This is a genomic window from Streptomyces sp. NPDC002676 (assembly GCF_053592455.1).
Genome location: NZ_JBSFVT010000003.1, coordinates 226,483 through 283,168 on the forward strand (window position 1 = coordinate 226,483; position 56,686 = coordinate 283,168).

Sequence of the window (56,686 nt, forward strand, 5' to 3'; positions counted from 1 at the left end):
GGCGAGTTCGGGTCGTCCAGGACGAGTTCCGTGGTGCCGGCGGACTGTGCGGTGGCCGCGCGGGCGGGCTCACCGCCCCCGGAGACCACGGTGAAGGTCGCGACCGCGACCGTGAGTGCGGAGACGGCGGCGGTCAGACCGCCCCGTCGCAGGGCGTGTCTGCCCACGTGAGAGTCCCTCCCGGCGAGGGCCTCCGCCCTCGCACAAGTGAGCGGACTTTACCAGTCCCTTTCCGGCTCTTTACTCGGGGCCTGGGGGCTTTACTCCTCCGGCGGCAACTCGCCTTCCTCCATCAACCGCTCGGCGATGTCGTCGGACCAGTGCTGGGCCCAGGCACGCAGGGCTGTGATCGCGGGCTCGCTCAGGCCGTACCGCGTGAAGTCCGCGTCGGAGTAGAAGTCGCTGCCGGTGAGGCGGGACTGGAGCGTGGGCAGGGCGAAGGGGTCGTGGGCGTGGCGGCGGCCCAGCTCTTCCAGGTCGGGGAGGGAGAAGCGGGCGGCGGCGGCCTGCGCGTCGATCAGGTCGACGGCCGCGCCCCGGTCGTACAGCGCACGGATCTTGGTGCCGACGGCGTCCTCCAGCGAGAGGGCGGGGCCGTACTCGGTCAGCTCCGGCGGCTGCCAGAAGGCCTCCTTGTGCAGGGCCAGTTCGCACGGCCGGCCGGTCGGCGGGTCCATGACCGTCAGCTGCGCCGTGAGCGCGGTGACGGCCGCGGCCCGCACCTGCCGGCCCCGCGCCTCCAGCGCCGCGCCGACGGCACGCGCCATCCGCTCCATGGGTTCGGTGCTCTCGCTGGCGAAATCGAGGTTGGCGTGCGGACGCCGGAGCAGCCCGTGCGCCTGGAGGGCGTAACCGCCGGCGAGCACGAACACGTACGGGCTGCCGACCGAGACGAGCTCCTCAAGGAGCCGCCGGTGGGAATCGGGGAGGTTCACGGCTCCCGTACTCTGCCAGAACGGGAGCGGGGCGTCTGCGCACCCCGCTCCGCCGTTCACTCAGGCCGAGGATGATTCCTGGGGCCCGGCGAACACGTCTTCCGCACCAAGGGTCATTCCCCGGCCTGGTCCGTGGTGCCCCCTGTGTCCTCCGCGAAGAGGTCGTGGATGCACTCCACGTGGGGCGTCCGGTCCAGCCAGCGGCTGAGGAGGTCCCTCCATGTCTGTCGGGCCGGAGTGTCCCCCAGGCCGTCGGACGGTTCGACGCGCAGGACGGTGTCCACCCGCAAGTTATGGGCAGTCAGGTGTGAGCTGTCCGGGTGATGGGGATGCGTTCCCTCTTTCGAGGGGCGAGGGAACGTTCAGCCCTTGCGCTGCCACCAGCGGCGGCGGGCGGGTGTGGACGGTTCGAGGACGGGGAGGGCCGCGAGGGCCTCGCGGATCCGGTCGAACGTGGCTACCGGGTGGTGGCCGAAGCCCTTGTCGTCGGCGGGCAGCAGGACGCCCGCGCAGACCAGCATGAAGCTGTCGGGGCCGTCCTCCTCATGGGGCGCGGAGTAGAAGACCGGCGCACCCACACAGCCCGCCGGGAGTTCGGTGCTCCAGCGGATCGAGCCGTCCTTCATGCGCGCCAGGGCGCCCACCACGACAGCCTGGTCCCGGGCCCCGGTACGCGGCGCCACATCGTGGACCAGAGCGTACGCCGTGACCGGCTTGGCGGTGATCCGTGCGATGTCCTCGGCCCGGGCCGCGGCGCCGTCGGTGATCTCGTCCGTCTTCCACTGCCAGCCCTTGTCGGCGGCGTACGCACGCAGGAACGCCGCGGACTGGACGGCCACGCCGAGCCCGGGCAACTCGGTCCAGCCCTGCGCGAACTGCGTGAGCAGCAGCCGCTCGTCGCTCGGCGCCGGGTCGCACAGCTCCGGCCGCATGGCCACCTCGGCGACGTCGTAGCGGGTCTGTTCGACGGCGGTCACCAGCAGCGGGCGGACCGTGTCCGCCTCTTCCGTCGACTCCAGCAGCTCGTTGAACCAGAAAAGAGTGCCGTACGGGCCAGGGCGGTTCGCCCGCTCGAAGGCGAGCGTGGCGCGGCCCGCGTAGGAGTGGATGGCGTCGATGGTGGCCTGGTGGAGGCTCGGGGGCTCTTGGCTGGGTGGCTCTTGCGTGGACATGAAGTCAGACATTAGATGAGGCCGACGCCAGGCGCGGCGGGCGGTCCATGGGAAAGGCGTGACCCGGCCACCCCGCCCAGAGGCCGAGCCGGAACGGGTTCCCGCCCCTCCGGTCGGGCGCGGTCTGTGCCTGGTCCGTGTGTCAGAAGCCCAGATACGACCTGGTATGTGAGCTCACTCCGGCCTGGACGGTCGGATCGAGCTGCTGAAGTTTCCGGACGGTACGGCCGTGGGGCGCTCGGATGGCGCGTTCAACGGCCGACCCATCTCCGAACCCAAACACCTGCGCATTCTTGAGTTGCGGTATGGCGCCATCCGGGCTCAGGCGCTCTCGTCAGGGGAGTCGCTGGCCCTCGTCGAGCAACTGCTGGGAGAAACATGATCCGCAAGACCGTTGCCGGGGACGCCTCCGAGCTGGCGTGGTTCAAGAGCAGCTACAGCGGCGGCAACGACGGCAACTCCTGCGTTGAGCTTGCCGTTACCCCCGGCACCGTCCACGTCCGTGACTCCAAGACCGTCGGAGGCCCCCAGCTTGCGCTCGCGCCCGGCGCCTGGGCGGACTTCGTGGCGCACGCCTCGGGGATCTGATCGCTCGGTGGTCTGCGTCCGGCCGATGGGGGAGCGCGTACCCCTACTGACGCCGTCTCGGCGCGGCCCGGGCGGGGCCTGATCGGAGCCTGGTCCCCGGCAAGGGTGTTTGGAGTAAAAGGGCCACTCGCATCGAGCATGTGCTCAGGTCGAAGGGCTGAAGCGTGGCCCAAATCCTCCAATCACGGGTCGCACCCGGATGCGGCCACAGCGGGTGCCCCCGGGACTCCGGTATGCGGCCAGACGACTCGTGGTCCATTCAGTGACAAACTTCTCAAATCGACGCAAGATCCAGCGAAACCGACCCCGCTATGACTGGTTGTGCAAGAAAGTGCCGCTGATATTGCAGAAACAAGCGTTCGGCGGGCACTGTAGCTCCCGGCACGTCACCCCGAACGCGTTTCGTAGACGGGAGACCCCTTGTCCGAGAGAGCTCGCACAGCGCCGAGATCCCCCCTTCGCCGCGCCCTGTCCGCCGCGGCCGCAGCGACAGCCCTCGCGCTCGCCGGTCTTGCAGCACCCTCCGTCGCGTCGGCCGCTGCCGCCGACGCCCCCTACCCCAACCTCACCCCGACCCCGCCCATGGGCTGGAACAACTGGTCGTACTACGGCTGCGACATCAGCGAGCCCACTGTCCTGTCCAACGCCCGCGCGCTGGTCTCCTCCGGCCTGGCGGCCAAGGGCTACGACACCGTCACCACCGACGACTGCTGGATGACCCACAGCCGGGACGCCGAGGGCAACCTCGTCCCCGACCCTGTCCGCTTCCCGTACGGCATGGGGTACGTCGGTGAGCAACTCCATGCCATGGGGCTGAAGTTCGGCATCTACGAGGACGCGGGCACGGCGACCTGCGGCGGCTACCCCGGTTCGTACGGTCATCTGCGCCAGGACGCCGACCTCTTCGCCAAGTGGAAGGTCGACTATCTGAAGCTGGACGGCTGCAATGTGCCGGTCCCCTCCGGTCAGAGCGCCGACGACGTCTACCACAAGGTGTACGGCGACATGAGCAAGGCGCTGCTCGCCACCGGACGTCCCATCGTCTACTCCGTCTCCGCGCCCGCCTACTTCGAGGGCGAGAGCGACTGGCACCACGTCATCGGCTGGTCGGCCCAGGTCGGAAATCTGTGGCGGGAGGGCGCCGACATCGCCATGGAGCCCGCCTCCGCGCGCGGCAAGTGGGCGTCCATCAAGTACAACTACGGCTACAACGTCGCGCTGGCCGACCTGCAGAGCCCGGGCCGCTGGAACGACCCCGACTTCCTGCTCGCCGGCCAGTCCAGGCTCACCGGCGACGAGATCCGCAGCCAGATGTCGCTGTGGTCGGTCATGGCGGCCCCGCTCATCTCCAGTACCGACCTGACGAAGATCTCCCCCGAGGCGCTCGCTGCGCTTGGCAACGAGGACGTCATCGCAGTCGACCAGGACGCCAAGGGGCTGCAGGGGCGCATTGTCCAGCAGGGCGACGGCTACGACGTCCTCGCCAAGTCCCTCGCGAACGGCGACCGTGCCGTGGCCCTGTTCAACTCCTCGGACCGGGCGCAGACCATCACGACCACGGCTGCCGAGGCCGGGCTGCCCGCGGGGTCCTCGTATCTGCTCAAGGACCTCTGGTCGAAGAGGACCACACAGACCACCGGCACGATCGCCGCGAACGTCCCCGCCCACGCGACCGTGCTGTACCGGGTGCGCACGGCGACGGCCCACCGGGTCCAGCCGGCCACCGCGATCACCTGGACCAGGACCGGCGGCACGGATTCCACGTCCACGTGGCGGGTCGGTCTGGCGGACCACGGCCCGACCGGACTCACCGGCGCCACGCTGCGGCTGCGCGCACCCGACGGCTGGACCGTCAGTCCGTCGACCGTGTCTCTCGGCCGCGTCGGGCCCGGCGGGACGGCGAGCGCGACCGTCACGGCCAAGGGCCCCGAGGCCGAACCCGGCACCACCGTCACCTCCCTGACCGCGACCGCCGACTACCGGGCCGGAAGGGCCGGCGAAGGCAGCGTGTCCGCGGATGCCACGGTGGTCATGGATGTGCCCTACCCGAACCTGGCCGCCGCCTTCAACAACGTCGGCGTGACCAATGAGGCGGCTCCCCCGGCCGAGGGCAACTACACCACGGGCGACTTCGACGGCGGCGGCGACACCTACTCGGCACAAGCCCTTGCCGCGGCCGGTGTCACCCCCGGCGCCAGGCTCACCAAGGACGGCGTGACCTGGACGTTCCCCGACGCCAAGCCGGGAATGCCGGACAACGTCGCCCTGGCCGGTCAGTCCATCACGATGTCCGGCAGCGGCTCCGAACTCTGGTTCCTCGGTGCTGAAGCCGGATTCACCACCGGCCAGGTCAAGGTCACCTACACCGACGGCACCACGAGCACCGGCACCCTCGGCTTCCCCAACTGGTGCTGCACGTCGGACACCGCGTACGGCGCGACGACTGTCGTCACGACCGACCACCGCAACACCCCGGCCGGGCCCGCCAACTTCGGCATCGGCTACAAGCTGTTCGGCAACTCCGTGCCGCTGACGGCGGGGAAGACCATCCGCACGATCACCCTGCCCGACGCGGATCCGATCCACGTCTTCGCGATCACCGTGCAGTAGCTCGCGGTACCGGACCGGCCCGGTGGTCCACCCACTGCCGGCCGAGTCCCCGTCGCGGACAGAACCGCGGAGGCGAACCGGGTACGGAGCGAGGACGGTGAAGCCTCCGGGGCTGTCGGCCTCGGAGGCTTCACTGTGTCTGAACTCGACGGTTGCTGCTGCGAGCGGTGGGCGCCCGGGGGGGCAGGGTCAGCCCTCCTGGCCGCCGAAGCGCTCCTTGTACGTCTCCAGGTCCTCGTCCGTCAGCTTGGCGAACAGGACCGGAGGCACGGTGAACGGGGTGCCGGCCGGGACGGCGGTCAGGGCCTTCGCCTCGTCGACGGTGACCCAGGCCGCGGTGTCGTCGGCGAGGGAGAACGCCTGGCGCATCGTCTGCGCCGTCGCCGGGATGAACGGCTCGGAGACCACCGCGTACAGGTGGATCAGGTTCATCGCCGTGCGCAGGGTGAGGGCCGCGCCGTCCTTGTTCGTCTTGATCTCCAGCCAGGGGGCCTTCTCCTCCAGGTAGGAGTTGCCGGCCGACCACAGGGCGCGCAGCGCGGCGGCGGCCTTGCGGAACTGGAGGGACTCCATGTGCGACTCGTACTCCGCGAGGAGCGAGGCGATCTCCTCGCCGAGGCGGGCCTCCGCCTCGCCCGGCTCGCCGCCGGCCGGCACGTCGTCGCCGAAGCGCTTGCGGGAGAAGGACAGGACACGGTTCACGAAGTTGCCGAGGGTGTCGGCGAGGTCCTTGTTGACCGTGGCCGTGAAGTGCTCCCAGGTGAAGGAGGAGTCGTCCGACTCGGGCGCGTTGGCGATCAGGAAGTAACGCCAGTAGTCCGCCGGGAGGATCTCCAGGGCCTGGTCGGTGAAGACGCCCCGCTTCTGCGAGGTGGAGAACTTGCCGCCGTAGTACGTCAGCCAGTTGAAGGCCTTGACGTAGTCGACCTTCTTCCACGGCTCGCGCACGCCCAGCTCGGTGGCCGGGAACATCACCGTGTGGAAGGGGACGTTGTCCTTGGCCATGAACTGCGTGTAGCGGACGTCGGTGTCGGCGTCGTACCACCACGACTTCCAGTCGCGGTTCTCCGGGTCCTGGTCCGCCCACTCGTTGGTCGCGCCGATGTACTCGATCGGGGCGTCGAACCAGACGTAGAAGACCTTGCCCTCGGCGGCCAGCTCCGGCCAGGTGTCGGCCGGGACCGGGACGCCCCAGTCCAGGTCACGGGTGATCGCGCGGTCGTGCAGGCCCTCGGTCAGCCACTTGTGGGCGATGGAGGAGGCCAGCTGCGGCCAGTCCTTGTCGTGCTTGGCGACCCACTCGCGGACCTCGTTCTCCAGCTTGGACTGGAGGAGGAACAGGTGCTTGGTCTCGCGGATCTCCAGGTCCGTGGAGCCGGAGATCGCCGAGCGCGGGTTGATCAGGTCGGTCGGGTCCAGGACGCGGGTGCAGTTCTCGCACTGGTCGCCGCGGGCCTTGTCGTAGCCGCAGTGCGGGCAGGTGCCCTCGACGTAGCGGTCCGGGAGGAAGCGGCCGTCGACGGGCGAGTAGACCTGGCGGATCGCCCGCTCCTCGATGAAGCCGTTCTCGTTCAGCTTCCGGGCGAAGTGCTGGGTGATCTCGCGGTTCTCCGGGGAGGAGCTGCGGCCGAAGTGGTCGAAGGCCAGCGCGAAGCCGTCGTAGACCGCCTTCTGCGCGTCGTGCGCCTGGGCGCAGAACTCGGCGACCGAGAGCCCGGCCTCCTTCGCGGCCAGCTCGGCGGGGGTGCCGTGCTCGTCCGTGGCGCAGATGTAAAGGACGTCGTGGCCGCGCTGGCGGAGGTACCGGGAGTACACGTCCGCCGGGAGCATGGACCCCACCATGTTGCCCAGGTGCTTGATCCCGTTGATGTACGGAAGGGCGCTGGTGATGAGGTGTCGAGCCATCGTGGCTGCTCCCAGGTCGCTGCGTTTTCTGCGGTTTCGAACCTTGAAATCGTAGCTGACAGGGGTGGGCCGCCCGCTTCCCGTTTTGCTGGGTGGGAAGGGGCGGCCGGGGGGTGAGACGGGTGGCTACGGTCGGTTACGGGCGCCAGGCCGCGAGTACGCCCTGGTAGAGCTCGGTGTCCGTCAGCTCGCGGGGGGTCGGGCCCGCGTGGAAGAAGGACGTGTTGCCGGTCTTCAGCTTGCGGAGGTAGTCGAAGGCCTTGTTGTCGTGCTCGCCGAAGGCGACGAAGGAGAAGAACACGGAGGGGTGGTTCTTCGCGGCCTCGGTGAGGGACTGGGTGGCGGGGGTCTTGGCGTCCGGGGCGCCGTCCGTCTGGAAGACGACGAGGACGGGGGTGGCGGGGTCGTCCGTCGTCTTCTCGTGGTGGGCGAGTACGGCCTCCACGGCGGCGTGGTAGCTGGTACGGCCCATGCGGCCGAGGCCGGCGTGGACGTCGTCGATCTTGGTCTCGTGGCCGGTGGCGAGGGTGAGGTCGGTGGTGCCGTCGACCTCCGTGGAGAAGAAGACGGTGTGGACCGTGGCCTCGGGGTCCAGGTGCGCGGCGAGGGCGAGGGTCTGGTCGGCGAGGGCCTGGGCGGAGCCGTCCTTGTAGTACGGGCGCATGCTCGCGGAGCGGTCCAGCACGAGGTAGAGCTTCGCTCGGGTGCCGGTGAGGCCGGCTTCTTCGAGGGTGGTCTGGGCGGCCTTGTAGGCGGTGACCAGGGTGGGGGCGTTGTCGCGCACGTGGGTGAGGGGGGTGGCGGGGGTGGCGATCTCGTTCCCATCCGCACCACCCGTGCCGGTTTCGTCGTCGACTACGGGTGCCCCCTGCGGGGCGCCCTCGCCGTCGGCGTCTGCGGCTGCGTGCGACTCCTCGGCCTCCGCGACAGCCTCCGGCTCGGTGGCCATCGGTTCTGCAGCCAGGGGTTCAGAGGCTTCGGGCTCCTCGGCCTCCGGCTCGATGGGCTCCGGCTTCTCAGCCACGGGCTCCTCAGCGAGGGGCTCAGCAGCCTCCAGCTCCGCAGCCTCGGGCTCCTCGGCCTGCGGCTCCTCAGCCACGAGTTCCGCAGGCTCCGGCTCGACGGCCATGGGCTCGGCTGCTTCCGGCTCGATGGCCATCGGTTCTGCAACCAGGGGCTCAGCAGCGTTGGGCTCTACGGCCTCCGGCTCCGCAGCCAGGGGTTCCTCGGCCTTCAGCTCCGCAGCTTCCGGCTCCTCGGCCAGGGGCTCACCATCCTCAGGCTCCTCGGCCTTCAGTTCTGCGGCCTCCTGCTCCACGGTCACGAGGTCCGCAGGCTCCGGCTCGACGGCCACGGGCTCGACTGCTTCCGGCTCCGCAGCCAGGGGCTCCTCGGCCTTCAGCTCCGCAGCCTCCGGCTCCTCGGCGAGGGGCTCAGCAGCCTCCAGCTCCGCAGCCGCGGGCTCGGCAGCCGCGGGCTGCTCGGCCTCCGCCTCCTCGGCCTCCGCCTCCTCGGCCTTCGCCTCCTCGGTCTCCAGCTCTACGGCCTGCGGCTCCTCGGTCACGAGTTCCGCAGCCTCGGGCTCGACGGCCTCGGGCTCCTCGGCCAGGGGCTCGACGGCCTCGGGCTCGACTGCCTCCGGCTTGACGGCCATCGGCTCCTCGGCCTGCGGCTCCTCGGCCTGCGGCTCCTCAGCCGCGAGTTCCGCAGGCTCCGGCTCGACAGCCTCGGGCTCGACTGCTTCCGGCTCCGCGGCCACCGGCTCCTCAGCCGCAGCCTCCGTAGCCAGGGGTTCCTCGGCCTCGGGCTCGGCAGCCACGGGCTCCGCAGCGAGGGGCTCAGCAGCCTCCAGCTCCGCAGCCAAGGGCTCGGCAGCCTCGGGCTCGACGGCCACGGGCTCGACTGCCTCCGGCTTGACGGCCATCGGCTCTGCGGCCTGCGGCTCCTCAGCCACGCGTTCCGCAGGCTCCGGCTCCGCGGCCACCGGCTCCTCAGCCGCAGCCTCCGCAGCCAGGGGCTCCTCAGCTTCCGGCTCGGCAGCCTCGGGCTCCTCGGCCAGGGGCTCCGCAGCCTCGGGCTCGTCGGTCTCTGCTTGCACCGGCTCCTCGGCCTTCGCCGGCACATCCGTCTGCACCGGCGTCTCCTCCTGCACCGGATCCGTCGGAGACGCCGGGCGGGGGACTCTGACGTTGTCGAAGGCCGCTGCTACGAGGTCGTGGTCCTCGGTGTTCGCGGTGGGCTCGGGTGAGGAGGCCTCGGTGGGCTCGGGGAGGGATTGCGCGGGGACGCGGTCCGCACCCTCTGCTTCGGCTCGTGTTTTGCGGGAGCGGCCGAATGTGTTCCGCAGGAGAGTGAGAATGCCCATGTGCGCAACCCTTCGCATGAGGTGATGCCCGCCAATCCCTGGCCAGGACGGACACGTAAGGTTAGCGGCCCCAGATGACGATCTCAGTGCGGTGACGCGATAGCCCTGGCCGCCGCCACCTCCTGGCGCAAAGGTTCCAGCACACTGCCCGACGGCCCCGTCAGGTCCGTGCGGACCGCGATCAGGGTGTCGGCCTGGCGCACGCCCTCCGAAAGCTCCCTCAATTGCAGGGCCACCTGGGCGATTTCGGACGGGGACGGGGGCGGGGCGCCGTGGATGACGCGGACGCGGGCCGCCGTCGTCGCGTCCACGATGCGTTCCACCGCGACCACCAGCGGCCACCAGGCCGTCGCCCGGCGGCCCATCGGCGGCGGTTCGGTCAGGGCCCGCTGGAACTCCGTGCGGATGACCGACAGGTTGCGGTAGAGGCGGCGGCGCATGCGGGCCCGTGCCGCCGCCGCGTCCGGTCCGGCGTCCCCGGGCGGCTCCGCGAACGCCGTTTCCACATAGCGCGCCATGTCCGCCACCGCGTCCGCCAGACGGTCGCCCACCCGGCTGTGCCAGCTCTCCGGCCAGAGCAGGTAGCCGACGACCAGGGCGATCGCGCAGCCGATCAGGGAGTCGAGCAGGCGGGGGAGCAGCAGGGCCGTTCCCTTGTGGTTCAGGATGTCGGAGAGGACGAGGATCGCCGGGGTGATGGCGGCGGTCTGGTAGCCGTAGCCTCGCGGGGTCAGGGCCGGGATCAGCGGGGCCAGGAGCAGCAGCGCCGGTACGTCCGCCCAGCCGCGCGGCACCTCCGCCAGCACCGCCGCCGCGATCACCAGTCCCGCCACCGTGCCGAGCGCGCGCAGCAGGGCCCGGGAGAAGACCGAGCCGAAGTCGGGCTTGAGGACGAAGGTGATGGTCAGGGCGACCCAGTACGAGCGCGGTACCGGGATCAGGGAGACCAGGGCCTGGGCGATGCCGATGCACAGGGCCAGGCGCAGGCCGTAGCGCCAGGAGTTGGCGGAGAGCATGACGTTGCGGGTGGCCCGAGCCGTACGGATGCTCAGCGTGGCGGGGCGGCCCAGGCGGTCGTCGATGCCCCGGGGGTCCACGTCGGGCACGGCGACGACCTTGGCCGCGTGCCGCAGCGCGTGGTCCACGGCCCTGGCCGTCTCCGTCGTGGGCACGGGGAGGGACGGGAGGGCTGTGGGGGCCTTGTCGCCCGTCTCGATGGCCTGGGCCAGGCGGCGGACCGCCTCGGGTATCTCCGCAGGGAGCGGGCGGCCGTACAGGTGTGCCGCCGGGGCCGCTTCCAGCACCGGGGTGATCGCGTTCAGCTCGGCCAGCAGGCGGGTCAGGTCGGGGCTGCGGCCGTGGTGGCGGGCGCGCCGGGCGAGGATCAGGTCGTACGACTGGTTCAGGGACTGGGTGACGGCCCGGCGGGCCTCGTCGTAATCCCCGCTCTCCCCGGTGCCTGAGGCCGCCAGGAGGGCTGCCGCCGCGCGGTACGTGTCCGCCACCGCCGCGCGTTCGGGGACGCCCGAGCGCAGCGGCCAGGCCAGCAGGGCCAGCAGCAGGACGAGGAGGCCGCCGCCGGTCATCAGGGCCGGGGCGAGCCACCAGGGGCCGGGCAGCGGAAGGCCCGCGCCGATCACGCAGTCGAGCAGGAGCAGCAGCCCGGAGACCGAGGCGACCGCGCCGATCGTCGAGATCATCCCGGAGACGAGGGCCACCCCGGTGACCGCCGCCACCGCGTACCAGCCGTGGCCGAAGACCAGGAAGCCCAGGGTCACGCCCACCGCGCCGAAGAGCTGCGGGACGGCGATGTTGAAGATGCGCATGCGGTAGGCGTCGGCGGTGTCGCCGATGACGCCGGACAGGGCGCCCATGGAGGCGAGCGCGCCGTAACCGGGGCGTCCCGCGGCGAGTCCGATGGCCAGGGGGAGGGCCATGGCCACGGCCGCCCGGGCCACCGCCGGCCAGTTGACCGGCGCCTGCTGCGTTTGGAGGTTCCGGACCAGCCAGTCGGGAGGGGTCAGGCCGATGGGGAACTCGCGGGGCATGTGGCCATTATGGCTGGTGGAGGCGGTTCGGGTTGGTCTACGAGCGGGCGTCCACCCTCGCCAGGAACTTCTCCAGCGCCCCGTTGAACTCCTCCGGGCGCTCCAGATTCGGCATGTGGGCCGCCCCAGCGATGACGCACAGCTCGGAGTCCGGCAGGGCCGCGTGCATCGCCTCGGCGTCCGCGACCGGGGTGTACGTGTCGTCGGTGCCCACCACGACCAGCGCGGGGACCGTCACCCTCGTCAACAGGTCGCGGTAGTCGGGGCGTTCTGCCCGGCCGCGCAGGGACGCCGCGGCGCCCTCTGGGGCGGTGGCCGTCATCATGCGGTGGACGTGGGCCTTGACGGCCGGGTCGGCGTAGGGGGCGACCATCTTCTCCAGGACCTCGTCGGCGTAGCCGCGCATGCCCTTTGCCAGCAGCCGGTCGGCCATCGCGCGCCGGCCGAGCCTGCCCTCGGGGGTCTCCGGGGCGGGGAAGGTGTCCGCGAGGACCAGGCCCCGGACGCGGTCGCCGAAGCGGTCGTAGCACTCCATGACGATCTGGCCGCCCATGGACAGGCCGGCGAGGACGAACGTGTCCACGCCGAGGGTGTCCAGCAGCTCCTCGATGTCCTCGGCGTGGCGGGAGAGCGGGACCGTGCCGGGGGTCACGGGAGAGGCGCCGTAGCCGCGCAGGTCGGGGGCGATCACCCGGCGGGCGGTGGAGAACCCCGCCAGCTGCGGGTCCCACATCGTGCGGTCGAAGGGGTGGCCGTGGATCAGGACCAGGGGGGTCCGGGCGGGAGTGGCAGGGGTTGCGGGGGATTTGTGAGTGTATGTGAGGAACGGGGGCATGTGATCGACCCTAGGGTGCCGCCCTCGCTCGGGGCAATAAAATCTTTGCCCTCGGTGCAATCCAACGCGCCTTGGCAAAGGGGGACTTGTGGGGGACTACCGGCGTATCGCCGACCGGATAGCGGACGACATCAACGGCGGACGGCTGCGGCCGGGGCAACGGCTGCCGCCGCAGCGGGTGTTCGCCCGGCGGCGCGGGATCGCGCCCTCGACGGCGGGGCGGGTGTACGCCGAACTCGTGCGCCGGGGACTGGTGGTGGGCGAGGTCGGGCGCGGCACGTTCGTGCGGGCGACCGAGCCGGACGGGCAGCCGGGGCGCGCGCTGACCGAGGCGGCCGGTGTCGCCCCCGTGAACCTGGAGCTGAACTACCCGTCCGCGCCCGGTCAGTCGGAGCTGCTGGCCCCGGCCCTCGCCCCGCTGCTGCGGCCGGACGCGCTCGGGTCGGCGCTGCGCCCGGCCGCGGCCACCGGCACCGGGGCGGCCCGGGAGGCGGTCGCCGGGCTGCTCGACGGCGGAAGGCCCATCGGAGGGCCGCGGACCGACCCGGCTTGCGTCCTCTTCACCGGCAACACCCGCCAGGCCATCGCCGCCACGCTCGCCTCGCTGGTCCGGCCTGGCGGCCGGGTCGGTGTCGAACCGCTGACGTATCCGCTGGTCAAGGAGATCGCGGCCCGGCTCGGCCTTGTCCTGGTCCCGCTCGCCACGGACGCGGACGGGCCGCTGCCCGAGTCCGTCGTTGCCGCTCACCGCAGCGCTCCCCTGTCCGCCCTCTACCTCCAGCCGACCCTGCACAATCCGACCTCCCTCACCATCGGCCCGGAGCGGCGCGCTCAACTGGCCGAGGTCACAAGTCGATTGGAGATACCGGTCGTGGAGGACCGGATCTGGTCCTTTCTGCGGCCCGGCGGCGAGCCGTCGTTCAGCACTCTGGTACCCGAACTCGGGCATGCCGTGGACGGGTTGTCGAAGAGGGTCGCGCCGGGGCTCACGGTCGGGTTCGTCGTCGTACCGGCCGGGCGGGTCGAGGCGGTGGAGCGGGCCATCCGGTCCGGTGGGTGGAGCGCGGGCTCGTTCGCGCTGGAGGCCGCCGTGCGGTGGATCGGAGACGGCACCGTGCACCGGCTGACGGCCGCCAAGCGGCGGCAGGCGGAGCGGCGGCAGCGGCTGGCCGCCCAGGAGCTGGCCGGGTTCGCCGTACGGTCCGATCCGGGCGGCTACTTCGCCTGGTGGGAACTGCCCGCGCCGTGGCGGGCGGACACCTTCACGGCCGCCGCGCGGGCGCACGGGATCGCGGTCACGCCGGGTACGGCCTTCTCGGTCGACCCCAGCCGGACCCCGGACGCGGTCAGACTCGGGCTCGGGTCGGCGCCTGAGCCGGAGCTGGTTCGGGCGCTGCGGACTCTGGCCCGCGTCGCGCGGGGCGGCCCGGCCGGAGGTACCGCAGGTACCGGGTGAGCCAGGCCGTCAGGGCCACCGCGAGGCCGAGGGCGAGCAGGAGCCAGGAGACCGTGCGCAGGGTGTCGGTGAGAGCGTCGTAGACGGCGCCCGCGGCCGGGTGGGACACGTCGGCGGGCAGGCCGGAGAGGGTCAGGGCGCGGCCGGCGGCGAGGCCGAGGCCGAGCAGGGCGCCGCCCAGGGCCGTGCCCAGCGCGGTCGCCGCGATGGCGCGACGGCGGTGGACGGCGAGCGCGATGCCGGCGACGGCGAACGCCACGGCGGCCACCGGTAGCCAGAATCCGGCGACTTCGAGCACGTGGAACCCCTTTCGGAGCGGGGCCAGCCGGTCCGCCGAGAGCACGGCGACCGCGGTGTGTTGCACCGGGATCCGTGCGGCGAGCGGCACATGGTCGTGGGTGAGCTGGCTCTTGACCTGCGCGGTGACGGGGGCGAGGTCGACGGTGACGGGCCGGTCGCCGTCGTCGCCCTCCGTGCGGTCCTCGCGCAGGGCGCGCAGCACGGCGTCGTGCGTGACCCGGTTCCCGGTGTCCCAGGCCAGCCGGAAGGCGCGGGTCTGGGTGAAGGAGCGCACCGCCTCGCGCACGAACGGGCGGACGGAGCCGCGCAGCGGGCGCGCGTCCAGGTGCAGGTCCACCTCACGCAGGATGCCGTCACCGAGTGCGTCCGCGACGGCTTCCCGCACGTCCGGGTCGGCGGCGAGGGGCGCCATCGTGGTGACGTAGCGGCCCGTGTCGGTGAGCCCGTACGACGCCCAGGCCGCCAGCACGCCGAGCGGGGCGAGGAGGCAGGACAGGGCGAGCAGTACGGCCGACAGGGCGCTCCTGAGGCGTGGGGGCACTCTTCCAGGCAAGTGCGCCGCAGGCCGCCGCGCGAGCGGTACGACTGCAATCGGGCGGCGCTCCGGTGGAGGGTTCACCCGAACGGGTGTTTCCTGGTGTTGGTGGACGTCGCCGAGTGCCGGGGGTTGGCTCGGCGGCTGGTGAGGAGGGAAACACAGGGGAGTGCGTGGGCCCCGGCCTTCCCCGGCCGGGGCCCACGCGCAGGCCGTCGTCCGCTTCTTTGCTGCGTACGCCTCAGCGGACGCGGTGTCCTTCGGCGTCCTCGTGCGTGTAGTACCAGTAGAAGAACGCCGTGACGGTGACCGCGGAGACCGCCAGTGCCATGCCCGCGGACCTGAGGACCGAGCCGCCGCCCATGTTGTACATGAACCCGAACGCGCAGCCGATGAACGCCGTCCACGCCAGTGCGTGCACCTCCCGCTTCAGCCGCGGGGCCACGAACAGCAGGCCCATGCACACCACCGCGAACACGAGTGCGCTGATGAACCCGAGCAGCAGGTTCCCGCCGGTGATGGGGCCGCCGGCACGGTGGTTGGCCGCCACCCAGTAGCCGTAGAGCAGTCCCAGTGCGACCGGCACGGTCACCCGGGCGATCGCGTGGGTGCGCTCGTCGAAGATGTCCGGCGATCGGGCTCCGCCGGGCGCGGGTGCCGTTGTCCCGCGGGGTGCGGGTGCCGCTTGAGCCATGAGAGCACTCCTCTCTCCTCGCCCCCGCCTTCCAGGGCACACCTGGGTGCACGGCCCGGCAACTCGGCCAGGACGGGAGCCCGGATGCGGGCGGTACCGTCCCGTGCTTGGCTGAGGACATGGAGGGCCTGGTTGGCGCGCCCGACGACGAGGTCCTGCCGCAGCGCCGGCTGCCGCGCGTGAGGGGCCGCGGTGTCGCCTGGGCGCCACTGCTGCTGCTCGCCGGGGTCACGGTGCTCGACCTCTTCACCAGCGAGCGGTTCCGGTTCATCTCCTGGGCCGTCCTCGTGCCCGGCACGGCCGCCGCGATCTGCGGGGTGTGGACGACCGCCGCGTACGCGGTGCTGGCGACGGTGGCCTACTTCGTGGTGGACACCGTCTCGCCCGACCGGTACCACGCAGGGCTGCCCGACTTCCTCCTGGTCGCCCTCGGCGGCGTCCTCGCCACCTTCGCCTGCGCGGTCCGGATCCGCGACCAGCAGCGGATGCTGCACATGCGGGACATCGTCGAGACCACCCGCCGTACGGTGCTGCGCCTGCTGCCGCCGGTGTGGGCGGGCCTGGAGCACGCGGCCGTCTATCTCTCCGCCGACACCGAAGCCCGGGTCGGCGGCGACTTCTACGACATCCAGCCCAGCCCGCACGGCACCCGCGTGCTCATCGGTGACGTGCAGGGCAAGGGGCTCGGCGCGGTGGAGACGGCCGCCGCGCTGCTCGGCACCTTCCGGGAGGCCGGCTACCACGAGGCGGACCTGGCGACCGTCGCCGAGCGGCTCGAAGTGCGGATGCTGCGGCACCGGTTGCACAGCGCTGCGCTCGGGCGCGACGACGGGGACCGGTTCGCCACGGCCGTCCTGATCGGCTTTCCCCGGCGGTGGGAGGGTGAAGGTGCCGAGTCGGTCGTCGAAGTCGTCAACTTCGGGCACGAACCGCCGCTCGCGGTCGGGCCGTACGGCGTCCGTGTGCTGCCCGCCGGCGGCGGGCTGCCGCTCGGCCTCTGTGACCTGGTGGGCGGGCTGCCGCCCGTGCACCGGGTGCCGCTGGCCGCCGAGGAGACCCTGCTCCTGGTCACCGACGGGGTGACCGAGGCGCGCAACGGGCCCGGCGAGTTCTACCCGTTGGCCCGGGAGGTGGCCTGCGCGATCCGCGCCGACCCGCGGCGGGCCGAACCCCGGCGGCTGGTACGGCGGGTGCGCGACGGCGTGCTGCGGCACAGCGGGGGGCGGCTGGAGGACGACACCACGGTCTTCGCGGTCCGCCGGGCACGCGGCGGGGTGGGCGAAGGGCCCGAAGGGGGACGTTTGCAGTCCTGAGGCGCCGGTTTGCAGCAGCAGCGGCTACGGTGCTGAGTGGAGATCGATGGGGGAGGGACGATGCCTGGAACCGTGCTGCTGCTCGCGGCCTCGCCGCTGGGCCGAGGACGCCTGGTGGACGCGGCCGGTGTGCTGCCGGTCCTGGCCGCCGTAGCCCCCGCCGTGCTGGCCGGCACCGACACCGCGAACGTGGTCGAACTCGCCGACCCGCTGGAGCCGCAGGCCGTCCTCACCCGGCTGCGCGCCGCCGCGGCGGCCCCCGGGCCGCTCACCCTGTACATCGCGGGCCAGCTGCAACTGGACCGCCGTCAGCGGCTGCCGCATCTGGCGCTGGCCCGTACGACCCCGGCGACCGTCCGCTACACCGCGCTGCCCTGGCACTGGATCCGGGAGGAACTGCGGCTGCGTTCCGCCGCGGACACCGCGCTGATCGTCGACCTGCACGCGGACGCGGAGACCTGGCAGTACCTGGCCGGGCGCCCGCTCGACTCCGGGCGCAACGCGGCGGTGTACGGCCGTGTGGTGCCTCCGGCGGCGGGGCGGAAGGGGCTCGGGGAGCCGGCGTACATGAAGGCGGTGGCGACCCTGCTGCGCAGCGGGCACCGGCCGTCCCTCGCGCAGCTGCACGAGCAGGCGCTGGCGCGGATCGCGGAATCGAGTGCGGGTCGTGATCTGCTGCTGACCGTCCCTGGGGGCTCCGTCCCTCGACCCCCGTTCACCCCGCCGCCCGGGTCGGTCGCCGACCCCCACGCCGCCATCAGCGCCGCGGTCCGGGCCGGCCGGCACCCCGAGGCCGACGCCCTGGCCGCCCAGCACGAAGCTGCTGCCGTCCGTTCCCATGGCCCCGCCTCCGAGGAGGCCCTGCACTGGGCCGAAGTCCGGGCGGACCTCGCGATGTTCGCCGGGGACGCCGTACGCAGCTGCCAGACCTGGCTCGCGCTCGCCGGGGTCCGGCTGGCGGCGGGCCAGGCGGTGGACGCGCCCGCCGTGGAGGCGGCCGTGGACCGGGCCCACCACCAGTGGGGCCGGATCGACGACCCTGCCCGTGCCCGTGAACTGGGCCCGGCCCTGGCGGAGTTGCGCCTACGCGTGCCTGGCCGGCGGAACGGAGCGCTGGAGAACGTACGGCAGCAGCTGCGCGAACTCCAGGCCGCTCCCTAGGGCCCCCGGGTCAGGCCTGGGCCAGCAGTGCCAGTGCCCCGGAGACCAGCGTGCGGACGCCGGGGGCGACCGTGGACAGGTCGGGGGCGAAGTGCGGGCTGTGGTTGCTCGGTACGGCCGCGAACTTCTCCGGGAAGCCGGCGCCGGGGGCCTGTTCCCACACCTCGGCGGGGGTGGTCGTCACGAACCAGTACGAGTACGGGATGGCGCCGTCGAGCGCGAGCTGCGGGAAGTCCTCGCTGCCCATCGCCGGGCCCGGGTCGAACACCGTGCCCGCGCCGAAGACCTCGCCGTGCACCGCGGCCACCGTGGCGTCGGTGCCCGCGTCGTTGACGGTCACCGGGAACGTGTTGCCGATCGTCACCTCGGGCTCGCGCGGGCAGCCCGCGGCCAGGCACTCGCCCTGCGCGACGCGCCGGATCGCGGCCAGCATGCGCTTTCGCACCTCCTCCGACTGCGTGCGCAGGTTCAGCGCGATGCGCGCCTCGGACGGGATGATGTTGTGCCGGGTGCCCGCCTCGATCCGGCCCACGGTGAGCACGACGGACTCGTTCGCGGCCACCTCCCGGGAGACGATCGTCTGCAGCCGCGTCACCAGGTAGGCGGCGGTCACTACCGGGTCCACGGTCGACTCCGGCCGGGAACCGTGCCCGCCCCGCCCGTGCACCACGATGTCCACGTCCGTCGCCGCCGACATGATCAGGCCGGGTGCGTGCGGGTACAGGCCCGCCGGTCCGGGGGCCGCGTGCTGGCCGAGCAGTGCGTCGGGGCGGCCGAAGCGCTCGTACAGTCCGTCGGCGACCATCCGGGCCGCGCCCTGCCCGGTCTCCTCGGCGGGCTGGCCCACGACCAGCAGGGTGCCGGCCCAGGTCTCCCGCCCCTCGGCCAGTGCCCGCGCGGCCCCCGCCAGCCAGGTGACGTGCAGATCGTGCCCGCAGGCGTGCATCACCCCGTCCGCGCCGGAGGCGTACGGCAGCCCGGTCTCCTCCCTGACCGGCAGCGCGTCCATGTCGGCGCGCAGCAGCACGGTCGGCCCGTCCCCGTTGCGCAGCCGCCCCACCACCCCGGTGCCGCCGACGCCCTCGGCGGTCTCGAACCCGGCGTCCTTGAGGCGCCCGGCGAGCCTCGCGGCGGTGCGGTGCTCGCGCAGGGACAGTTCGGGGTGGCGGTGCAGATCGCGGTAGAAGTCCTCCAGGTCCCGGGCCGGGAGGGCGGCGGTGAGGTCCAGCGCGGTACGTGCGGCTGCAGAGGTCACGCAGTCAGGGTAGGGGTGCGGCTCGCCGGCTCACCAGGAGAAGTACGGCTCACCAGGTGAAGCCCTTCTGGACGTCCATGCAGGCGTCCGTCTTGTCGCCGGGCAGGACGGCCGCCGAGTCGGGGGCCTTCGTCGGCTTCTTCGCGGCCTGGTAGGCGGTGCCGGTGCGCCAGTCGGAACCCACGACGAGCGTGACTCCCGAGACGTCCGTCGACTGGCGTACCTGGCCCAGCGGCACCCCGAGCGCCTTGGCCAGGGACTGGGCGTCGCCCTCCAGGTCGGCGCTGGGGTAGAGGATCGTCGTCTTGGCCTCGGCGGCCGGAGTGGTGTCCACCAGCGCCCGGGTGAAGCCCTTCTGCAGCAGGACCTGCTGGACCGCGCCGGCCCGCTGGAACGCGGGGGCCTGGCCGTCGGCACCGGTGCCGTTGCGGACCTGGACGGCCAGCTCCCCGGCCGGGGCCGCCGGGTCCTTGGACGTCGGCTCGGTCTTCTCGTCGCTCTTCTGCTTGGCGCCGCGGCCGTCCAGCGGGGTGTCGTCGCGGACCATGGAGATGAGATCGTCGGCGTCCCCGGGCTTCGGCACGCGCCGGTCGGTGTCCTGCGACCACTCCACAACGGGCAGCGTCGTCATCGTGATCCGCTTGGAGGGGACCTCCTTCAGCTGCCCGGCGAGGTCGTACAGCTTCTTGACGGTGCCGAGGCCCGGGTCCACGGTCAGCGCACTCGTCGCGGCCTCCGCCAGCTTGCGCATCTCGTCGGGGTTGGTCAGCTTCGCGTCCTTGCGCAGCTGGCGGACCATCGAGGTCATGTACATGTGCTGGGCGTGGGTGCGGCCGATGTCGGTGCCGTCCTCGAAGCCGTAGCGGGTGCGCAGCCACTGGAGGGCCTGCTTGCCCTTGACCGGGGTGGTGCCCGCCGGCAGCTTCAGGCCCGAGCCGTGCCCGTCCGGGGTGTGCGACCACACGTTCTGCTTGACGCAGACCGGGACGCCGCCGATGGCGTCGGCCATGTCCACGACCCCGGAGAAGTCGACCATCATGAAGTGGTCGATGTGGATTTTGGTGAGCTTCTCCCAGGTGGAGACCGTGCAGCCCGGTCCGCCGCGGCCCAGGGACTCGTTGGCCATCGACAGGGAGAGCGGCTCGTACTTCTTGCCGGTGTCGGGGTCGGTGCACCTGGGGATCGGGATCATCGTGTCGCGCGGGAGGCTGACCACGGACATGTTGCTGCGGTCGGCCGAGACGTGCACCAGCATCTGCACGTCGGCGAGCGGGGGGCGGCCCACGTCGCCCTTGGAGCCGCCGAGTGCGAGGTCCTTCGCGGTGTTCCGGCTGTCCGAGCCGATCATCAGGATGTTCAGCGGGGTCTGGCCGTCGGCGTTCGGGGTGGCCTCGGGGGCGGCGTAGTCGCCGATGTTCAGCTTCTTCTTCTTGATGTTGTCGTTGAGGTGCTGGTAGTAGAGGTAGCCCGCTCCCGCGGTGCCGAGTATCAGGACCGTCATGGTCAGCGCCGACCAGCGCAGTATGCGCATGCCCCGGCGGGCCGCCGGCCGCCGCTTGCCTCCGCTTCGGCGCCCGCCGTGCCGACCCTGTCCGGTGGCCCGGGTGCCGTCGCTGCCTGCCTCGCCCTCGGCGTCGTACGCCGTGTCCGCGCTCTCCCCGTCGGGAGTGCCGGCGTGCCGGGCGCGCGGCGGAGCCCCTTCGCCGTGCAGGCTGCTTCGCGTCATACCCGTGCCCTTCCCACCTTCATGAGGCACAGGTGGCCTCGCCCGTCGTCTCGTCCCCGGGAGCCTCTGGTGAGAGTTTCCCGGGGTCAGCCCGCTGATCGGTGCGATCACCGCGCCGGGGTTACCGGATCGCTCAGACTAACCACGGGGCGCCACGCCGGGCGACAGCGGTGTGAGATACGTAACTCCCGTACAACCGTGGGGTTTGCCCAGTTTCTGGTGAATTGCGGCCATGGTTTGGAGCGGGCTTTACCCGCGGGATGTTTCGCCGCCGGATTCCCGCGGCACGGATTTCTGTCGCCGAAGTCCGGTCGCACTGGCGGGAGTTGGTCGTCCGGAGCTGTCCTGGCCCGCCCGGCGGGCCGCGGCTACGGGTGCCCCGCGTACCGGACGGCCGCCGGTGCCGGGGTGTGGTCCGCCGCCCGGGCCGGGCCGGCGTTCGCCGCCGCGACCAGGGCGACGACGGCGATCACGGCCGCGGCCACGCCCCGGGCGGTGGAGGCGCCCCCGCAGGCGCGGAGCCGGGGGTGGGGGAGCCGGCAGTCAGGGAGTGCGGTGGGGCGTCCGTCGGGTGCGGATGTACGTCCGTGCACGGCGACCTCGCTACAACAGCGGCCTGTTAAGCATGCTTAATCCGCCGTTTAACCTAGGGGCTGCCTGAGTCGAACGGCAAGGGGCACAAAGGGAGTTGGGGGCGAACGTCGATGCGGGAACGAGACGATCCGGGGGTCATAGGGCGGCGCGTGCAGCAGCTGCGCACCCGACATGGCCTGACACAAAGGCAGTTGGCGGAGCCTGCCTATACGCCCGCCTACATCTCCACCGTGGAGGCGGGCCGGGTGCGGGCCTCGGACGAGGCGCTCCGGCACATCGCGAGCCGTCTCGGAGTGACTTTCGAGGAGCTGACCGTGGGCCGCCCGGCCCACCTGGCCACCGACCTCCGGCTGCGGCTCACCGAGGCGCAGCGCACCCTCGCCGACGGCAGGGCCGAGGAGGCCGCCGTGCAGTACGCCGTCCTGCTCGCCGAGGCGGAGACCCACGGGCTCGCCGCCGAGCAGACCGCCGCGCTGCTCGGGCTCGGCGAATGCACCCTGGAAACGGGCGAGTTGGGCAGGGCGCGGGAGTGCTTCGAGCGGGCCGAGGAGCAGCTGGCCGGCCAGTCCCTGCCGGTGCGCGTGCCCGCCGTACGCGGCCGGGCGGTCTCCCACTACCTCGCCGGTGAGCTCCGGTACGCCGTCTACCTGCTGGAAACCACCCTCGACGAACTGAACCGCGGCGGCCTGCACGACCCCGACGCGCTGCTCCTCCTCTACGCCAGCGTCATCGGCCCCTACATGGACATGGGCGCGCACGCCCGCGCCGCCCAGGCCGCCGAGTTCGCCCTGGCGCTCGCCCCGCGGGCCGCCGACCCCGCGCTGATCGCCCGGATGCACCGCGCGGTGGCCCGCACCCTGCTCGCCGAGGGCCGGCTCGCTGAGGCCGACGCCTCCCTCGCCAAGGCCGCCGAGCTCTACCGCCAGCTGCGGCTCCGTACCGAGCTGGCCAACTGCCACTGGATGCGCGGCTACGTGTACGCCCAGCACGGCGAACTGGAGCGCGCCGAAACCGAGTTGCGGCAGGCCCTCGCCATGCTCTCGGAGTCCCACGCCGCCCTCTACCGCAGCCAGGCCGCGGTGGAACTGGCCGACGTCCTGCACCGCCGGGGCAAGTCCGCGGAGGCCGCCGGACTCCTCTCCGGCGTCCTCGGCGACTTCTCCTCCGAGCGCGGCGCCGTCCACGCCGCCGCGGCCCACCGCCTGCTCGGCATCATCGCCGAGGACACCCGGGACACCGAGGCCGCCGAGGAGCACTACGTCCGCGCCCTCAGCCTCCTGGAACGTGCCGGGGCCGCGGGTGACCTCGCCGACCTGTGCCGCCTCCTCGGCGACCTGCTGCGCCGTACGGGCCGCGTGGAGGCGGCCCTGGACGCCTACCGCACCGGCCTGGGCCACCGCACCGCCCCCGGCACGACCACCCTGGGCCCGGCCCCGGCACAGCCTCCGCTGTGAGGGGTCAGCCCCAGCCGGGCACCGGCGGCTGCGGCCACGCCGGCGGGCCCGGCAGCGGAAGGTCCGACCGGAGGGGGGTGTCCGGCCCGCGGCCGGTGAGCCAGGCGAGGAGTGCGTGGCCGGGGCCGGTGGCCGTGGGGCCGGCCGGGGCGAGGGTCCAGGCGCGGCCGAGGTCGGTCGCCTCGATGCGGGCCACGGGGAAGCCCCGTGCGGTCAGGGCGGCGACGGTCTCGTCGAGGGCCCAGGTGACGTAGTCGGCGGGCCAGTCGGCGGCGGTGTGGCCGAGGTCCAGGTCGACGTGGTGGGTCTCCAGCTCGCGCCGGGCCCGGTGGAGGGTGTACCAGGCGGGGTGCCGCCAGCCCGCGAGGGCGGAGACCAACGTGGGCCAGCGCTCGGCGGGCATGGCCGCCGCCGCGTCGAGCAGCCCGTCCAGGCTGCGGCGCAGGTCCGCGACGAGGTCGGCCGCGTCCCGCCCGGCGCCTTCGCGCAGCGCCCGCTCCAGGGCGGCGGCGTCGGCCCGCAGCCCGGGCGCGGTGCCGGTGCGGGCCAGGGCCAGCAGCCACCGGTAGACGTCGGCGCTGCGGGCGAGGTGGGTGAGGACCTGACCGCGGCTCCAGCCGGGGAGCGCGGAAGGTTCGCGGGCCGTCAGGTCGGTCAGCGCGTGGAGGCTGTCGCCGAGGCGCGCGGCGGAGGCGCGTACGGCGTCGAGGAGTTGGGCGATGCCGTCGCGGTCGGGATCGGTCGTGTCGGTCACGGGCGGGCACTCTACGGCCCGCCGCTCTACAGCCGGTCGGTCAGCAGGTGGCCGACGGCCGCGACGCCCTCGGTGATCGCCCGCTCGCCGACGTTGCCGAAGCCCAGGACGAGTTGCGCGGGCGAGGAAGCGCGCGCGGCGCGGCAGGCGCTCATGCCGTAGAGGCCGACGGACCGGGCCCGGGCGGAGGTGACGACGTGGTGTTCGTCGGCGCCCGCGAGCAGGTGGGCGACGGCGTGGAAGCCGGCGGCGAGGCCGGTGACCGGCAGCCCGGGGGCATGTTCGGCGAGCGCGGCGAGCAGGGTGGTGCGGCGGGCCGCGTAGGTGGCGCGCATGCGGCGCAGGTGGCGGTCGAAGCGGCCGGACTCGATCAGCCGGGCCAGGGCGAGCTGGTCGAGCGTAGGGGTGCCGCGGTCGCTGCGGTGCTTGTGTTCGGTGAGCGGTTCCGCGAGCGCCGGAGGGCAGACCATCCAGCCGATGCGCAGGGCGGGGGCGAGGGATTTGCTCACCGTGCCCAGCGAGACGACCCGGTCGGGGGCCAGGCCCTGGAGCGCGCCGACCGGTTCGCGGTCGTAGCGGAACTCGGCGTCGTAGTCGTCCTCGATGACGAACGCGTCGCGCTCCCTGGCCCACTCGATCAGGGCCAGCCGGCGTTCCGGGGCGAGGGCGACGCCGGTCGGCCACTGGTGGGCCGGGGTGACCACGACGGCGCGGGCGTCGGTCGCGGCCAGGGCGCGTACGTCGATGCCGTGCGCGTCGACCGGTACGGGAACCGCCCGCAGCCCCGCTGCCGCCGCGGCGGCGCCGACGGTACCGGGTGAGCCGGGGTCCTCGTGGGCGACGGTCCGTACGCCGCCGTCCGCGAGGACGCGGAGGGCGAGGCCGAGCCCCTGGGCATAGCCGTTGCAGACGACGAGGTGCTCCGGGCCGGCCGCCGCGGCGCGCACCCGCCGCAGGTACCCGGCCAGCACCTCGCGCAGGACCGCGCCGCCGCGCGGGTCGCCGTAGTCGAACTCCGCGGTGGGCATGGCGCGGGCCGCCTCGCGCGTGGCCCAGAGCCAGTCCTGGACCGGGAAGGAACCCAGGTCCGGTACGCCCCAGCGGAAGTCGGCCAGCAGGCGCGGGGCCGCGGTGCGTGGCGGTACGGCGCCGGGTGGTGCCGCGGCGCCGGCGGCCACGCGGGTGGCGGAGCCGGGGCGGGTCACCAGGTAGCCCTCGGCGAGGAGCTGGGCGTAGCACTCCTGCACCAGGCCGCGCGAGAGGCCGAGCGTGCGGGCGAGTTCCCGGGAGGACGGCAGCCGCTCGCCGACCCGCAGACGGCCGGTGCGGATCGCGTCACGCAGCCCGTGCTCCAGCTGCGCGCGCAGCGGCCGGCCGCTGGTCCGGTCGACGGCCAGCAGCAGCTCGGGCGGAGAACTGGACCACTCCAGCGGCATGGAACCGGAGCTTACCGGCGAGCCGGACGCCCGCTTAGCGTCCTGCCGTGACCAGACCGCCGGAGTCCGCCTCCCTGCCGACCGTTCCCCAACCACCCCTGCTCACCCGCCCGTTGCTGCTGCGCTTCGTGTCCATCCTGGGCACCTCGACCAGCTTCAACCTGCTGCTGTCGGTCGTCCCCGGCTACGCCACGACCGGCGGCGGGGGCGGCTGGGCGGCCGGGCTGGCCACCGGCGCGCTGATGCTGGCGACGGTGGTGGGCGAACTGGCGACGCCCGCCCTGGTCGACCGCTGGGGCTACCGCGCCGTGCTGGCCGTCGGCCTGGGGCTGATGGGTGTGCCGGCGCTGGCCCTGCCGTTCTCCCGGAACCTGTGGTGGATCGTCGCGGTCTGCCTGCTGCGCGGACTGGGTTTCGCCTTCAACGTGGTCGCGGGCGGTGCGCTGACGGCGTCGCTCATCCCGGCCGAACGGCGTGGCGAGGGGCTGGCGTTGGTCGGCGTCGTGGGCGGGGTGCCCTCGCTCGTCGCGCTGCCGCTGGGGGTGTGGCTGGCCGCGCACGCGGGCTACGGGGCGGTCTTCACGGCCGCGGCCGTGGCCGCGCTCGCCGCGCTCCTCGTGGTGCCTGCCATGCCCGACCGGATCAGCGCGTCGGGGCGGCCCGTGGGCGTCACCGAAGGGCTGCGCACGGCCGGACTGCGGCGCCCTGCCGTGGTGTTCGCGGTCACGGCCGTCGCCGGGGGGATCGTCGTCACCTTCCTGCCGCTTGCCGTCCCCGCCTCGGCCACGGGCCTGGTCGCCGTGGCGCTGTTCGCCCAGACCGCGGCGGCCACGCTGGCCCGCTGGATCGCCGGGCGGTACGGGGACCGGCACGGCCCCGCCCGCCTCGTGCTGCCGGGCCTGCTGCTGTCGGCCGCCGGCACGCTGCTGACGGCGCTGACCGGGAGCGCGGTGGCCGTCGTCGCCGGGGTCGGTGTGTTCGGCTTCGGCTTCGGCATCGCCCAGAACGCCACGCTGACGCTGATGTTCGCGCGCGTGCCCGCCGCGGGCTACGGCGCCGTCAGCGCGCTGTGGAACTTCGCCTACGACGCCGGTATGGGCGCCGGCGCGGTCGCCTTCGGCTGGCTCGCGGCCGGGACCGGCTACCCCTGGGCCTTCGCCCTGACCGGTGCCGCGATGCTGACCGCGCTGGCCCCGGCCCGGCGCGACCGGCGCGCCGCGACCAGGCTCCTCACACCTGCGCACGCCCCTGTTTCCGTATGTCCGCCAGGCGCAGGGCGCCGATCTGGACGGCGGCCTGGGTCGCGTCGTTGGGGACGTCGCCCAGGCCGCCGTTGGTGAGGGCGAAGGCGTCCTGGCCGACCCGGACGGCGGCCACGTCCAGGGTGAGGACGGACTGGTCGCCGTCCTGTGTCGTCGAGGCGAGGGTGACGTGCAGGCCCTGGCGTGCGTTGCCGGCCTTCGGCAGCGGGGCGTCGGTGACCTGGACGTCCTCGACGTCGCCGCCCTGCGTGGTGGCCGTGAAGCGGGCGCACTTGGCCGGCATGGTCTTCAGCCAGCCCAGCATGGCGTCGACGTCCGACGGGCGGCGCGCGCCGATCTGGTAGCGGAGCTGGGCGTTGGTGTCGGCGTTGTCCAGGCCGACAGCCGCCTGGGGCGGGCCGCCGAGGAGTTCGTCGGTGTAGAGCGCGTCGAGCAGCCGCTGGCACTCGCCCGCCGTGGTGGTCGCCTTCAGCAGCCCGTCCCGCCAGACGGCCGCGCCGCGCGTCGCCGACCAGGGGGCGCCCAGGTCGGCCTCGGTGAGGAGTGCGGCCTGCGCCTGGGCGTCGGTGAGGCCGGAGCCGCCCGCGCGGGCCGACCCGTTGGGCCCGGGCGAGGCCCGGTCGATGGTCGGCAGGGGCTGCGGGGCGGTCGACGGGTGCCCGAGGGCCAGGGCGGCGCAGGCGCCCAGGGCGAGGAGGCCGGTGGCGGTGAGAGCGAGATGGAGGCGGACACGGCCCCGCGGGCTGGGGGGACGTATGCCTGAGGGGCGTATGCCAGGGGGGCGTAGGGGGGCGGTCATCGGGGTGCCTCCTGGGCGGGCCGGGGCAGTGGGGTGCCTGCCGACGGGCGTGCGGGGTGCCTTCTCTCACGGCACCACCGGGCACGGGCGGTCACCAGCGGTCCGGTCCGTATGGGTGAGGGGGGCGGTGGCCCGGGGGCGCGGTCGGGGGCTGCGGAAAATGCCTCGCCCTGCCGGTTCGGGCCCTGTTACGGTCGCCGTATGCAGCGCGCCCAGCAGTTCCTGTCGAGCACGACGACGCCGGAGACCGTCCCGGCGCGCTGACACCTGACCTGTCCGAAGCCCCGGGGCGAGTGCCCCGGGGCTTCGGCGTTCGCGCACCCGGTTCCTCGCCCCGCAGGCGCCGTCCCGCGAGGAGCCCGCGATGAACGACCGCCGGCCGAACGACCTGCCCGACCACCGCCGCCTCGGCCGCGAGCTGGACCTGTTCGACACCGACCCGCTGATGGGCGCCGGGCTGCCGTACTGGCTGCCGGACGGAGCCGTCGTACGGCACACCCTGGAGGAGTACATCCGGGAGGCGGAACGCGCGGCCGGGTACCGGCACGTGTACTCGCCCGCGCTCGGCAAACGCGAGCTGTACGAGCTCTCCGGGCACTGGGACCACTACAGCGAGGACATGTTCCCGCCCATGCGGCCGGGCGCGGAGGGCGCTGAGGGCTCTGCGGAGGTCGTCCTGCGCCCCAGCCTCTGCCCCCACCACGCCCTGATCTACCGCTCCCGCTCTCACAGCTACCGCGAACTACCCCTGCGGATCGCCGAGTTGGGCACCATGTACCGGGCCGAGCTGTCCGGTGTCCTCGGCGGCCTGACCCGCGTACGGGCCATCCAGCTCAACGACGCGCACATCTTCTGCACCCTGGAGCAGGCCGTCGAGGAGGCCCGGGGCGCCCTGGAGCTGATCGCCCGCGCCTACGCCGACCTCGGCATCCGCGCCGTACGCCACCGCCTGTCGCTGCCCGGCGAGGGCGGCAAGTACGTCGCCGACCCGGAGCTGTGGCAGCGGGCCACCGCGCTGCTGAAGGAGGTGCTGGCGGAGTCGGGCGTCGACTACGAGGAGGCGGCGGGCGAGGCCGCCTTCTACGGCCCCAAGATCGATGTCCAGATCGCGGACCCGGCCGGCCGCGAGTCCACCCTGTCCACCGTGCAGATCGACTTCCACCAGCCCGCCCGCTTCGACCTGCACTACATCGGCGCCGACGGCGCCAGGCACCGCCCGGTGATGGTGCACCGCAGCATCATCGGCAGCGTCGAGCGGGCCGTCGCCCACCTCATCGAGGCGCACAACGGCGCCTTCCCGGCGTGGCTGGCCCCCGTGCAGCTGGCGGTGCTGCCGGTGGCGGAGGAGCAGGTGGAGCGGGCGGCGGCGGTGGTGCGCGAGGCCCGCGCGCTGGGCCTGCGGGCCGAGCCGGCCGCCCCCGAGCAGGGCACCCTGGGCGCCAGGATCCGCGCGGCGCGCCTGGTGCCGTACCAGGCGGTGATCGGCGAGCGGGAGGCCGCGGCGGGCCTCGCGGCCGTACGCCTGAGGGACGGCCGGCGCCCCGGCGAGCTGCAGGTGCCGGAGCTGCTGCGCCGGATCGGCGCACGGGTGGCGGCACGCGGCACCGAACTCTGGGACTGACGGCGTGACGGCGTGACGGGCTGACCGGCGGTCACGGACCGCGGAACTGATCTACTGTCGGAACGACAGAAGGAGCCCGCCGTGACCGGTCAGCCCATCCCCGTGATCATCGACTGCGACACCGGCGTCGACGACGCCCTGGCCCTGCTGTTCGCCGTACGCCACCCGGGGCTGGACCTCCGGGCGGTGACCTGCGTCGCCGGGAACACGGACGTCGACGGGGTGGTCCGCAACACCCTGACCGTGCTGGAGCAGGCGGGCGCCCCCGGCATCCCGGTGGCGCGGGGCGCCGGACGCCCGCTGATCGAGCCCGCCCGCTCGGCCCGGCACGTGCACGGCGAGGACGGCATGGGCGACCTCGGCCTGCCCGCGCCGAAGCGGGCTCCGGCCGACGTGGACGCCGTCACCCTCCTGCGCCGCGAGATCCTCGCCTCCCCGCGCCCGGTCACCCTCGTCCCCACCGCGCCCCTGACGAACATCGCCCTCCTCCTGCGCAGCCACCCGGAGGTGACCCGGAACATCGAGCGGATCGTGTTCATGGGCGGGGCCGTGGCCACCGGAAACGCCACGCCCGTCGCCGAGTTCAACGTCTGGCACGACCCGGAGGCGGCGGCCATCCTGCTCACGGCGGGGGTGCCGATCACCATGTACGGCCTCGACGTCTTCACCCGGGTCGTCGTACCGGGCACGGAGGTACGGCGGTTGAAGGCGAGCCAGGAACCGGGCGCCCGGCTGGCCGGCGAACTGCTCGCCCACCGCCCCGCCGCGCCCGAACCCGACGGCGACGACCCGGCGGGCGGACTCGGCGACGCGGGCGCGGTGTGCGCGGTCGCCGACCCGGCCGGCCTCACCACCCGCCTCCTCCCGGTCGTGGTCTCCCTCGCCCCCGGCCCGGCCCGCGGCCAGACGATCGTCGACCGCCGCCCGCGCCCCGGCGAGTCCGAGATCCACGAGGGCGCTCGCGAACAGGCCCTGGTGGACGTGGCGTTGGACGTGGACGTGGAGCGGTACGTGAAGCTGTACCTGGAGACGGTGGTGCGTAACTAGGTACTGTGCGCGCCGACTTTGCCGTCGCCGACTACCCGGTGCTGTACCAGCCCTCTTGCATCCGAGGCAGCTTCGCGGAGCGCGGTCAACGGACCGTAGGGCTGGGGCTCGGCCCCGGGGACGTGGTGCCGGAGCCGCCGCTCTCGCCCGTGAGGGCGTTCAGGTCGACCGGGGTCGAGGTGGCGTTCGGGGGTGGGGTGAGGACCACCTGGGGCTGGCCCGGGGCGGGGGGCGGCGGGGTCAGGTCCGAGGACGGGAGCTTCGGCGGGGTCGTCTGCTGGAAGAGGGTTTGGTCGAAGTCGACCAGGCCCGTCTTCTCCATGACCTCCATGTGGTCCAGCACGGTGTCGTTGGCCTGCTCGGCCAGGGCGCGCACCAGGGAGTTCTTCGTGGTGGAGCGGATCTTCGCCACCGTGTTGAAGATCGAACCGTGCGTCATCCGCAGGATGTTGGCGAAGTCGGAGTCGAACTTCTTGCCCGTCTCCGACTTCAGTGTGCTGACGAAGCCCTGTTGCTGCGGGCTCGGCACGTTGGGGAGGGTGATGTTGAGGAGGGGCGCGATCTTGCGGCACGTGGTGTCCAGGGCCGCGTGGCCGTCGACCAGGTGCTGGCTCGCCGTGAGAACCGCCTTGGTGGTGCCCTGTTTCAGGCCCAGCTGCCCGACCGGGTACTCCCACAGGCCGGCCGCCCGCACCTTCACCACGAAGTCCCGGTCGCCCTCCGTGAGCGGCCCCCAGCGGGTGTCGGCGATGATGCGCGACTGCGAGGTGGAGACGTTGTTCAGCCCGAGCATGGTCGGGTAGGCGAGCGCCGTGAGCGTGAGGGTCAACGCACCGCCCACGAAGAGCGTTCCCGTCGCGTTCCGCGAAAAGCGCACCGTGTCTCCTGCCCGGTCGGGGGTCCCGCCCGCGGGCGGTTCGGACGCACAGCAGTACGGATGCGGCGGCGATACGTATCGAGGATCCGGGCAAAGAATTTCCCATCGGCTTCCCGGCGACTCTCGCACCGGGTTTCCCCGCTACGTCCCCGTCACCCCGGCGTCCGTTGGGGGAACCTCGACGTCCATGGGGGAATCCTCGACGTCCGTTGGGGGAACGTTGACTCCTTCCCGGGAGAGTCAAGGGGAAATCCAGTCCTAGATTCGCCGCATGTCCCCCACGCCACCCCCCAGGGGTCCCGCAGCGCTGCCCGTCCTGCCGTACCGCAAGCCCACCAAGGGCCGCGACTACTGGGTGCTGGACGACGTCCTGCCGGACGTCGACGCCGTACGCGAGCGCTGCCTGGCCAAGGACGACTGGGTCGAGGGGTACCCGTACACCTCCGAGACCTGGCCGGGACTGCGTGCCATGCCCGGCCTCGAACCCGGTGAACTCGCCGTGATCGAGAGGCTGGTGAAGAAGGCGACCGGGGCGAAGGAGCTGTGGGTGCAGCAGGCGCCCGGCGGCGGCACCCTCAACCACAACTGCGTCCAGGTGGTCGGCGAGGGCGAGAGCGAGCCGCGCCCGCACACCGACTCCCGCGCGCTGTGCCGGTACGCGGCCGTGCTCTACCTCAACCCGGGCGTCCCCAAGGACTGCGGCACCAGCTTCTACCGGCAGCACCTGCCCGGCGGCCGGCTCGGCGGCAACGTCGTCCAGGCCCCGCACAACAACCTCGTCGAGGCCCTCGGCACCCGCTTCGTCGCCCCGGACGCCTTCGAGGAGGACGTCCGCGTCCCGCACAAGTACAACCGGCTGCTCCTCTACAACGCCAACCTCGTGCACAGCGCCACCGGTTACTTCGGCAAGGCGCTGGAGGAGAAGCGCATGACGGCCGTGTTCTTCTGGATGGCCTGAGGGTCCAGTCGGCCTGCTCTGTACCACCGGCCTTCCCGTCACCCGTTCGGAGTACCTGCTGTGGTCCCCCGAGCGGGTGAGCCGGATCGTCGTACTGACGACCGACAGAGGCGGAGGTACGGCCATGACGCAGCAGACCCACCCGGCACCGGCGTCCCAGCACCACTGGGCCGCGGGAGGTGTCGTCTTCGCGGGGGTGCTGATGCTGGTGAACGGCGTCCTGCGGGTGCTCGAGGGCATATCCGCGCTCGCCGCCGACGACGTGTGGGCCCGGATCGGGAGCTACGTCTACAAGGTCAACCTGACCGGCTGGGGCTGGATCATCCTCATTCTGGGCGCCGTGGGCGTCATCGCCGGCGCGTTCGTGCTGAAGGGCGCCGCATGGGCCCGTGCGGTCGGCATCGTGCTCGCGTCCCTGAACATCATCGCCCAGTTCCTGTTCCTGCCCTACGCGCCCGTCTGGTCGTTCATCATGATCGCCGTCGACTTCTTCGTGATCTGGGCGCTCGCCACATACCGGCCGGAACTGCGGGAACAGGCTGCCTGACCCGTACGGCTGACAGCTGATCGCTCCGGCGCCGGGGTGCAGTCAGCCGTGGGCGCGGAGAGGATGGCTGACATGACGTGTGTGGCCATCGTCGGCGCAGGGCCGGGGCTCGGGGCCGCCGTCGCGCGCCGGTTCGGGCGGGAGGGGTTCGACGTGGCCCTGCTCGCCCGGGACCGGGAACGGCTCGCGGGGCTGGCCCGGGATCTCGCCGCCGAAGGGATCACCGCACGGTGCTTCCCCGCCGATGTGCGCAAGCCGGAGGAGCTGGTCAGGGCGCTGGCGGACGCAGCTGACGCGCTGGGGACCATCGAGGTGCTCCAGTACAGCCCCGTGCCGCACCAGGATTTCATGCTGCCGGTGCTGGAGACCCGGCACGCGGATCTGATCGGGCCGATCGAGTTCTCGGTCTACGGCCCCGTCGCCGCCGTACAGCGGGTCCTGCCCGGCATGCGGGCGCTCGGGCGCGGGACCATCCTGTTCGTCAACGGCGGGAGCGCCGCCGTACCGCATCCCGAGCGGGCCGGGATCTCGATCGCGTTCGCCGCGGAGAGCGCGTACGGGCATCTGCTGCACGACCGGCTGGCCGGTGAGGGCATCCACGTGGGCCAGCTGGTGATTCCCGGGGCCATCACGCCGGGGCACGCCCGACGGGATCCGGCCGTGCTCGCGGAGATGCTGTGGGGCATGCACCGGGACCGGCACGGGTTCCGGCACTACGCCGACGACCTCGCCGCCTGAGGCCTGACCGACCCGCGCACTTGGGCCCGGCCGCAGCGGGCCGGGGTCGCCCTGCGTGGAGTGATGTCGCCCTGCGTGGAGTGGTTATGTAAGCCAATATGGTGACGTTGGCCGTATTGCTCTCTTCAAGGGGGCCTCCATGGCTGTCGAAATCCCTCCGCTGGTCAAGCCCTCCCGCCTGCGGGCCAGGGGCGGCCTGCTGGGCGAGTGCCTGGCGGAGTTCCTCGGGACGTTCGTCCTCATCTCCTTCGGCTGCGGTGTGGTCGCGATGGCCGTCGCCGCGCTGCCCGGCTCGGGCCGCGCCGCCACCCCCACGACGATCTTCCTGGCGGCCGGTGACTGGCTGCTGATCACCTGGGGCTGGTGCATGGCGGTCGTCTTCGGCATCTACGTCGCCGGCGGCGTCAGCGGCGCCCACCTCAACCCGGCGGTGACCATCGCGATGGCGGTGCGCCGCGGGTTCTCCTGGGCGAGGGTGCTGCCGTACATCTTCTCGCAGGTGGTGGGCGCGTTCGCGGGCGCGGCGCTGGTCTACCTCGTCTACCACCAGGCGATCAACGCCTATGACGACTCCGTGCCGGGGCCGAAGGTGAACGGGCACACCAACGCCACGTTCTCCATCTTCGCGACCTTCCCGGCGCCCTACTTCCACGGCGGTATCTGGGGGCCGCTGACCGACCAGATCGTCGGCACGGCCTTCCTGGTGATGTTCGTCGTCGCCATCGTGGACCTGCGCAACCAGGCCGTCCAGGCGAACCTCGGCCCGCTGATGGTGGGCTTCGCGGTCGCCGCGATCGGCATGTCCTACGGCGCCAACGCGGGCTATGCCATCAACCCGGCCCGCGACTTCGGGCCTCGGCTGTTCACGTGGGTGGCGGGCTGGAAGAGCCTGGCGTTCCCGGGGAACGTGTCGGGCTTGTACAGCGGCTACTGGTGGATCCCGATCGTCGGACCGATCGTCGGCGGCGTGATCGGGATCCTCGTGTACGACCTGTTCATCGGCGACGTCCTGCACATCCGCAGCCAGAAGGGCGAGTTGGCGGAGCCGGGGCTGACCCGTCCGGTGAGGACGACGGACGAGGAGTAGGTACCGCGGGCCGTCAGCGGCACAGTTCCGTGGCGTCGACCAGAGGCGCCGGGTCGCCCGGGGTGCGCGGCGGCTGTCCACAGCCTGTGGACGAATCCCTTCACCAGCCCGTCAGCAGCAGGTGGTTGAGGAGGAGGGCGAGGGTCGCCTGGGCGGTCAGCCAGGGGCGGGGGCGGGGGAGGTATGCGCAGGCGGCGAGCAGCCAGACCGCGAAGGGGAGCCAGATGCGTTCCGTCTCGGCCTTGCTCATGCCGGACAGGTCGGCGATCAGGAGGGCCAGGAAGACGGCGCTGACCAGCACGGCCAGGCGCGTGGGTGCCTGGGCCGGGCGGTGGGCGAGCGCGGTGGCCGTGCGGCGCAGGCCCGCTGCCGCTGCCGGGCCGGTGATGAGTGCCGTGCAGGCCAGGTTGGCCCACACCCAGTAGCCGTACGGGCGGGTGCCGCCGACGCCCTGGTAGTAGCGGGTGATCAAGAGGTGGTACGCCGTCCACCAGTTGAACCCGGCCAGTGTGAAGGCCAGGGGGACGACCAGGAAGCCCGCCAGGAGGGCCGGGAGGACAGTGGGGCGGGCTCGGACGGCGGCCCGGCCCAGGAACAGGACCGCCGCGCAGGGCACCGCGATCAGCGTGAGGCCGTAGGAGAGGTAGCAAGTCAGGCCCAGGAGGAGGCCGGACGCCAGTGCGCAGGCGGGGGAGCGGCGAGTGACCGCGAGGGCCAGCAGGGCTACCGACCAGGCCGCCACCGCCGTGAAGTACGCGTCCGCCGACGTGCCCAGCCACACCGCCGCCGGTGCCAGGACCAGGAAGGGGGCCGCGCGGCGGGCCAGGGACTCGTCGGCCAGGGCGCGGACCGCGATCAGGACCGCCACCGAGGCCGTCGCGCCCACCGTGATGCACCACAGGCCCGCCCAGCCGCCGCCGCGCAGCCCGATCCGGTCGAGCAGGACGAAGGTCAGGGTGGAGGCCGGCGGGTGCCCGGCGACATGGGCCGGCCAGGGGGCGGGGGAGCCTTCGACGATGTGGTGGGTGAAGTCGCGCAGGGTGCCCGGGATGTCGTGGAAGCGGTCGATGACCCGGAGGTACTCGTTGTGCGTGGTGAGGCGGCCCGCGATGCCCCGCTGCCAGCCGTCCACCAGGGCCAGGGAGAGGATCCAGGCCGTGGTCGCCGCCCAGGCCGTCGCGAGGAGGGGGCGCCAGGGGAGGCGGGCGGCCAGCGTGGGGCCGTAGGCCACTGCGGCCACGGCCAGGAGTACGGCCGCGGGGGTGCCTGGGCCCACATGCGGGTCCCACTCGGCCAGCACCGGCGGCCAGTGCACGAAGAGGGTGCCGTAGGCGAACTGGATGTGGCGGCCCACCAGCACGGCCGCCGTCACGAGGACGGCGGCGACACCGGCGGCGCAGAGGTCACGGCGGTGGGAGCGGGAGAGGGAGCGGGTCACAGCCGCAACGTAGGGGGCGCGGGCGCGCGGGGGCCGCCCCAAAGGCCGTATGTCAGCGTTTCGTCATCACTTCCGCACCCTTTCATGGGGGTTTCGCGGCCTACGGTCGGGGCATGCGAGACGATCCCCGGCTGCCCACCTCCCCCCGCTTCTGGCGCAGCCCCCTGCGCGGCCCCCGGTTCACCTCGGTTCTCGGTCTCGTCCTGCTCGCCGGGATCACCGTGCTGTTCGTGACGGGTCTGGTGTCGTACGCCGCCTACAACCCGGGCCTGTCCCGGGTGAACGACACGACCCCGGACAAGGGCGTCCTCGGCTTCTACCTCTTCGCCTGGCCGACGAACCCGGTGTGGCTGTACCGCTTCACGCAGGGCCTGCACGTCACCCTCGGCATCACGCTGATCCCGGTCCTGCTGGCCAAGCTCTGGTCGGTGGTGCCGAAGCTGTTCGCGCTGCCGCCGGCCCGCTCGCTCGCGCACGCGCTGGAGCGGGTGTCGCTGCTGCTCCTCGTCGGCGGCGGGCTCTTCGAGTTCACGACCGGGGTGCTCAACGTCCAGCTGGACTACGTCTTTCCGGGATCCTTCTATCCGCTGCACTTCTACGGCGCGTGGGTGTTCTTCGCCGCGTTCGCGGCGCATGCGGTGCTGAAGCTGCCGACGGCGCTGCGCGCGGTACGGCGACGGCTGCGGCCGCAGGAGGCGACGGAGCTGGTCGCACCCCGGCCCAACCCGCCCACCGTGTCCCGGCGGGGCGCCCTGTGGCTGGTCGGCGGCGGCTCGCTGCTGCTGTTCCTGACCACGGTCGGGCAGACCCTGGGCGGTCCCTTCCGTCGTACCGCCCTGCTCGCGCCACACGGCGGGGCCGACCCGGCCGGCGGCCCGAACGGCTTCCAGATCAACAAGACGGCCGCCTACGCCGGCATCACGGCGGCCGACACGCACCCGGAAGCGTGGCGGCTCGTCGTCACCGGCCGCACCGGGACGGTCCGCCTGAGCCGCGACCAACTGCTCCGGATGCCCCTGCACAGCTCCTCGCTGCCGATCGCCTGCGTCGAGGGCTGGTCGACGGCCGACCAGTGGTGGCGTGGCGTACGGCTGCGCGACCTCGCGGCGCTCGTCGGCTACGACGGCGACCCGCCGGACGTGCTCGTCGAATCCCTGCAACGGCACGGCGCCTTCCGCCGCGCGGCCCTGCGCGCCAACCAGGTCGCCGACGGCCGCTCCCTGCTCGCCCTGTACGTCAACGGCGAGGACCTGTCCCCCGACCACGGCCATCCGGCGCGGATCATCGTGCCCGCCGCGCCCGGTGTGCTCAACACCAAGTGGGTGGCCCGGCTGACCTTCGGAGACCTGTGATGCCGCGACTCCCCCTGCCCGTGGGCAGTCCGTTCCAGATCCTGCTGCTCGCCTGCTCGTTCGCGCTCGCCGCGTACGCCGGTGTCCGGCTGCTGGCAGGTGACTGGTTCGGGGTGGCGCTGTGGATCGTGGCGGCGGCGCTGTTGCACGACCTGGTGCTGGTGCCGTTGTACTCGGTGGCGGACCGGGCGCTCGTACGCGGGATCGACGCGGCCGGGCGGCGCGCGTGGGTGGCGCATGTACGGGTGCCGGCGATGCTGTCGGGTCTGCTGCTGCTCGTGTGGTTCCCGCTGATCTTCAACCTGGTGGACCAGCGCTACCGCATGGCCACCGGCCAGTCCGCCGACGTCTACCTCGGCCGTTGGCTGCTGATCACCGCCGTGCTCTTCGGCGGCTCGGCGCTGCTGCTGGCGGTGCGGGTGCTGCGGGTGCGCAGGGCGACGAAACGGCGGTCACCGGCCGCCCAGTGAGCGGCCGTCCGCCACCCGGTCCGCCCGGCGAGCCGGAGCAGGGCGGGGGTGCCGATCCGCGCCCAGGGGAACGGGTCGCCCATGGCGGCCTGCCCGTGGGCGACGTCGACGACCCGGACGTGGGCGCGTTCGTCGATGTCCAGAGGGGCGGTCTCGGCGATCAACAGGCCGCCAGGGGTGAGGAGTTGAGCCATGCGGCGGAGCAGTGCGCACGGGTCGCCCCCGATCCCGATGTTGCCGTCCATCAGCAGCACGGTTCCCCAGCGGCCCTCACCGGGCAGCGGCTCGAACACCGAGCGGTGCAGCGCTTGGCCGCCGAGGGTGTTGGTGCGGGTGACGGCCGCCTCGCTGACGTCGACGCCGAGGACGGTACGGCCCCGGGCGGCGAGCTCCGCGACCAGCCGGCCCGGACCGCAGCCGACGTCCAGGACGGCGCCCTCGCAGCGGTCCAGCACCGCCCGGTCCACGGCGTCCGCGCCGGCACACCAGCGTTCGACCTCCAACGGCAGCAGCCAGCCGTCGCCGCGGCGCAGGAACAGCGGGCCCCGGCCGGCGCGGAGGGCGGCGGCGTAGGGGTCGCAGGCGGCCCAGGCGCCCGGGGCGGACTGGGCCGTTGTGGTTCTCGTCGTCGTGGCTCTCATCGGGGGCCGTCCGTCGTACATTCTCCCAGCCGGGCGGCGAAGGTGCCGTGCGGAGCGAGGGCGGCGACGGCCTGGGCGTCGGCGGCGGTGTCGACGTCCCGCAGCCGGGGCAGGTCCCGCACCCGCAGCCCGGCGGCCACCAGCCGCTCCCGCTGCACGGCACCGGTCTCCGGGGTGGACATGGGCACGCCCCGCAGCAGCTCGGGCTCGGGGCGGGCCAGGCCCAGCGCCCAGAATCCGCCGTCCTCGGCCGGGCCGAAGTACGCGTCGCAGCCCGCGAAGTCCACGGTGAGCAGGTCCGGGGTGACCTGCGGGGTGTCCATGCCGATCAGCAGGGCGGGGCCGGTGCAGCGGGCGAAGGCGTCGGCGAGCCGGGCGTCCAGACCGCCCGCGCACTGCGGTACGACCTCGAAGCCGGGGGGCAGCCAGGGGCCTGGCCGGCCGTCCAGCACGAGGACGCGGCGCGTGGCCTTGGCTTCGGCCACGGCCCGCAGGGTGTCGGAGAGCGAGGCTTCGGCGAGGGTGGCGGCCTGCGCCGGTGTGAAGGGCGGGGTGAGCCGCGTCTTGACCCGGCCGGGTCTGGGTTCTTTGGCGATGACGAGGAGGGCGGTCATCGGCGGGCCACCTCCTCGGCCGACGCCGTGGGCTCGTTCAGGACGCGGCTCATGTCCCGCACCGCCTGCCAGGTGCCGCGCCAGGTGCCGGTGACTTTGGAGGCGCCGGTGCGGGGGAGGTACGGGACCCCGTGTTCGGTGATCCGCCAGCCCGCGTCGGCCGCGCGGACCACCATCTGCAGGGGGTAACCGCTGCGCCGGTCGGTGAGGCCGAGGCCGAGCAGGGGCTCGCGGCGGGCGGCGCGCAGCGGGCCGAGGTCGTGCAGGCGCAGCCCGGTGCGGCGGCGCAGCAGCAGGGCGAGGGCGAGGTTGCCGGCGCGGGCGTGGGCCGGCCAGGCGCCCCGGGTCTGCGGACGGCGCCGGCCGAGCACCAGGTCGGCCGCGCCGGAACGGATCTCCTCGACGAACGGGACCAGTTGGCCGGGGTCGAGGGAGGCGTCGCAGTCGCAGAAGCACACCACGTCGGCGGTGGCCGCGGTCAGCCCGGCGTGGCAGGCGGCGCCGAAGCCGCGGCGCTCCTCGCGTACGACGGTCGCGCCGAGGGCGCGCGCGAGGTCGGCGGAGCCGTCCGTGGAGCCGTTGTCCACGACGATGGCGCGCCAGCCGTCCGGGATGCGCGCGAGGACCCAGGGCAGCGCCTCGGCCTCGTTCAGGCAGGGCAGGACGATGTCCACATCGGGAGGTGCGGAGGAGGTGGTCACGGCTTTCACCCTACGAACCCGAACCGCTACAAAGCAGACATCCGCTCCTTACGAAACGTGGACGTCGAAGCCGTGGCCGAGCTTCGGCGCCGGTGCGGTGACAGGGTGGAGACATGCAGCAGCCGTATGTGCCGGCCGGCCGGATCCTCGTCGTGGACGACGACCCGACCGTCGCCGAGGTCGTCGCGGGATACCTGGACCGGGCCGGATACGCCGTGGACCGTGCCGCCGACGGCCCGGCCGCCCTCGCGCGTGCCGCCGCGCGGCGGCCGGACCTGGTGGTACTGGATCTGATGCTGCCCGGGATGGACGGCCTGGAGGTGTGCCGGCGGCTGCGCGAGCACGGTCCGGTGCCGGTGGTCATGCTCACCGCGCGCGGCGACGAGGACGACCGGATCCTCGGCCTGGAGGTCGGCGCCGACGACTACGTCACCAAGCCGTTCAGCCCGCGCGAGCTGGTTCTGCGCGTGGAGTCGGTACTGCGCCGCGCCCGTCCCGCCGTCCCGCGCGGCCCGCTCGGCGCGGCCGGTCTGGCGGTCGACCCGGCCGCCCGCCGCGCCACCAAGAACGGCGCCGACCTGGCTCTGACCCTGCGGGAGTTCGACCTTCTCGCCTTCTTCCTGCGGTACCCGGGGCGGGCGTTCGGGCGGGAGGAGCTGATGCGGGAGGTGTGGGGGTGGGACTTCGGCGATCTGTCGACCGTCACCGTCCATGTCCGCCGCCTGCGCGGCAAGGTCGAGGACGACCCCGCACGGCCCCGCCTCATCCAGACGGTGTGGGGCGTCGGCTACCGCTTCGATCCGAGCGGAAGCGGCAGGGGAAGCGACGACGGAGCGGAGGCGGGCCGGCATGCATGACGCGCTCCTCATCGCCCTCTACGCCTTTCTCGGCGCCGCCGCCACCGGCCTCGCCGGAGCGGCCGTGCTGCGCCTGATCCGCCGGCGTTCCCTCACCACCTCGCTCGCCGTGGTGGCCGCCGTCGGCGTGGTCGCCATGCTCGCCGGGACCATGGCGGTGGCCCAGGCGATGTTCCTCTCCGACCACGACCTGCGGGTCGTCACCACCGTCGTCGCCATGGCGGCCGTCGTCTCGCTGGTCACCGCGCTGTTGCTCGGCCGCTGGGTCGTCGCCCGCAGCCGCGAACTCGCCGACGCCGCCCGGCACTTCGGCGAGGGTGGCGCCTTCGCCGCACCCTCTGCTCCCGCCACCGCCGAACTGGACGCGCTCAGCCGCGAGTTGGCCGCGACCAGCGCCAAGCTGGCGGCCTCCCGGGAGCGCGAGCGGGCGCTGGAGACCTCCCGCCGGGAGCTCGTCGCCTGGATCTCGCACGACCTGCGCACTCCGCTCGCCGGACTGCGCGCGATGTCGGAGGCCCTGGAGGACGGGGTGGCCGCCGACCCCGACCGCTACCTCAGGCAGATCCGCACCGAGGTGGAACGCCTCAACGGCATGGTCGGCGACCTCTTCGAGCTCTCCCGCATCCACGCCGGTACCCTGCCCCTCAGCCCCGCCCGGATCTCCCTGTACGACCTGGTGGGCGACGCCCTCGCCGGGGTCGGCCCGCTCGCCCGCGAGCACGGCGTACGGCTGGTCGGCGACGGGGTGGCGCCGGTGCCGGTCGAGGTCGACGGCAAGGAGATGAGCCGCGTCCTGGCCAACCTGCTGGTCAACGCCATCCGCCGGACCCCCGCCGACGGCACGGTCGCGATCGCCGCCGAGCGGGCCCCCGACGGCGTGGTCCTCTCCGTCACCGACGGCTGCGGCGGCATCCCCGAGGAGGACCTGCCCCGCGTCTTCGACACGGGCTGGCGCGGCACCGACGCCCGCACCCCACCGGCCGGCGCGGGCCTGGGCCTCGCGATCGTCCGGGGCATCGTGGAGGCCCACCACGGCCGCGCGAGCGTACACAACATCCCGGGCGGCTGCCGGTTCGAGGTGACGCTGCCGGCGGCCAAGGCGTAGGCCGCCCGGTCAGCCCTAGGCCCTGTCGTCAAATTCCCGCCTGCCCCGCGACGCCTGGCACGCACGCTCGCCGCGTTGCCGGAGCGCCCACGTGACTCCTCCCCCACGCTCGAACACGCTCGCGCGGGGGGACCCCCATCGAGGCCGCTCCGGCGCCTTGCGATCGCACGCTCCCCCACGCTCGAACACGCTCGCGCGGGGGCACCCCCATCGCCGCCGCGGTGCCCGCCCTTCGGGCGGACGACGGGAATTTGACGACAGAGCCTAGCCCGCGAACTCCCGCATCCCCTCCGCGAAGGACACCTCCGGCTTCCAGCCCAGCTCCGCCCGCAGGCGGGACGAGTCCGCCGTGATGTGCCGTACGTCGCCCAAGCGGTACTCGCCGGTGACCACCGGCTCCGGGCCGCCGCAGGCGGCGGACAGGGCGTGGGCCAGGTCGCCGACCGTGTGGGGTGTTCCGCTGCCGGTGTTGTACGCCGTGAGCGTCCCCGGGCGGGGCCCCGCCTCCAGGGCCGTCACGTTGGCCGCGGCCACGTCCCGTACGTGGACGAAGTCCCGGCGCTGGCGGCCGTCCTCGAAGACGCGCGGGGACTCGCCGCGGGCCAGGGCCGAGCGGAAGAAGGAGGCCACGCCGGCGTAGGGGGTGTCGCGGGGCATCCGTGGGCCGTAGACGTTGTGGTAGCGCAGGGAGATCGCCGTACCGTTCGTGCAGCGGGCCCAGGCGGCCGACAGGTGCTCCTGGGCGAGCTTGGTTGTCGCGTACACGTTGCGCGGATCGGCGGGGGCGTCCTCGGCGACCAGGCCCGGCGCCAACTCCGCGCCACAGGAAGGGCAGTGGGGGTCGAAGCGGCCTGCCGCCAGGTCGGCCTCGGCGCGCGGGCCGGGGCGTACGGCGCCGTGCGCGGGGCACTCGTAGCGCCCCTCGCCGTACACCACCATCGACCCGGCCAGCACCAGGCGCCGTACCCCCGCCTCGGCCATCGCGGCGAGCAGGACGGCGGTGCCCAGGTCGTTGCGGGAGACGTACTCGGGGGCGTCGGCGACGCCGTTGCCGAGGCCCACCATGGCCGCCTGGTGGCAGACCGCGTCCACGCCGGGCAGCGCGCGGGCCACGGCGGCCGGGTCGCGCACGTCGGCGGCGGGATCGTCCCGGACGTCGTACACCACCGCCTCGTGCCCGCGGGCGCGCAGCGCGTCGACGACATGGGACCCGATGAACCCGGCACCGCCGGTGACCAGCACTCGCATACGGCCACGCTAGGGGCGCGGCCCGCCCGCGGCAGGGTGCGACGGGCGGTACGTCACCGCTCCGTAAGAAGCCGCTCACAGCGGCCGGTCGGGCCAGTCCAGGAGGCGGGCGCCGATCACGGCCGTCTGGAGCATGTAGCGGTGTGCCGGGTCGGCCGGGTCCGCGCCGGTGAGCTTGTGGATGCGCTCCAGGCGGTAGGTCAGCGCGCGCACGCTGAGGGAGAGGCGCCGCGCGGCCTCGGCGGCCACGCAGCCGGAGTCGAAGTACGCGGTGAGGGTGTCCAGCAGCGGCCGGGCCCCGCCTCGCGCGGTGGTCAGCGGGCCGAGGGCGTGTGTGACCAGGTCGGCCATCGCCTGCCGGTCGCGGGCCAGCACCGGGTAGATGAGCAGGTCGGCGGCGCGCAGCAGCGGCTGGTCCAGGCCGAGGCGGTCGGCCATCTCCAGCGCGGCGAGGGCCTCTTCGTACGACTGCACGACCCCGGCGGAGCCGGGCCGCGGGCGGCCGATCGCGACCCGGCCGCCCCCGGTGGCCGCGTACGCCTGCTTGGCGAAGTGGGTGAGAACGTCGTCCTCGTCGCCGGGCGCGATGCACAGCAGCCGGCCGTTTCTCGTGGTGAGCAGGATGCTGCGGGCGTCGAAGCGGGCGAGCACCGCCCGCTCCACCTGCCGGGCCACCGGGCCGCCCTCGGCGTAGGCGGCCGGCCCTTCGACGACGGCGACCGCGTGCGCCTGGGACAGCCTCAGGCCGAACCGTTCGGCGCGTTCGGCGAGCCGGCCCAGGTCGCTGCGGCCGTAGAGCAGGTCGTCGATGAACTCCCGGCGCGCGGCCTCCTCGCGGCGCACGGCGAGCCGCTGGGCGCGTTCGTAGCCCTCGGCGAACGCGTCGATCGCCTGCTGTACGGCGGCCAGCGCGTGGTCGGCGGTGCCGGGGGCGGCGGGCCAGGCGGCGCGGGCGGCGGCCAGGTGGGCGACGACCAGGGCGCGCAGCCCGTGCCCGGCGTCGGCGGCCTGCTCGCCCAGGGTGCGGCGGGTCTGCAGTTCCTCCCGGGTCAGCCGGCGGCCGGTGGCCGCGACATCGGCCAGGGTGCGCGCGTAGCCGTCCAGATAGCGCTCGGGTGCCTCCCTCGCCTCCCGGGTCTCCCGTGTTTCTCGCGTCTCACGTGTCTCACGCTCCGTCACGCGGTCCCGTCCCCCGTCCCCGTTGCGGGCCCCGTCGCGCGGAACCCGCTCCCCCGTCATGTCCCCGTTTCATCGCCGTAGCGTCGCAGTCCCGTCACCGTCTCGATCTTGACGCTCCGTTGACGGTTTTTTAGCGCGATTCCGGCATCAAAACCCTAGTGAACACTGCCGGAAACCGGCAATGCACGGGGGTCCTGCCCTCATGCACGATCACCTGCGGGGGAGCACTACGGGGGGTTCCGGTGCCGGTCACCGGCAGGTGCCCGCGCACCGGAACCACGGGGGGCCCTCCGCCTTCATCGTCTGACGCACAGGGACGTATGCCATGGAAGCCCTCGGCGTGCTCATCGCCGTATGTCTGATCGTCGTGCTCCTCGCGCTGTTCGCGTTCTCCCGGCTGTACCGCAAGGTCGACCAGAGCCAGGCCCTGATCGTGTCGAAGACGCGGCGGGTGGACGTGTCCTTCACCGGGCAGGTCGTGCTGCCGATCCTGCACCGCGCCGAGATCATGGACATCTCGGTGAAGACGATCGAGATCAGCCGCTCCGGCCGGGACGGGCTGATCTGCCGGGACAACATCCGCGCCGACATCCGGATCCTGTTCTTCGTGAAGGTCAACAAGACCGTCCAGGACGTCATCAAGGTCGCCCAGTCCGTCGGCACCGAGCGCGCCAGCCACCAGGACACGCTCCAGGAGCTGTTCCACGCGAAGTTCTCCGAGGCGCTGAAGACCGTCGGCAAGCAGATGGACTTCACCGACCTGTACACCAAGCGTGAGGAACTGCGGTACCACATCATCGAGTTGATCGGCGTCGACCTCAACGGCTACCACCTGGAGGACGCGGCGATCGACTACCTGGAGCAGACCCCGCTCTCCCAGATGGACCCGGCCAACGTCCTCGACGCCGAGGGCATCCGCAAGATCACCGAGCTGACGGCGGTCGAGCACGTGCGCACCAACGAGGCCCGCCGCAACGAGGAGATGGAGATCACCCGCCAGGATGTCGACGCCCGCGAGGCCATCCTGGAGCTGGAGCGGCGGCAGGCGGACGCGGAGATCAAGCAGAAGCGGGAGATCGAGACCTCCCGCGCCCGCGAGGAGGCCGAGACCGCCCGCGTGGTGGAGGAGGAACGGCTGCGCGCCCAGGGCGCCTTCCTGCGCACCGAGGAACACCTCGGGGTGCAGCGCGAGAACCAGGCCCGCGAGATCGCCGTCGCCGCGAAGAACCGCGAGCGGGTCATCGCCGTCGAGAACGAGCGCATCGAGAAGGACCGCCTGCTGGAGGTCATCGCCCGGGAACGGGAGACCCAGCTGACGAAGATCGCCGCCGAGAAGGAGGTCGAGGCGGAGAAGCGGGAGATCGCCGAGGTCATCCGGGAGCGGGTGGCGGTGGACCGTACGGTCGCCGAGCAGGAGGAGTCCATCAAGAAGCTGCGCTTGGTCGAGGAGGCCGAGCGCGAGCGGCAGGCCCTCGTCATCGCCGCCGAGGCGGAGGCGCAGGAGAAGCTGGTCAAGGACATCAAGGCCGCCGAGGCCGCCGAACAGGCCGCGACGCACCGGGCGGCGGAGGAACTGACGCTGGCCGAGGCCCGGATGAAGACCGCCGACCTCGACGCCCGGGCCAAGCTGCGCCTCGCGGAGGGCATACAGGCCGAGGCCGCCGCCGAGGGTCTCGCCGCCGTGCAGGTCCGCGACAAGGAGGCCGAGGTCACCGTGAAGGCCGGCCGTGCGGAGGCGGAGGCCACCGAGGCACGGCTGCGTGCGGAGGCCGAGGGCACCCAGGCCAAGGCGCTCGCCGAGGCCGAGGGGGCGCGGGCGAAGGGGCTCGCGGAGGCAGAAGGTGCACGGGCGGCGGCGGAGGCCACCGCGGCCCGGCTGAAGGCCGAGGCCGAAGGCGCACGGGCCAGGGGTCTCGCGGAGGCCCAGGGTGCGCGGGCGGCGGCGGAGGCCACCGAGGCGCGACTCAAGGCCGAGGCGGAAGGCGCGCGGGCCAAGGCGCTCGCGGAGGCCGAAGGCGCCAGGGCGATGGGCGCGGCCCAGGCGGAGGGCGCCAAGGCCAAGGCGCTCGCGGAGGCCACCGCGATCGGCGAGAAGCTGAAGGCCGAGGCCGAGGGCCTGACAGTGAAGGCCGCCGCGATGGCCGCCCTCGACGACGCCTCGCGCGGGCACGAGGAGTACCGGCTGCGGATCCAGGCGGAGAAGGAGATCCGGCTGGCCGGGCTGGAGACGCAGCGGCAGGTGGCCGAGGCGCAGGCGACCGTCCTCGCCACCGGCCTGGAGAACGCCGACATCGACATCGTCGGCGGGGAGTCCGTCTTCTTCGACCGCCTGGTCTCGGCGATCTCGCTCGGCAAGGGCGTGGACGGCTTCGTCGACAACTCCCGTACGGCACAGGCGCTGGCGCAACCCTGGCTGGACGGTTCGGGCAGCTTCACCGAGGACCTGAGCCGCGTCCTCGGCTCCCTCGGCACGGCCGACGTACAGAACCTCACGGTCTCGGCCCTGCTGATGAAGCTGATGCGGTCCGGCGGACCCGACGCCGGCCAGTTCCAGCAGCTCCTCGACCGCGCCGGCGAACTGGGCCTGGCCGACAAGCCCCTGAGCGCGCTCAACGGCAGCAGCCGGGGCTGACGGCAAGGGCACAACCGGGAGGGGGCGGGACGACGCAGGCGTACGAGCCGGTGGTCCCGCCTCCGCGGAAGCCCGCCCCGCCCCACGTCACCACCTCCACAAGTCCCCGAAGGGAGACGCACCCGTCATGGCAACCGTCTATGAGACGGGCTCGTACGATGCGGCCGACGGCGCCGGTGCGGGTGTGGACGCCGGTACCTACGAGGTGCTGCGCGACCGGCTCGCCGCGCAGGCGGCCGGGCTGGCCCGGCGGGCCGAGGAGCTGAACGCCCGCCGTGCCGAGGAGTTCGGCTCGGTCCGGCTGGACCTCGCGGCCACCGTGCGGCTGAGCACCGCGCACCCGTGTGTGCCGGTCGACGTGGCCGCCGTCGGCGACGCCCTCCTCTTCGGCGGCACGAGCGGCACGAGCGGCACGAGCGGCACGAGCGGTACCAGCGGCACCAGTGGCACCAGCGGTGACGTGGCCGTGGGCGACGTCCTCGCGCTCTACGGCCGCGACGGCGAGCGGCTGCCCGAGAACGCCGTACCGGGACTGCTCGACGACCCCGCTTTCGTGCGGGAGTTCACCGCCCTGCACCGCTACTACCGGCAGGCCCGGCTGCTGCGCCTGCGGCGCCTGGACGGCCGGCTGCTGGCGGTGTTCCGCACCGGCGAGAAGGCCGACGACGTCCGCGCCCTGCGCTGGAACCTCACCGAGGACGGCCGCGCCGAGTTCCTGGACGCGCGCGGCGACCGGGACGACGTCTTCCCGCCCGCCCACGACTTCGAGTGGACCGAGACCAGCCGCGAGGATCATGTCCTCGGCCGGGACCCGTACGTGGCCGTGCCCGGCGGGGTGGGCGTGGCGACCGTCGGCGGTGCCCTCACCGTGCGCGCCGCGGACGGGGAAGAGCTGTACGCCGAGCCCGTCCAGGAGCCGCTCCAGTCCCTCGCCGACGCCTCCGTCGCGCACGCGCGGGTGGGCGCGCTGGTGCTGCTGCGCGTGCGGCCGTACAAGGAGGACGCCGACCGGTACCTGGTGTTCAGCACCCTGACCCGCACGGTGGTCCGGCTCGACGGCATCGGACAGGGCTGCCGGCGGCTGCCCGAGGACCAGGGCATCGTCTTCCCCGGCGGCTCCTGCCTGGCCACCGGTGCCCACAAGACGTACGAACTCGACGTCAATGGGCTGGAGTTCGAGCGCGAGGTGCGTTCCCCGAACGGGGAGGACATGCTCTACGCGTTCCGCTCCCGCACGGCCGGCCGCACTTTGCTGCTGTCCTACAACACCCTGCGCAAGGAGGTCGCCACCCCGCTGTCCGGGCGGGGCTGGGCCCTGTTCGGGGACGGCACCCTCGCGGTGCTGCGCGCCGGCTCCGACGAGCCCGCGCACGCGCACCCGCTCCAGTGGTGGACCTCGCCGTACGTCTCCGACACCCACGCCGCCGCCCTGCGCACCGGTACCGGCGCGCTGGCCCGGGTCGGCAACGCGGACCTCGTGCGCGGACTCGCCGACTGCCTGTCCATCGCCCGGACGGTCACCGAGGGCATCGGGACCGCCGAGGGCTACCGGGCACTGGTCGCCGACTGCGTCCGTGCCGTCGACAGCCATCACTGGCTGGACGATCCCGAACTGGGCGCCCTGCGCGAGCCGTTGGACGCGGTCCGGGAGACCGCCGAGCAGGTGCTGGCCGAGTTCGAGACCGTGCGGGCCCTGACCCGGCAGGCCGCCGAAGCGCTGGAGGAGGCCGCCGAGCGGATCGCCGCCGTGGTGCGCCGGCTGCGCGGCGAGGCCCCGCGCGAGGCCGCCGCCTGGGTGCGCGGACTCACCGAACTCCGGCACGCGCACGGACACTTGCTCACCGTCAAGGAACTGCGGTACGCCGACACCGCCCGGGTGGACGAGCTGGCCGCCGAGGCGGAGGCCGACCTCGCCGGGTTCGGGAGGCGCGCGGTCGCCTTCCTCGCCCGCGAGGACGCCTTCGCCGCCCAGCAGGCGGACGTCGAGGGCCTGGTCGCCGACGCCGAGGCCATCGCGACGGTGGCCGAAGCCGCGCCCGTCGCCGCCCGGCTGGACGACCTCGCCGACGGGCTGCGCACGGTCACCGGCGTCGTCACCGGCCTGGACATCGCCGACGCCACCGTCCGCACCGCCGTCCTGGAGCGCATCGCCGAGGTGCTCGGCGGCGTCAACCGGGCCCGCGCCACCCTCGACGCCCGCCGCCGCACCCTCCTCGACCACGAGGGCCGCGCCGAGTTCGCCGCCGAGACGGCCCTGCTCGCCCAGGCCGTCACCGCCGCGCTCGCCCAGAGCGCCACACCCGAGGCCTGCGACGACCAACTGGCCGCCGTGCTCGCCCGGTTGGAGGACCTGGACGCCCGGTTCGCCGAGTTCGACGGCTTCCTCGCCGAGCTCGCGGACCGGCGCACCGAGATCTACGAGGCGTTCGCCGCCCGCAAGCAGTCACTCGCCGACGCCCGCGCCCGCCGCGCCGAACAGCTCGCCGCCTCCGCCGCGCGCGTCCTGGAGTCGGTCACCCGCCGGGCGGCCGCGCTCGCCGACGCCGACGCGGTCACCACCTACTTCGCCTCCGACCCGATGGTCGCCAAGGTCCGCCGCACCGCCGACGAGCTGCGCGCCCTCGGCGACAGCGTGCGCGCCGAGGAACTCGACGGCCGCCTCAAGGCCGCCCGCCAGGAGGCCGCCCGCGCCCTGCGCGACCGCAGCGACCTGTACGCCGACGACGGCCGCACCCTGCTGCTCGGCGGGCACCGCTTCGCCGTCAACACCCAGCCGCTCGACCTCACCCTCGTCCCGCACGGCGAGGGCCTCGCCTTCGCCGTCACCGGCACCGACTACCGCGGCCCGGTCACCGACCCCGGTTTCGCCGCGACCCGCCCGCACTGGGACCGCCACCTGCCCTCCGAGTCGGCCGAGGTCTACCGCGCCGAACACCTCGCCGCCCGCCTGCTGCGCGAGCACGGCCCGGCCGCCCTGGCCGCCGCCGACCTGTCCGACCTGGTCCGGCGTGCGGCGCAGGAGGCGTACGACGAGGGCTACGAGCGCGGGGTCCACGACCACGACACCACCGCGATCCTCACCGCCCTGCTGCCCCTGTACGACGGCGCGGGCACCCTGCGCCACGAGCCCGCCGCACGTGCCGCCGCCCAGCTGTTCTGGGCGCACGGCACCACCGAGGAGTCCCGCACGGCGTGGCGCGGGCGCGCGGTGTCCCTGGCCCGGGCCCGGGACGCTTTCGGCCCCTCGGACGCCCTCACCGAGCTGGTGGCGGAGCTGGCGGAGGCCATCGGGGACGAGCAGGCGCTCGGGGACGACCCGTCACTCGGGCAGGCCGCCGCCGCGTACCTCTTCGACGAGCTGACCACCGGTGGCCAGGGCGGCTTCGTCCTGGGCGCCGGAGCGCGCACCCTGCTGGAGAAGTTCCGGCACACGGTGGGCGGTTCGGAGTACGCCCGGGACCTGGCCGGGCTCACCGAACTGCCCGCGCGAAGGCAGGTCGTACGGGCCTGGCTCACCTCCTTCGCCACGTCCACCGGCAGTGACACGGGCCCCGGCGAGCTGGCCGAGGCGGTCGCCGCCGAGCTGTGCCCCGGCCTGCCCCGCTACGACGGCGACGCCCCGCTGACCGTGACCGTCGAGGGCCTGCTCGGCACCCATCCCCGGCTGAGCGGCGGCCGGCTGCCGCTGCGCCTGGACGAGTTCCTCGCCCGCACCGCCCGGTTCGCCGCCGACGACGTCCCCGCCTTCCGCGCCTACCAGCGCCGCCGCACCGCCCTGGTGGCCGCCGAACGCGACCGCCTCCGCCTGGACGACCACCGCCCCCGCGTCCTGCCGGCCTTCGTCCGGGGCCGGCTCGTGGACGAGGTGTACCTGCCGCTGATCGGCGACAGCCTGGCCCGCCAGCTCGGCACCACCGGCGCGACCCGGCGCACCGACACCGGCGGTCTGCTCCTGCTGATCTCCCCGCCCGGCTACGGCAAGACGACGCTCATGGAGTACGTCGCCGACCGGCTCGGCCTGATGCTCGTCAAGATCAGCGGCCCGGCGCTGGGCCACAACGTCACCTCGCTGGACCCGGCCGACGCCCCGGACGCCACCGCCCGCCGCGAGGTCGAGAAGATCAACTTCGCGCTGGCGGCCGGCAACAACACCCTGCTCTACCTGGACGACATCCAGCACACCTCGCCCGAGCTGCTGCAGAAGTTCATCCCGCTGTGCGACGCCACCCGCCGCGTCGACGGCGTCTGGGACGGCGAGCCGCGCAGCTACGACCTGCGCGGCAAGCGGTTCGCGGTGTGCATGGCCGGCAACCCGTACACCGAGTCCGGCGCCCGCTTCCGCATTCCCGACATGCTCGCCAACCGGGCCGACGTGTGGAACCTGGGCGACGTGCTCACCGGCAAGGAGGACGTCTTCGCGCTCAGCTTCGTGGAGAACGCGCTCACCGCCAACCCGGTCCTCGCCCCGCTCGCCGCCCGCGACCGCGCCGACCTGGAGCTGCTGGCCCGGCTGGCCGCCGCCGACCCCACGGCCCGCGCCGACCGGCTCGCCCACCCGGTCCCGCCGGCCGAACTGGACGGCATCCTCGCCGTGTTGCGGCACCTGCTGGCGGTCCGGGACACCGTCCTCACGGTCAACACGGCCTACATCGCCTCCGCCGCGCAGTCCGAAGCGGCGCGCACCGAGCCGCCGTTCCGCCTCCAGGGCTCGTACCGCGACATGAACAAGATCGCCCAGCGGCTGCGCCCGGTCATGAACGACACCGAGCGTGAGGCGGTCGTCCACGACCACTACACGGCCGAGGCCCAGACCCTCACCACGGGCGCCGAGGCCAACCTGCTGAAACTCGCCGAGCTGCGCGGCACCCTCACCCCCGAACAGGCCGCCCGCTGGGCCGAGGTGAAGACCGCCGACGTCCGCGCCCGCACCCTCGGCGGCCCCGGCGACGACCCCCTGACGCGTGCGGTGGCGGCGCTGGGCCTGCTCGCGGACCGGGTGGCGGCCGTGGAGTCGGCCATCACCAGGGCGACGGGCAGGGAGCACTGACGAACCGGGGGACTCCTGCACGGCCTGACACGCCCCGGGCGGCGGGGTGGAATCCCTGATTCCGGAGCCGGAGGGCGGCATAGTGGCGGGCGGCTCCGCATCGGCTCAGTCGGATCAGCAGGAGGAAACGCATGCTCGGCACCGCATTCCGTCACGGTTCGCCCGTCTGGGTCGACCTGGGCAGCCCGGACACGGACCGGGCCGCTTCCTTCTACGGCGCCGTCTTCGGGTGGCAGTACGTCTCCCTCGGTCCCGAGGCGGGCGGTTACGGGTTCTTCCAGAAGGACGGGAAGACCGTCGCCGCCCTCGGACGGCTGACCGAGGAGGGAGCGGCCTCGGCCTGGACGACGTACTTCCGGACCGACGACGCCGACGCGACCGCGCGTGGCGTGACCGACGGCGGGGGCACGGTGCGGGTCGAGCCGATGAGCATGGGCGAGGGCAAGATGGCCCAGTTCACCGATCCGCAGGGCGCCAAGTTCGCCGTGGCGCAGGCCATGATGGGCCTGGAGAAGGCCTCCGAGGACAACGCGCTGGTGTGGGTGGAACTGCACACCGCCGACCCGGAGGCGGCGATCCGCTTCTACGCCGGGCTGTTCGGCTGGCGCTCCCAGGAGATGTCGGCGCCCGGGATGACGTACCGGGTCCTCAGCATCAAGGAGGGCGACCAGCAGGAGGGTTCCTTCGGCGGCGTGGCCCCGCTCCAGGACCCGCAGCACGAGGCCAGCTGGGTGCCGTACTTCGCCGTGGCAGACGCGGACGCCGTCGTCGCGAAGGTACGGGACAACGGCGGCACGGTGATCATGCCGGCCGCGGACGTGCCCGACGTCGGGCGCATCGCCTGGCTGGCCGACCCGGCGGAGGCGGTGTTCGCCGTACTGAAGCCGAACCCGCGCCAGGGCTGACGCCTATTGCCCCGACGCCCTCACTTCCAGGCGCCCACGTTCACCAGCAGCAGATGGAGGTCGTGCGCGGCATGCACCGTGGCCATGGTCGCCGCCGCGCAGATCGCCACGGTCGCGGCCGTGAGTGCCGGGCGGCGGCCCAGCGGCGGGGCGAGCAGGGCCGCGACCCTGCGCGGGACCGGCCCGGCCGAGGCCAGCGGACCGCGGCGGCCGAGCCTGGCGAGGAGGCCACGGCCGCCGGTGCCGCCCCGGATGCCGAGCGCGGCGGCGGCGCGGGCGAGGGCGGGCGCGCGGTGCGCGGCGAGTGCGGCCTTGCCGACGGTGCGGGCGACGCGGCGGCGGTCGCCGGTGGCGCTGGCGGCGTTCTCGTCGGCCCAGCGCTCGATCGTGTAGGTGACGGCGGTGGCGAGCGGGCGCAGCAGCGGGTTGGCGGCGGCGCCGAGCTGGGCGAGCGCGACGAACGCGTAGTGGTGGGCGGCCAGATGGGCGCGCTCGTGGGCGAGCAGGATGTCGTGCTCGCTCTCGTCCAGGGTGTGCAGCATGCCGGTGGAGACGACGATCCGGCCGGGCAGGCCGGGCAGCGCGTAGGCGTCGGGGGCCTCGTCCTCGACGACGACCAGGCCGTCGTGGGCGGGCATGCAGGCGGCGTCCAGCGCGGCGGCGGCGAGGGTGCGGGCGCGCCGCCACAGCAGGTGCGCGGCGGCGATGACGGCGCCGCCCAGCAGCAGCCCGGCCAGGAGGGCGACCGACAGCTCGGCGGGGGCGTCGCGCTGTGCGGAGGCGGCCGACCACTCTCCGAGGGCGGCGAGCTGGGGTATGCGGATCAGACCGGTGACGGCGAGCATGCCGAGCGAGACCGTGCTCGCCGTGCCGAGGATCAGGGACGAGCCGGCGAGCAGCCAGGTCGCCAGGCGTGGCTCGCAGCGTTCGGAGAGCGGGCGGGCGACGAGCGGGGCGAGGAGCGTGAGCAGCAGGGGTATGTAGACGGCGACGTGCATCGCGCGGCCCCGTTACCCGTCGGCGCCCGGCTCGGGGCCGAGCAGCTGGCGCAGCAGGTCGGCGTCCGCGTCGGACAGGGTGTCGGCGAAGCGCGCGAGCACGGCCTCGCGGTCGGGGCGCTCGTCCAGCACGGTGCGCATGCGGCGGGCGGCGAAGCCGGCGTCGTCGGTGACGGGAGCGTAGGCGTACGCCCGGCCGCGCGGGGCGCGGGTGAGCAGGCCCTTGGTGTGCATGCGGGTCAGGATGGTGACCACGCTGCTGTACGTCAGCTCGCCGCCGAGGCGTTCGGCCACCTCGCCCGGGGTCAGCGCTCCCTCGGCCTCCTGCAGCAGGCCGAGGATCTGGGTCTCGCGGGCGCCGTTCGGCCGCTTCGACCACGTCGACCCCTGCTCGTGTGTGCCGGCTCCCATGGGGTTTGTCGTTCTCCCGCCCTGTCTTCTACAGTCGTGTAGAACTTTTACGCCCGTGTAAAAGCTCTCTCCCGAGTGTAGCCATTGGAACCGCCCATGAGCGCTATCAGCATCGGTCAGGCCGTCGTCCTCGGAGTCGTCGAGGGGGTGACCGAGTTCCTCCCGGTGTCCTCCACCGGCCACCTCAAGATCACCGAGGGGCTCATGGACATCCCGGTCGACGACAAGTCCGTCGTCGGGTTCACCGCGGTCATCCAGGTCGGCGCGATCGCCGCCGTGCTGGTCTACTTCTTCAAGGACATCAAGCGGATCGTTTCCGCATGGTTCCGCGGCCTGACCGACCGCGAGGAGCGCTACCACCACGACTACAAGTTCGCCTGGTGGGTCATCTACGCCACCATCCCGATCGTCGTCGTGGGTCTGGCCGCTAAGCCGCTGATCGAGGGCCCGCTGGCCTCGCTTTGGGTCGTCGCCGCCTCGCTGATCGTCGGTTCCGCGGTGATGTGGGCGGCCGACCAGATGGGCCGGCACAAGCGCGGCGAGGACGACACGACGTTCAAGGACGCGATGCTGGTCGGCTGCTCGCAGATCCTGGCCCTGCTGTTCCCCGGCTTCTCCCGCTCGGGCGCGACCATGTCGACGGCGCTGATCCTGGACCTGGACCGCGTCGCCGCCACCCGCCTCTCCTTCTTCCTCGGCATCCCGGCCCTGACGGGCGCCGGCCTCTACGAGCTGAAGGACGCCGTGGGCGCCGGGGTCGGCGCGGCGCCGCTGGCCGTCGGCACGGCGGTCTCCTTCGTCGTCGCCTACGCCTCCATCGCCTGGCTGCTGAAGTTCGTCGCCAAGCACTCCTTCAACTCCTTCGTGATCTACCGCATCGTCATCGGCGTGGGACTGCTGGGGCTGCTGGCGACGGGTGTACTCAACGCCTGACGTATCAGCGACCGACCGTCGGCCAGGAGGAGCAGACATGACGCGCCAGGTCGGCGGGGACCGGCGGATGTGGCCGCTGTACGCGGCCGGGTTCACCACGGCCTTCGGCGCGCACGGCATCGCCGCGAACCTCGGCGGCCACTCCGCGGACGCGGTCACCTCCCTGATGGTGCTGGGCGGCCTGCTCGCCCTGTACGACGGCGCCGAGGTGCTGCTCAAGCCGGTGTTCGGCACCCTCGCCGACCGGATCGGCGCCCGGCCCGTGCTGCTCGGCGGCCTGGTCGCCTTCGCCGCCGCGTCCGCGGGGTACGTCGTCGCCGACAGCCCCGGCTGGCTGTGGGCCGCCCGGCTCGGCCAGGGCGCGGCGGCCTCCGCGTTCTCCCCGTCGGCGTCCGCGCTGGTGGCCCGGCTCAACCCGGCCGCGAAGCACGGCAGGGCCTTCGGCAGCTACGGCTTCTACAAGTCGATCGGCTACACCCTCGGCCCGCTGCTCGGCGGGGTCCTGGTGTGGGCCCAGGGACTGCGGCTGCTGTTCGCGGTGCTGGCGGTGCTCGGCGCGGCGGTCGCCGCGTGGGCGGCGCTGGCCGTGCCGGTCGTACCGCCGCTGCCGAAGTCACGGCAGACGGTCCTCGACCTCGCCCGGCGCCTCGCCGACCCGGCCTTCCTCGCCCCGACCGCCGCGCTGGCCGCGGCGACCGCCGCCCTCTCGGTCGGCGTGGGCTTCCTGCCCGTCTCCGGCCGGGCGGCCGGGCTCGGCACGGTGACCACCGGTGCCGCGGTGTCCGTGCTCGCCGCCTGCGCCGCCGTCGTCCAGCCACGCGCCGGGCGCGCGCTCGACGAGGGGCGCCTCACGACCCGTACGGGCCTGGCGGCGGGCCTGTCGCTGACTGCTGCCGGCTTGGGATGCGCCCTGCTGCCGGGCCTGACCGGCATCCTCACCGGCGCCGCCGTGATCGGCACGGGCACGGGCCTGATCACCCCCCTCGGCTTCGCGGCCCTGGCCGCCGCCACCCCCACCGAACGCCTCGGCCAGACCATGGGCGCCGCCGAACTCGGCCGCGAACTGGGCGACGCGGGCGGTCCGTTGCTGGTCGCCGCGGTGGCCTCCGCGGCCACGCTCAACTATGGGTTCGGGGTGCTCGGGGTGGTCGTGGGGGTGGGGGCGGTGATCGCGTTCACGGGTCGCCGCGCAGCCGCGCGCGAGCCCGGGCCCTGACCGGCTCCCGGTTCAGCACGCCAGGTCGAGGGTGACGGGGCCGGCCTCTGTAGGGCGTCCGTGGTGCAGCAGCGCGTGGACCTCTGGCCCGAGTCCTGACCGGCTCCGGCCGGCCTCAGCACGGCAGGTCGAGGGTGACGGTCGCCCCCTGCCCGGTGTTCATGGCGTAGGCGGTGCCGCCGTGGGCGGTGGCCACCGCGTGGACGAAGGCGAGACCGAGGCCGGAACCCTCGCCGGTGCGGCTCGTCTCGGCGCGGGCGAAGCGGTCGAAGGCGCGGGGCAGGAAGTGCGGCGGGAAGCCGGGTCCCTCGTCCGCGACGGACAGTTTCAGCCGGCCCTCCTGGACGGTGGCCGTGAGGCGGACCGCCCCCCGGCCGTGGCGCAGGGCGTTGTCGACCAGGTTGCCGATGGCCGGGCGCAGCCAGCGGGCGTCGACGTCCACCGTCGTACGGGCGGCGTCCGCGGTCAGCGCGCGCCCGGCCTGCTCCGCGGTGCGCCGCCGCGCGGCCACGGCGGCGGCGACCAGGTCGGCGAGCGGCTCGGGCGCCCGGGTCACGTGGTCCGTGCTGCCGAGTTCCTCCAGCTCCAGCAGCGCGTTGGAGAGGTCGATCAGCCGCTGCACCTCGGCGTCCACCGAGCGCAGGGTCTCGGTCAGCTCCTCGGCGCCGCGCGGGCGGTGCAGGGCGACGTCGAGTTCGGCCCGCAGCAGGGACAGCGGGGTGCGCAGCTCGTGGCTGGCGTCCGCGATGAACCGGTGCTCGCGGGCGGCGGCGGCCTCCAGCCGGTCGAGCATGCGGTTCAGGGTGTGCCCGAGGCGGGTGATCTCGTCGTCGCGGTCGGCGGGCACGTCCAGCCGCAGCTTCTGGG

Annotated in this window: 47 protein-coding genes and 2 pseudogenes (2 of these 49 running past the window's edge); 23 read left to right on the plus strand and 26 right to left on the minus strand. The window is 73.4% G+C overall.

The features are described from left to right. From ACWD3E_RS11370 to ACWD3E_RS11385, 4 genes are all read right to left on the minus strand, one after another. On the minus strand, positions 1-167 hold the beginning of the coding sequence (locus tag ACWD3E_RS11370) for an FG-GAP repeat domain-containing protein (RefSeq protein ID WP_451387306.1). 3,055 nt of this gene lie to the left of the window's left edge; only the first 167 of its 3,222 coding nucleotides appear in the window; the start codon lies at positions 165-167; the stop codon falls past the left edge of the window. Between the two features lie 93 nt (positions 168-260). Then, a complete protein-coding gene (locus ACWD3E_RS11375) occupies positions 261-935 on the minus strand; it encodes a nucleotidyl transferase AbiEii/AbiGii toxin family protein (RefSeq protein ID WP_451387307.1) in 675 nt (224 codons plus the stop codon). A gap of 113 nt (positions 936-1,048) precedes the next feature. Beyond that, positions 1,049-1,219 carry a hypothetical protein gene (locus ACWD3E_RS11380; RefSeq protein ID WP_451387308.1) on the minus strand — a complete coding sequence of 57 codons (171 nt, stop codon included), beginning with the start codon at positions 1,217-1,219 and terminating at the stop codon, positions 1,049-1,051. Between the two features lie 78 nt (positions 1,220-1,297). After that, entirely contained in the window at positions 1,298-2,107 is an 810-nt protein-coding gene (locus tag ACWD3E_RS11385) for a hypothetical protein (RefSeq protein ID WP_451387309.1), read from the minus strand. A gap of 175 nt (positions 2,108-2,282) precedes the next feature. Between ACWD3E_RS11385 and ACWD3E_RS11390 the strand changes: the two are divergent. From ACWD3E_RS11390 to ACWD3E_RS11400, 3 genes and pseudogenes are all read left to right on the plus strand, one after another. After that, a pseudogene (locus ACWD3E_RS11390) lies at positions 2,283-2,489 on the plus strand (Scr1 family TA system antitoxin-like transcriptional regulator); the annotation flags it as partial. Then, positions 2,486-2,695, plus strand: coding sequence for a DUF397 domain-containing protein (locus ACWD3E_RS11395; protein ID WP_451387310.1), 210 nt, complete (start codon positions 2,486-2,488; stop codon positions 2,693-2,695). The pseudogene ACWD3E_RS11390 and the gene ACWD3E_RS11395, both read left to right, overlap by 4 nt. Positions 2,696-3,115: 420 nt before the next feature. Next, entirely contained in the window at positions 3,116-5,305 is a 2,190-nt protein-coding gene (locus tag ACWD3E_RS11400) for an NEW3 domain-containing protein (RefSeq protein ID WP_451387311.1), read from the plus strand. A gap of 189 nt (positions 5,306-5,494) precedes the next feature. On the opposite strand, the gene metG is transcribed toward ACWD3E_RS11400, so the two are convergent. The 4 genes from metG to ACWD3E_RS11420 all read right to left on the minus strand — a co-directional run bounded on the left by metG (position 5,495) and on the right by ACWD3E_RS11420 (position 12,458). Beyond that, the gene (gene metG, locus ACWD3E_RS11405) at positions 5,495-7,210 is read right to left on the minus strand and encodes a methionine--tRNA ligase (protein WP_451387312.1); all 1,716 of its coding nucleotides are present in this window, start codon (positions 7,208-7,210) and stop codon (positions 5,495-5,497) included. A gap of 136 nt (positions 7,211-7,346) precedes the next feature. Beyond that, on the minus strand, positions 7,347-8,864 hold the full coding sequence (locus ACWD3E_RS11410; RefSeq protein ID WP_451387654.1) for a VWA domain-containing protein: 1,518 nt from the start codon (positions 8,862-8,864) through the stop codon (positions 7,347-7,349). 794 nt (positions 8,865-9,658) lie between these two features. Continuing rightward, positions 9,659-11,623 (minus strand): FUSC family protein, encoded by a 1,965-nt coding sequence (locus ACWD3E_RS11415; RefSeq protein ID WP_451387313.1) that lies wholly within the window; start codon positions 11,621-11,623, stop codon positions 9,659-9,661. A 37-nt stretch (positions 11,624-11,660) separates the two neighbouring features. Next, positions 11,661-12,458 (minus strand): alpha/beta fold hydrolase, encoded by a 798-nt coding sequence (locus tag ACWD3E_RS11420; RefSeq protein ID WP_451387314.1) that lies wholly within the window; start codon positions 12,456-12,458, stop codon positions 11,661-11,663. 88 nt (positions 12,459-12,546) lie between these two features. On the opposite strand from ACWD3E_RS11420, the gene ACWD3E_RS11425 reads away from it, so the two are divergent. Continuing rightward, positions 12,547-13,914, plus strand: coding sequence for an aminotransferase-like domain-containing protein (locus ACWD3E_RS11425; protein ID WP_451387315.1), 1,368 nt, complete (start codon positions 12,547-12,549; stop codon positions 13,912-13,914). On the opposite strand, the gene ACWD3E_RS11430 is transcribed toward ACWD3E_RS11425, so the two are convergent. Further along, positions 13,805-14,755, minus strand: a complete 951-nt coding sequence (locus ACWD3E_RS11430; RefSeq protein ID WP_451387316.1) for a hypothetical protein — start codon at positions 14,753-14,755, stop codon at positions 13,805-13,807. The genes ACWD3E_RS11425 and ACWD3E_RS11430 overlap by 110 nt on opposite strands. 235 nt (positions 14,756-14,990) lie before the next feature. Next, positions 14,991-15,443, minus strand: coding sequence for a hypothetical protein (locus ACWD3E_RS11435; protein ID WP_451387317.1), 453 nt, complete (start codon positions 15,441-15,443; stop codon positions 14,991-14,993). A gap of 119 nt (positions 15,444-15,562) precedes the next feature. Between ACWD3E_RS11435 and ACWD3E_RS11440 the strand changes: the two genes are divergently transcribed. Both ACWD3E_RS11440 and ACWD3E_RS11445 read left to right on the plus strand, forming a co-directional pair. Continuing rightward, the gene (locus ACWD3E_RS11440; protein ID WP_451387655.1) at positions 15,563-16,756 is read left to right on the plus strand and encodes a PP2C family protein-serine/threonine phosphatase; all 1,194 of its coding nucleotides are present in this window, start codon (positions 15,563-15,565) and stop codon (positions 16,754-16,756) included. Between the two features lie 60 nt (positions 16,757-16,816). Further along, on the plus strand, positions 16,817-17,917 hold the full coding sequence (locus ACWD3E_RS11445) for a hypothetical protein (RefSeq protein ID WP_451387318.1): 1,101 nt from the start codon (positions 16,817-16,819) through the stop codon (positions 17,915-17,917). A 10-nt stretch (positions 17,918-17,927) separates the two neighbouring features. On the opposite strand, the gene ACWD3E_RS11450 is transcribed toward ACWD3E_RS11445, so the two are convergent. From ACWD3E_RS11450 to ACWD3E_RS11460, 3 genes are all read right to left on the minus strand, one after another. Next, on the minus strand, positions 17,928-19,172 hold the full coding sequence (locus ACWD3E_RS11450; RefSeq protein ID WP_451387319.1) for an amidohydrolase: 1,245 nt from the start codon (positions 19,170-19,172) through the stop codon (positions 17,928-17,930). A gap of 49 nt (positions 19,173-19,221) precedes the next feature. Beyond that, a complete protein-coding gene (locus ACWD3E_RS11455; RefSeq protein WP_451387320.1) occupies positions 19,222-20,898 on the minus strand; it encodes an LCP family protein in 1,677 nt (558 codons plus the stop codon). Between the two features lie 368 nt (positions 20,899-21,266). Beyond that, positions 21,267-21,491: a hypothetical protein gene (locus ACWD3E_RS11460; protein ID WP_451387676.1), complete on the minus strand. Its 225-nt coding sequence runs from the start codon at positions 21,489-21,491 to the stop codon at positions 21,267-21,269. Positions 21,492-21,602: 111 nt separating this feature from the next. On the opposite strand from ACWD3E_RS11460, the gene ACWD3E_RS11465 reads away from it, so the two are divergent. Further along, complete coding sequence (locus ACWD3E_RS11465; protein WP_451387321.1) at positions 21,603-22,946, plus strand: helix-turn-helix domain-containing protein; 1,344 nt, start codon at positions 21,603-21,605, stop codon at positions 22,944-22,946. Positions 22,947-22,950: 4 nt separating this feature from the next. On the opposite strand, the gene ACWD3E_RS11470 is transcribed toward ACWD3E_RS11465, so the two are convergent. Together ACWD3E_RS11470 and pdxR are read right to left on the minus strand one after the other, a co-directional pair. After that, positions 22,951-23,700 carry a maleylpyruvate isomerase family mycothiol-dependent enzyme gene (locus ACWD3E_RS11470; protein ID WP_451387322.1) on the minus strand — a complete coding sequence of 250 codons (750 nt, stop codon included), beginning with the start codon at positions 23,698-23,700 and terminating at the stop codon, positions 22,951-22,953. Positions 23,701-23,726: 26 nt separating this feature from the next. After that, entirely contained in the window at positions 23,727-25,136 is a 1,410-nt protein-coding gene (gene pdxR, locus ACWD3E_RS11475) for a MocR-like pyridoxine biosynthesis transcription factor PdxR (protein ID WP_451387323.1), read from the minus strand. Positions 25,137-25,183: 47 nt separating this feature from the next. Here pdxR and ACWD3E_RS11480 point away from each other — a divergent pair, with 47 nt between their 5' ends. Beyond that, positions 25,184-26,476, plus strand: a complete 1,293-nt coding sequence (locus ACWD3E_RS11480; protein ID WP_451387324.1) for an MFS transporter — start codon at positions 25,184-25,186, stop codon at positions 26,474-26,476. On the opposite strand, the gene ACWD3E_RS11485 is transcribed toward ACWD3E_RS11480, so the two are convergent. Continuing rightward, entirely contained in the window at positions 26,367-27,197 is an 831-nt protein-coding gene (locus tag ACWD3E_RS11485; protein WP_451387325.1) for a hypothetical protein, read from the minus strand. The genes ACWD3E_RS11480 and ACWD3E_RS11485 overlap by 110 nt on opposite strands. A 364-nt stretch (positions 27,198-27,561) precedes the next feature. Here ACWD3E_RS11485 and thrS point away from each other — a divergent pair, with 364 nt between their 5' ends. Continuing rightward, complete coding sequence (thrS, locus tag ACWD3E_RS11490; protein WP_451387326.1) at positions 27,562-28,818, plus strand: threonine--tRNA ligase; 1,257 nt, start codon at positions 27,562-27,564, stop codon at positions 28,816-28,818. 81 nt (positions 28,819-28,899) lie between these two features. Further along, positions 28,900-29,865, plus strand: coding sequence for a nucleoside hydrolase (locus ACWD3E_RS11495; protein WP_451387327.1), 966 nt, complete (start codon positions 28,900-28,902; stop codon positions 29,863-29,865). An 85-nt stretch (positions 29,866-29,950) separates the two neighbouring features. Here the strand turns inward: ACWD3E_RS11495 and ACWD3E_RS11500 are convergent, their stop codons facing one another. Continuing rightward, positions 29,951-30,706, minus strand: a complete 756-nt coding sequence (locus ACWD3E_RS11500; protein WP_451387656.1) for a DUF4142 domain-containing protein — start codon at positions 30,704-30,706, stop codon at positions 29,951-29,953. Positions 30,707-31,013: 307 nt separating this feature from the next. Here ACWD3E_RS11500 and ACWD3E_RS11505 point away from each other — a divergent pair, with 307 nt between their 5' ends. The 4 genes from ACWD3E_RS11505 (at position 31,014) to ACWD3E_RS11520 (ending at position 34,072) form a co-directional block, all read left to right on the plus strand. Next, positions 31,014-31,700 (plus strand): DUF6445 family protein, encoded by a 687-nt coding sequence (locus ACWD3E_RS11505; RefSeq protein ID WP_451387328.1) that lies wholly within the window; start codon positions 31,014-31,016, stop codon positions 31,698-31,700. Positions 31,701-31,824: 124 nt separating this feature from the next. After that, positions 31,825-32,247 carry a DUF7144 family membrane protein gene (locus ACWD3E_RS11510; protein WP_451387329.1) on the plus strand — a complete coding sequence of 141 codons (423 nt, stop codon included), beginning with the start codon at positions 31,825-31,827 and terminating at the stop codon, positions 32,245-32,247. A gap of 72 nt (positions 32,248-32,319) precedes the next feature. Further along, positions 32,320-32,985, plus strand: a complete 666-nt coding sequence (locus ACWD3E_RS11515) for an SDR family NAD(P)-dependent oxidoreductase (protein WP_451387330.1) — start codon at positions 32,320-32,322, stop codon at positions 32,983-32,985. Between the two features lie 139 nt (positions 32,986-33,124). Next, entirely contained in the window at positions 33,125-34,072 is a 948-nt protein-coding gene (locus ACWD3E_RS11520; protein WP_451387331.1) for an MIP/aquaporin family protein, read from the plus strand. Between the two features lie 100 nt (positions 34,073-34,172). On the opposite strand, the gene ACWD3E_RS11525 is transcribed toward ACWD3E_RS11520, so the two are convergent. Continuing rightward, positions 34,173-35,510 carry a hypothetical protein gene (locus tag ACWD3E_RS11525; RefSeq protein ID WP_451387332.1) on the minus strand — a complete coding sequence of 446 codons (1,338 nt, stop codon included), beginning with the start codon at positions 35,508-35,510 and terminating at the stop codon, positions 34,173-34,175. 113 nt (positions 35,511-35,623) lie between these two features. Here ACWD3E_RS11525 and ACWD3E_RS11530 point away from each other — a divergent pair, with 113 nt between their 5' ends. Both ACWD3E_RS11530 and ACWD3E_RS11535 read left to right on the plus strand, forming a co-directional pair. Further along, positions 35,624-36,862, plus strand: a complete 1,239-nt coding sequence (locus ACWD3E_RS11530; RefSeq protein ID WP_451387333.1) for a molybdopterin-dependent oxidoreductase — start codon at positions 35,624-35,626, stop codon at positions 36,860-36,862. Then, positions 36,862-37,332 (plus strand): hypothetical protein, encoded by a 471-nt coding sequence (locus ACWD3E_RS11535; RefSeq protein ID WP_451387334.1) that lies wholly within the window; start codon positions 36,862-36,864, stop codon positions 37,330-37,332. Before ACWD3E_RS11530 ends, ACWD3E_RS11535 begins: the two co-directional genes overlap by 1 nt. A 200-nt stretch (positions 37,333-37,532) precedes the next feature. On the opposite strand, the pseudogene ACWD3E_RS11540 reads toward ACWD3E_RS11535, so the two are convergent. From ACWD3E_RS11540 to ACWD3E_RS11550, 3 genes and pseudogenes are all read right to left on the minus strand, one after another. Then, positions 37,533-37,994, minus strand: a pseudogene (locus ACWD3E_RS11540) (class I SAM-dependent methyltransferase); the annotation flags it as partial. Continuing rightward, on the minus strand, positions 37,970-38,587 hold the full coding sequence (locus ACWD3E_RS11545; RefSeq protein WP_451387335.1) for a TIGR04282 family arsenosugar biosynthesis glycosyltransferase: 618 nt from the start codon (positions 38,585-38,587) through the stop codon (positions 37,970-37,972). The pseudogene ACWD3E_RS11540 and the gene ACWD3E_RS11545, both read right to left, overlap by 25 nt. After that, the gene (locus ACWD3E_RS11550; protein ID WP_451387336.1) at positions 38,584-39,297 is read right to left on the minus strand and encodes a glycosyltransferase family 2 protein; all 714 of its coding nucleotides are present in this window, start codon (positions 39,295-39,297) and stop codon (positions 38,584-38,586) included. Before ACWD3E_RS11550 ends, ACWD3E_RS11545 begins: the two co-directional genes overlap by 4 nt. A 104-nt stretch (positions 39,298-39,401) precedes the next feature. Here ACWD3E_RS11550 and ACWD3E_RS11555 point away from each other — a divergent pair, with 104 nt between their 5' ends. Together ACWD3E_RS11555 and ACWD3E_RS11560 are read left to right on the plus strand one after the other, a co-directional pair. Further along, the gene (locus ACWD3E_RS11555; RefSeq protein WP_451387337.1) at positions 39,402-40,145 is read left to right on the plus strand and encodes a response regulator transcription factor; all 744 of its coding nucleotides are present in this window, start codon (positions 39,402-39,404) and stop codon (positions 40,143-40,145) included. Then, a complete protein-coding gene (locus tag ACWD3E_RS11560; protein WP_451387338.1) occupies positions 40,138-41,250 on the plus strand; it encodes a sensor histidine kinase in 1,113 nt (370 codons plus the stop codon). The genes ACWD3E_RS11555 and ACWD3E_RS11560 overlap by 8 nt, the downstream gene beginning before the upstream one ends. A 264-nt stretch (positions 41,251-41,514) precedes the next feature. Here ACWD3E_RS11560 and ACWD3E_RS11565 read toward each other — a convergent pair whose 3' ends face one another. Both ACWD3E_RS11565 and ACWD3E_RS11570 read right to left on the minus strand, forming a co-directional pair. Continuing rightward, on the minus strand, positions 41,515-42,498 hold the full coding sequence (locus ACWD3E_RS11565) for an NAD-dependent epimerase/dehydratase family protein (protein ID WP_451387339.1): 984 nt from the start codon (positions 42,496-42,498) through the stop codon (positions 41,515-41,517). Positions 42,499-42,573: 75 nt separating this feature from the next. Continuing rightward, a complete protein-coding gene (locus tag ACWD3E_RS11570) occupies positions 42,574-43,677 on the minus strand; it encodes a PucR family transcriptional regulator (protein WP_451387340.1) in 1,104 nt (367 codons plus the stop codon). 325 nt (positions 43,678-44,002) lie between these two features. Between ACWD3E_RS11570 and ACWD3E_RS11575 the strand changes: the two genes are divergently transcribed. From ACWD3E_RS11575 to ACWD3E_RS11585, 3 genes are all read left to right on the plus strand, one after another. Next, positions 44,003-46,309 (plus strand): flotillin family protein, encoded by a 2,307-nt coding sequence (locus ACWD3E_RS11575; protein WP_451387341.1) that lies wholly within the window; start codon positions 44,003-44,005, stop codon positions 46,307-46,309. Between the two features lie 127 nt (positions 46,310-46,436). Next, complete coding sequence (locus ACWD3E_RS11580; protein WP_451387342.1) at positions 46,437-51,356, plus strand: DNA repair ATPase; 4,920 nt, start codon at positions 46,437-46,439, stop codon at positions 51,354-51,356. A 131-nt stretch (positions 51,357-51,487) separates the two neighbouring features. Next, entirely contained in the window at positions 51,488-52,261 is a 774-nt protein-coding gene (locus tag ACWD3E_RS11585; RefSeq protein WP_451387343.1) for a VOC family protein, read from the plus strand. A gap of 20 nt (positions 52,262-52,281) precedes the next feature. On the opposite strand, the gene ACWD3E_RS11590 is transcribed toward ACWD3E_RS11585, so the two are convergent. Both ACWD3E_RS11590 and ACWD3E_RS11595 read right to left on the minus strand, forming a co-directional pair. Continuing rightward, positions 52,282-53,259, minus strand: a complete 978-nt coding sequence (locus tag ACWD3E_RS11590; RefSeq protein WP_451387344.1) for a M56 family metallopeptidase — start codon at positions 53,257-53,259, stop codon at positions 52,282-52,284. A gap of 12 nt (positions 53,260-53,271) precedes the next feature. Further along, a complete protein-coding gene (locus ACWD3E_RS11595) occupies positions 53,272-53,670 on the minus strand; it encodes a BlaI/MecI/CopY family transcriptional regulator (RefSeq protein WP_451387345.1) in 399 nt (132 codons plus the stop codon). A 96-nt stretch (positions 53,671-53,766) separates the two neighbouring features. Between ACWD3E_RS11595 and ACWD3E_RS11600 the strand changes: the two genes are divergently transcribed. Together ACWD3E_RS11600 and ACWD3E_RS11605 are read left to right on the plus strand one after the other, a co-directional pair. After that, the gene (locus ACWD3E_RS11600; RefSeq protein WP_451387346.1) at positions 53,767-54,603 is read left to right on the plus strand and encodes an undecaprenyl-diphosphate phosphatase; all 837 of its coding nucleotides are present in this window, start codon (positions 53,767-53,769) and stop codon (positions 54,601-54,603) included. A gap of 67 nt (positions 54,604-54,670) precedes the next feature. Beyond that, positions 54,671-55,819 carry an MFS transporter gene (locus tag ACWD3E_RS11605; protein ID WP_451387657.1) on the plus strand — a complete coding sequence of 383 codons (1,149 nt, stop codon included), beginning with the start codon at positions 54,671-54,673 and terminating at the stop codon, positions 55,817-55,819. Between the two features lie 115 nt (positions 55,820-55,934). Here ACWD3E_RS11605 and ACWD3E_RS11610 read toward each other — a convergent pair whose 3' ends face one another. Next, positions 55,935-56,686, minus strand: partial view of an ATP-binding protein gene (locus tag ACWD3E_RS11610; RefSeq protein ID WP_451387347.1) — the 3' portion only. The gene runs 622 nt beyond the window's last position; only the last 752 of its 1,374 coding nucleotides appear in the window; its start codon lies off the right edge, out of view — the gene reads right to left on this strand; its stop codon occupies positions 55,935-55,937.

Coding starts and splice junctions, on each gene's coding strand:
- ACWD3E_RS11595 (WP_451387345.1), bottom strand. CDS start 53,670: ATGGGAGCCGGCACACACGAGCAGGGGTCGACGTGGTCGAAGCGGCCG.
- ACWD3E_RS11510 (WP_451387329.1), top strand. CDS start 31,825: ATGACGCAGCAGACCCACCCGGCACCGGCGTCCCAGCACCACTGGGCC.
- metG (WP_451387312.1), bottom strand. CDS start 7,210: ATGGCTCGACACCTCATCACCAGCGCCCTTCCGTACATCAACGGGATC.
- ACWD3E_RS11535 (WP_451387334.1), top strand. CDS start 36,862: ATGCCGCGACTCCCCCTGCCCGTGGGCAGTCCGTTCCAGATCCTGCTG.
- ACWD3E_RS11455 (WP_451387320.1), bottom strand. CDS start 20,898: ATGACGCGAAGCAGCCTGCACGGCGAAGGGGCTCCGCCGCGCGCCCGG.
- ACWD3E_RS11420 (WP_451387314.1), bottom strand. CDS start 12,458: ATGCCCCCGTTCCTCACATACACTCACAAATCCCCCGCAACCCCTGCC.
- thrS (WP_451387326.1), top strand. CDS start 27,562: ATGAACGACCGCCGGCCGAACGACCTGCCCGACCACCGCCGCCTCGGC.
- ACWD3E_RS11515 (WP_451387330.1), top strand. CDS start 32,320: ATGACGTGTGTGGCCATCGTCGGCGCAGGGCCGGGGCTCGGGGCCGCC.
- ACWD3E_RS11435 (WP_451387317.1), bottom strand. CDS start 15,443: ATGGCTCAAGCGGCACCCGCACCCCGCGGGACAACGGCACCCGCGCCC.
- ACWD3E_RS11505 (WP_451387328.1), top strand. CDS start 31,014: ATGTCCCCCACGCCACCCCCCAGGGGTCCCGCAGCGCTGCCCGTCCTG.
- ACWD3E_RS11575 (WP_451387341.1), top strand. CDS start 44,003: ATGGAAGCCCTCGGCGTGCTCATCGCCGTATGTCTGATCGTCGTGCTC.
- ACWD3E_RS11410 (WP_451387654.1), bottom strand. CDS start 8,864: ATGGCCGTCAAGCCGGAGGCAGTCGAGCCCGAGGCCGTCGAGCCCCTG.
- ACWD3E_RS11555 (WP_451387337.1), top strand. CDS start 39,402: ATGCAGCAGCCGTATGTGCCGGCCGGCCGGATCCTCGTCGTGGACGAC.
- ACWD3E_RS11395 (WP_451387310.1), top strand. CDS start 2,486: ATGATCCGCAAGACCGTTGCCGGGGACGCCTCCGAGCTGGCGTGGTTC.
- ACWD3E_RS11485 (WP_451387325.1), bottom strand. CDS start 27,197: ATGACCGCCCCCCTACGCCCCCCTGGCATACGCCCCTCAGGCATACGT.
- ACWD3E_RS11585 (WP_451387343.1), top strand. CDS start 51,488: ATGCTCGGCACCGCATTCCGTCACGGTTCGCCCGTCTGGGTCGACCTG.
- ACWD3E_RS11600 (WP_451387346.1), top strand. CDS start 53,767: ATGAGCGCTATCAGCATCGGTCAGGCCGTCGTCCTCGGAGTCGTCGAG.
- ACWD3E_RS11520 (WP_451387331.1), top strand. CDS start 33,125: ATGGCTGTCGAAATCCCTCCGCTGGTCAAGCCCTCCCGCCTGCGGGCC.
- ACWD3E_RS11440 (WP_451387655.1), top strand. CDS start 15,563: ATGGAGGGCCTGGTTGGCGCGCCCGACGACGAGGTCCTGCCGCAGCGC.
- ACWD3E_RS11605 (WP_451387657.1), top strand. CDS start 54,671: ATGTGGCCGCTGTACGCGGCCGGGTTCACCACGGCCTTCGGCGCGCAC.
- ACWD3E_RS11560 (WP_451387338.1), top strand. CDS start 40,138: ATGCATGACGCGCTCCTCATCGCCCTCTACGCCTTTCTCGGCGCCGCC.
- ACWD3E_RS11465 (WP_451387321.1), top strand. CDS start 21,603: ATGCGGGAACGAGACGATCCGGGGGTCATAGGGCGGCGCGTGCAGCAG.
- ACWD3E_RS11545 (WP_451387335.1), bottom strand. CDS start 38,587: ATGACCGCCCTCCTCGTCATCGCCAAAGAACCCAGACCCGGCCGGGTC.
- ACWD3E_RS11415 (WP_451387313.1), bottom strand. CDS start 11,623: ATGCCCCGCGAGTTCCCCATCGGCCTGACCCCTCCCGACTGGCTGGTC.
- pdxR (WP_451387323.1), bottom strand. CDS start 25,136: ATGCCGCTGGAGTGGTCCAGTTCTCCGCCCGAGCTGCTGCTGGCCGTC.
- ACWD3E_RS11565 (WP_451387339.1), bottom strand. CDS start 42,498: ATGCGAGTGCTGGTCACCGGCGGTGCCGGGTTCATCGGGTCCCATGTC.
- ACWD3E_RS11445 (WP_451387318.1), top strand. CDS start 16,817: ATGCCTGGAACCGTGCTGCTGCTCGCGGCCTCGCCGCTGGGCCGAGGA.
- ACWD3E_RS11580 (WP_451387342.1), top strand. CDS start 46,437: ATGGCAACCGTCTATGAGACGGGCTCGTACGATGCGGCCGACGGCGCC.
- ACWD3E_RS11590 (WP_451387344.1), bottom strand. CDS start 53,259: ATGCACGTCGCCGTCTACATACCCCTGCTGCTCACGCTCCTCGCCCCG.
- ACWD3E_RS11385 (WP_451387309.1), bottom strand. CDS start 2,107: ATGTCCACGCAAGAGCCACCCAGCCAAGAGCCCCCGAGCCTCCACCAG.
- ACWD3E_RS11530 (WP_451387333.1), top strand. CDS start 35,624: ATGCGAGACGATCCCCGGCTGCCCACCTCCCCCCGCTTCTGGCGCAGC.